The following is a 44,980-nucleotide window of genomic DNA, read 5'->3' as shown; positions in this document are numbered from 1 at the left end:
CCCGCCTCATGTTCGGACTTTAACGACTTACGCCAATGGCGGGAGCTTTGCCGATGAGTGCCTCAAACGTAACACCGATAATTCCCGAGGCCGAAGCTGCGCCAATCAACCGACCAGAGCATCGCGTCTACGACCACACCATCACCCTGGATGGCTCCAAGCTGCGCGCTGGCGTTTGGCATCACGGCAACAAGAAAGACCATGAAACCGGCGATGACTTACCGTTCAACGAATGGCTTTGCGGGCCTTTGCATGTGGACGCTATCACTCGCAGCGAAGGTCAAGACAGTGACTATGGGCGTCTGCTGCGCTTTCGCAACTCCGACAATCGCTGGCTTACCTGGGCCATGCCCAATGAACTGCTAGCCGGACGACCTGATTCAATCTTGGCCGTACTGTTGGGCATGGGCCTTGAGGTTGATTACAAGCGCCGGAACCAGATTTGCCAGTACATCGCCAGTCAGCACCCTAAACGCCGGGTTATCGCTGCCACGTCTACCGGCTGGCACACGCCAGATCTGTTCATCATGCCCCGGCAGAACATCGGTACGGGTGACGCCATATTTCAGAGCGAGGCCGCCAACGGTGACGACTATCGGCATGGCGGCACCTTGGCCGGATGGCGGTCGAACATTGGCGCACTCTGTGAGGGAAACCCGCTGCTGGTGCTGAGCGTCTGCGCCTCACTGGCCGGGGCGCTGTTGTTTCATGTCCAGCGCCAAGGTGGCGGGTTTCACATCGTCGGCGACTCCAGTACCGGCAAGAGTTCCGCCATTCTGGCCGGTGCTTCGGTATGGGGGCACGGTGAAAACTTCAAGCGCACATGGCGCGCCACTGGTAACGGCCTGGAAGGGATCGCTAGTCAGCGCAATGACACGTTACTGGCATTGGATGAAATAGGGGAGGCAGACCCACGCGAGATTGGCGCTGTGGTCTACGCCATGGCAAACGGCACCGGCAAGGCCAGAGCGAGCCGCAACGGCGCCGCAAGGGCTACCAAGCGCTGGCGCGTCATGCTGTTTTCATCGGGCGAGCTGGGATTGTCCGCGCTGATGTCCGAAGGAGGCAAACGCAGCCGCGCCGGTCAGGAAATCCGACTGTTAGATATTCCAGCGCGCCGTGCCTTTGGAGCCTGGGACAACTTGCACGGAATGGCCGGGGGCCGGGAGTTTTCCGACGCTATCCAGCGCGCCAGCGTGACGGACTACGGCCACGCTGGGCCTGAGTTCGTCCGCCAACTGTTGGCGTCTGGTGACGTGGGCAAGCTGCCTGAGTGGTTAGCTTCCATTGGCGCCAAGTTCCCCAGCACCAACGGCCAGGAAGGCCGAGCCGCAGAACGCTTTGCCCTGGTCTCATTGGCGGGCGAACTGGCTATAAAGTTCGGGATTCTGAGCATTCCAGCGGGAACCGTACAAGTTGCCATGCTGGAGCTGTTCGGCGTGTGGCGTGCTGGTCGCGGTGAAGGCCCAAGCGAGGATCGCCAGATTCTCAAGAGCATTGCCGACTTCCTCGCCAAGCATGGAGACACCCGCTTTTCAGGTGCTGACGATCCGCACGGTGAAGCTAGGGATCGAGCGGGCTACTGGGAAGGCTCGCCAAGTGGGCGTCTGTTCCTGTTCAACCGCCCCGGTCTGGAGGAAGCCGCCAAGGGTTACGACCTGAGCCGCGTGGTGCTGGCGCTGGATTCAGTCGGGGCCATTGCCAAGCGGGAAGCAGGCCGAGCGCAGGCAACCAAGCGACTGCCAGACGGCACCAGACCAAAGCTGTACTTCATCGACCCAGCAAAGCTGGAGCCAGAAATCTAAACGCACTTTGCTTTTTCTGCTGGGGACAGAGGGGACAGAGGGGACAGCCAGTAAATACGCGGCCTGTAGCTGTCCCCACCCCCAAAAACACCAAGGGGACAGAGGGGACATATAGGACGCACGGGCGGTTTTGTCCCCTCTGTCCCCTCACTTAAAAACACTAAGGGGACAGCTACAACCCGCGCCGTTAGCGGTTGTCCCCTCTGTCCCCTCTGTCCCCTCGACAAATAACCATACTGAGAACCGAATCATGACCAACAACAACACCAACACCAACACCAACACCAACACCAACACCGAAAACAAATCGCACCAGCCGGGCAGCATGAAACCCACCCCTAAGCGTCTGGTAGTGCCGCCACGCCACTTTGAACCCAACCTAGTGTCCGACTTGCTTGTCGTGATGATGGCGAACGTGGAGGACGCCTTGCTTGCGTCTGGCGCCATCCCCGACCTTTGTTATAGCCGACTCGACCTGTTGAAGGCCGCCACTCCGTTCGTTGTGACCATGTTTGCCGAGAACAATGAGCCACCAGAGTTCGTCGTGGAGTGGCCTGAGCATGAGCGCACCTAGATGGTTACGTCTAATGGTTACGCCTAATGGTTACGTCGCCATACATGAGCGCCGCCAATGCAACGCCTGAGTGGCGCTATACCCGTGACCAGTACATCAGCCACCTTATGACTTGCCCCTTTTAATGGCTGTTGCAAATGCGTCATTGCACCTGCTGGCGCTGACCTGCGCGCCACTTATGACCGCACACCTATGGAGTCGCACCAATGAAGCCGAGCCTCATCCTTGCCCTGTGCAAGATCGCCAGCAAGCCGAACGCCAGTGCCAGCACGCAGCTCATCACTGTCCGGCGCACCTGTCGGGCCATTGCTCATCAACTCGACTCAATCCGCAGCGAGCGCAGCGCCATGCGCCGTGAAGCGGGCAAATTGAAAGCGTTTATGCCATTCACCCGGCAAGCCATTGCAGACCTGGAGCAGCGAGCGCAGGAACACCGGGAGGCTGAGCGCAGTGGGGCGCGCAATGTACTGGCTGAGCTTGGCCGCTCGCTGATGTTCGACCGCGAAGGGCTGGCCGATACGCTGGGGTTCGACCGGATCTGCGACCTACTGAACGTCAATACCGTGGAGCGTGAGCAGGCCAGGCAGGAGGGCATCAGCAGCCTGGAAAACCTAGTGTTTATCCATGTGCTAGAGGACAGCGCTGAACGTCGAGGGCAAGACTGGAGCGACGCCCCACTGTTCAACGCCTGCCACGCGGCCATGGCAAACTTCATCAAGGAATGCCCCGAGCATCTGCTGCCCGATCCGTTCGCACCTGGTGAAGTGTTCGGCCCGAAGTTGCCGCCAAAGCTGAGGATGGTGTAAGCCATGACCACGCCAGATATGAAACTGGGGGATTCATCCCTGAAAATGAAACAGCGGGTTTCAGAAGACCAGCGCCGCCAAGTGCTGGATCTGCGCCGCCGTCACTCACTGCGCGAAGTAGCCGAGGCAACCGGCCTACCACTGGGGACGGTGAAGACCATTATTAGTCGTTCGGGGGCATTCCGTGACAACGAGGCCCACCGCGCCCTATTCACCTTGCCGCCGATCAAGGCCAGCGCTGAAACGCTCCCCAGCGTGCCAGAGCTGCCACCACAGCAGCGGGTGACGGGCGACAAGGAAGTGGACGCCGTGTTGTGGCTGCGCTCGATCATCAACACCGGCCAGGCCGCATTGATCGAGCGGGCCATGGAAGCGTCGAAGAAGATCAAGACGCCGCTCAAAGATCTGGAGAAGCGCTACAGCGACCACCTGCTCGCCAACTGCAATGGCAACGTGTTCGCCACCTTCGGATCGTTTGGATTTGCTGACCTGGAGTCATTGGCAAGTCGGGCCATCAAGCAGCACCGGGAACGGATGGAGGGAATCGCCCGCTTTGGTAGCGCCCTGATGAATGACACCGACGCAGAGGTTTTCTGTATCGAGGCCCTGCGCGGAATGAAGACTACCAAGGGGGAAATATTTCTCGACAAGAAGGAAGCCGCCGCCCGCTTCAACGCCCACCCCGACCTAATGCCGAACACGCTGGCCGACTGCCTGTATGAACTGGATTATTGGTGTCAACTCTACTGGCTGCGCAACGCAGCAGACCGATACGCCAGCGACGGGCCACAAGAGGCAACGGCGCGTGATTGGTTTGTGTTCGGTCTGTTGGCAGAGATACGGCCACGGGACAAGACCGAGGCGCTTGCCGTGTTCCGCTACCTGGTATCAAGTGACCGCAACGACATGGAGGAAAGCGAAGCCATCATGCTCAACCTGATCGGGTGAGCGACTGGAGAGTTGTCCGGCCTGCGCATCCTAGGTAAGTAGCGTTGAGGTTGGGAGGGGGCGGGTTGAAAGCTCAGCCGACGTTTTGCCGGAAATCGGCCCTCGCCCACGCGCCTCACTAACCCGTAGTTTTTTACCATTTTTCAGGTCACAAAAGCATCAAATCCCCATTTATGAAAACAACCCCATGAATGAGCCGAGTCAAGTGCCGAATGGCAGGTTTTCGCCCGAAACCAATGTCAGGTTTTGTTGGGTTTCCACGCTGAAAAAAGGTTAAGTTTTGTTAAGTCGCTAGCGCCGATCAGAGCGCCCGGTATCCAGTCTGGTATCCACGGTTTTAGGGCATTGCGAGCCGGATACCAGCGCCAGCACCCAGTCAAGAATGCCTAAATCCATGACCAGTCTTGACGGAATTTTTGACAGGGTTAGACGGATCGCGAGACGACCACGCGCAAGCATCAGAATGGACGCCTTGATCTATAAGGGCTGGCGCTTACTTATCGGGTCGACAATGAGTGCGACCCGTCAAAAATTCTCGGTGGGCTCGTCAAGGAAGAATTGACGCTCGCAACCAGCCTCGATAGGCGAGGCCGTCAAGCATGAGCTTGAGGGAAGGGCTGGACGTCCATCCGCCGAAACTAAGGAAAATTTTCCTGAATTACCACAAGGCCAAACCCGAGACATCGCCGCCAAGGCCGCAGGATTCGGCAACGGAAAGACCTACGAGCAGGCCAGGAAAGCGACCAATTAGGCAGGCTGTAACAGAAGGTGTAACAGCAAAACGTGCTGTTTCACGCAGCACTTCACGCACACATTTCACGCATCCTGGAGTGCGCGAAACTGTCCCTGAGACAGAATTGTTCGGCATTGGTACGCAGACTGGTACGCACCTACGGTACGCATTGCCGAGTGCGTACCGGCAGCAAGTTCGCAGCGAGGTTCGCACCTTTGGTTCGCACCCTCTTACGCGAGGCTGGCGCGAACCTGTGCGGTGGTTACCAGTTCGGTTACCACCAATGGTTACCAGTTCGGGCGGTTGCCAAGCGTGAGGTTGCCACGCTGGTTGCCACCGAAAGCCGCCCCTTTGCGCGGCCCATAAAGCGCTGGTTTCCACTGAGGTTTCCACGGTATCGCAGTGCTTTTCACTGGTCGAACAACGTGTTGTGGAATTAACCCCATGAACGAGGCGGAATGACGCGAAAACGACGTTGAATGAGCGTTGTGAAAACCAACCCCATGAATGAAACCAGTTCTGCGAAAACCGAACCCCATGAATGAAGCAAAAACACGCCAAATCGAGGTCGAACGACGTGTTGTGAAATAACCCCATGAATGAGGTCGAAACACACTCAAGCGAGGTCGAATGACCCCGTTGCGGAAACACCCCATGAATGACCCTCGCCAGTCGTTCCAATGTCAGGTTTTGTCAGGTTTTCGCACCAACAGAATGTTAAGTTTTGATGGGTAGCTGCGCTTTCGGCTGTTATCAATTGTTATGGTTGGCGGTGTGTTGAAATCGACACGCCGTGTAGGAATCGACACGGTGTTATCCAGACTGGCATCCACGGAGCTGCTGAATATCAAGCAGGCGCTCTAGCGGGGCTGAGTGGCAAGCTGTCCAATATGTCCCTCAACTCTTCCCATGGATTAGCGCTATTTTTGGCGCCAGAACATCCTGGGCGATGCGTAAAAGGAGTTTCGGCCTGTCGAACTGTCTGGGTGGACTGGCATTCATTACAAGCCAAGAAGTCCCCGCTTAGCGTCCAGATGTTGGTCCAGTAAAGCAGTCGCCCACTATGGGTGGCGTTCGCACCTTTGTTCAGTCTGAACATTGTTTCCAATCCTCAAGTGGTGAGCTGTAACCATAGACCAGGCGCCAGCGCCAGGCTGGACTTTAAACCTGACTTGGCTGGATTTGAGATCTGGGCAAGGGTTCGATTTGAGATCTGACCCTTCCCGACTCGCCAAACCTGCCCCGTCATTTCAACGGGGTAGCGAATCGCTATGCCATAGGGGGTGAACGAATCGTTCATCCATAGGGGTGGGTGAAATGCCCACCCTGTAACGCCACCACCCTGTAACGCAGGCCGGAACAGGCGATAGGACAAGCCAAATATGGCGAGTCGAGGCGCCAGCAAACTACCGGGATCGCGGCAGTTATCAGATAATCGAACACCCGTTCAGCGCCTGTTGAGCATGACCGCACCCACCGAGGGCCATCCCATGTCCGTTATCGACTGCGACTACCTGCCCGCCGACAAGGTGATGTTTCCGCCCGAGCTGGCATTGCTGATCGTGAGGAAGGCCGCAGCCATGGCCGAGGCATTCGAGAGCCAGGCACTCGACCAGCTAACCAAGGACGCCAGGCGCGCACTCTCGCAGGGTTCGGAGCCGCGACAGATCATCAGGGAAATGCGGCTGTAGATACCGGCAAACTTTCCGGCATCTAGCCAGCGACACGTTTTCGTTGTGCGCGGATTGTGTCGCGGACAAACTACCCAAGATCCGGGTAGTTCTCAGATTTGAAATCGGACAACCCCAGATCGCCACACAAGACCGCCCAGTGTCGCAGCACCCGCCATACCAAAACGGGAGGCCAGGCTAATTACGGAATATCCCCCGCAACTTTTCATGGGCTGGCGAACATCGGCGGCTGACGCTACATTGAAGCGGCACAACCAGGCGAAAAAAATAATCTAGTCGGAACTGAGAGGGGGCGGCACAAATGAACGCACACCAGCGCCGCCAACGCATCGTGTTCTGGCGCGGATCATTCCCCGTGATACTGGGTTTTGTCGCCCTGGTTCTGGCTTTGATGCTGGCTGACCGAGTGGCCCCGGTAACGCCTCAAGAACTCGATAGCGAAAACCTTACTCAGCCAGAGGCCCATTCCCCAGAGTTGGGGCATAAGGCAGCCGCGCAAATTCTGACGGTATCTCAATAGGCCAAATCGGGCCGCTCATCCGATAGCTCAAATCTGATCCATCCTCATTTTGAGGGGGTTTCGATCAGAGAGCTAAAGCGGGTCAAAATGGCCCAGCAGCGAGCGCCGTGTATCCCCTGGTGTATCCCTACAAAACACGCACCGATAAAAACCCTTTAAATACAGGCGCTTAAAGATCCAGTTCAAATGACTGTGTAGCCACCAAGTACCGGTTTACAGACGTCTACAGCAGTCTATAAACCACCTCAAGAAGCCCGCCTAGTGCGGGCTTTCTTGTGTCTGGGGTATCGCGACTAGACGCTAGCGCTCTGTGGCGTCCACAAATCCCTGTCATCCAGCACACCCTAAAATGATTTTTTAGCCCACCCTCATGCAGGCTTTTCGGCCCGTCATCATCATTATCATGCAGCTTAATCTTTACGTCTTTTACCCATCAGAAAACTCAGGGCTGATCACTCCAGTGAAGATTCACCGTACCGGTCGACGAACCTTCCAGTACGACTGTACTTCGTTTCTCATGGCCATTCTGGCTGGCGATGATGAGGTACTTATCTGCTGGCAATTTAACGTAAACAATGGGACCCGCTTGACTCAACGACAGTAGGGAGCGGCCTTTAGCAGTCTGAATCACAACGTCAACACCACTGAGGTACTCATTGCCCGGCCCTATGGAGAAGGTGATATGCAGGTTATAACCCTTGGCCTGCTGGATGGCCTGCGACTCGTCCTGGCCAATGCCACCTGACAGATAGGTGATGCCGTTTTGCTCCTTCGGCTCCAACTGTACCGCCGACATATCAATCGGCACTTCGTTGGCGGCCTGCAGGACCACAGGAGAGAAAGTCAACAACATGACAAGGACAACTCTTGAAGGCGTTAACCCATGGACAGTTGTCACAATGAATACCCCTCAGTGTCATAGCCAGATTAGCGTTTGATGAGAGAGATCTTGGTTCCTTCAATACTGACGCCAGCCATCAACCCTTGCTGATCGAACACAAATGCATAAGCATCGTCCTTCAGCGTCGAGCTCGACAGGTTCTTTGCGAGCCCCTCATCAACCAGGACGACGGTTGGCCCTACGCCAATTTCCCACCCCTTGGTTTCGCGCACATAGTTCACCGCTTTTTCGGTCATCAAGAACATCACATAGCCGTATGACTGCGCGCCTGCTTGTAGCCCCCATGATCCAGTCACGGAGTTGTAATAGCCCTCCACTTTCGAGCCTCTCAACAATTCGCCTTCGCCATAGCTGCCACCAAACACAAGGCCCGCTTTGACAATATTGGGGAATACGAGCACAGCCTTGGCACTGCGCGAAATGGTCTCAGCAGATGGATGAGTTTTGTAGAGTGTTTGCAGGGCCTGGCGGGAGCTTTTGTCCAAGTCCTCAGCAGTGGCAGCGCTTGCGCTATTCAGCAGAGTCGCCGATGCCAGCGATACGGTCGCAAGGATGATCGAGAGGAAGAAGCGGACTGACGTTGTCATTGCTGTACTCCTATGTTCACGATAGAAGGGATGTGGCAACAGCGCCCATGCAGGCAATAAACAGGCTCCGTAACCTCAGGGAAATAGTCCGGCGCCATGGGGGCCGCACTACCTTGAAAGCCTGGCTCAAGAACGCCATGATCACCGTCACCTAAACATGGCAGTACTCTCGGTCATCATCTGCCAGCGATCTACTGCTCTTCAGGCTGAGTCTAGTTGCTGTGCCAGGTTTGCCTGGTCGTAAATACAGCGCCCGACAAATGGTGCAGGCACTGCACTTTCAACGCGGACTAGCTGCCGACACAGGCTTGAGGCAACGGGCAAGAGTGGAGTTTCTGAAGTCGGGCTTGGGGTGTTGAGCTACTTGTCCAGCCCCGCTCTTTTTCCCCACTCCTGCGACATGTTTTTCACGACGCGTTCACGCCAGCCTCGCTAAATTCCATCTACTCCTTTGAAGAACTCCCTTGGCCCGCCCTCGAGGCCCAATCGAAGGCATGCATTGTGTCGCTCATTCCGATGAGTCCTCAGAGGCATGACGCTCGCTGCGGACCCTGGAGTGCCGCCGTCCGATTTTTTCATCAACCAATACGCGTAGCCACAGGCATCACTCTGCCAACCCCTGAAGGGCCAGCGCAGAGAACGTAAGGAAAAGGTCCATCTTCGATTGAGGCGAATGAGTCATTGCGATTCATGCCATGCGTTGTGCTCTGAGCGGCTGATCAGCGCTGGATGGACCGTATTGATATCAGGGCTACTGCCACCGGAGCTCTCTGCTACGCTTCAGTGAGTCATGAGCCTGAACGACAGCGGTAGCTATTGATCTGCATGACTAACCTGCAGTTCGACAGCCAAGGCGCCCAAAATGAAACACGCATTTTTTGCAATTACAGCGATGATGTCTTTGTGCTCATTTGCAATGGCTGCGCCTCCCGATGGAGCCGCGCTTTTTCAAGATAACTGTAGCGCCTGCCACGGTCCCAAGGGCGCAGGCGGATCAGCACCCAAGCTGGCTGGCGACGCGAGCGAATGGAAATCAAAGGTATTTGAGCGGGCTGTGCTGAGCGGCATTGACGACCATGGCAAGCCCTTAAAAGCACCGATGCCTCACTGGAAAACCGCCAGCTTTACAGCGGACAACGGCACAGCACCCACCAAGGCTGAAGTGGATGCGATACAGCATTATCTTCATACGCAAAAGTAGCGATCCGTTCGACCGAACGTTAAGCCGTGCAGGGCTTTTTCATCCCCCACCTCACATTGCCACTTGGCCATTGACCACACCCTGAGCGGCGGTGGCCCACCGGCAGGATTGATGGTGCAATAACGTATATTGCGTAGACCCCTGACTTATTCATGACTTACCACATCTGCGACATCCCTTTCACGAGACTTTCACGGCGTAGAACGCAAATTGCAGGCTACTCTCTCGTGATAGATTTTTTAGCCCGCCATCGTGCGGGCTTTTTGTTTCTGCAGATCCTGTCAGGAGTCGCTGGCCTCGGTGAAATGATGGGCACATGGATGGGGGTGAGCCCATCGCCTCAGGTCTGCCCCTGATCGTCTGGCCCGCTGCCTTGCGGCTGGTCCCTCACCCATTGCCAGAACAGTTGATAGCCGACCGCGAGCATTACCGGGCCGATGAACAGGCCGATGATGCCGCTGGCGACCATACCGCCCAAGGCACCGATCAGCACCACCGGCATCGGTACATTGACGCCCCGCCCCAGCAACAGTGGCTTGAGCACGTTATCGACCAGGCCGGCAACGAAAATATAGATGGCGAACACAATGGTCGCCGTGGTGGCGCCCTGAGTGACGAAAACGTAGACGATCACCGGAAGGGTAACCAGCGTGGCCGGTAACTGCATGATGCCGATCAGCAGCACCGCCAAGGCGAGCAGACCCGCACCGGGGATGCCCATGAGCACGAAGCCAACGCCGATCAGTAGCATCTGGATGAAGGCGATACCCACGACTCCCAGCGCCACCGCACGAATGGTTGCGGTGCACAGCTCGGTGATTTGCGGCCCCCTGACGGGACCGGAGATGCGCGAAGCGATCTGCACCGCACTGCGGCTCCCCCCCTCGCCATACGCCATGACGATACCGGCGATGATCAGGGCGCAGAAGAATATGAGGAAGCCCATGCCGACGCCTGCGAGCTTACTCAACAAGGCGAGGCTGACATTCTTGATTTGCGGTATGAACTTCTGCGTCAGGCCGGGCAGGTCGGTGGCAGCTTGCAGCCACAGGCCATGCAACGGCTTGCCCACCAACGGCCAATCGGCTATCGAGTCGGCCGGTGGAGAAATATGAAAACTGCCGCTTTTGACCAGGGTGACGACACTCGCCACCGAGTCGGCGATCGAGGTGCCCAACAGATAGATCGGCACCATGAGGATACCGATGGAGACCAACACGATCAGCGTCGCGATGCGCCCCTCGCTGTGACCCATGATACCCATGAGCCTGCCTTGCAGCGGGTAGAGAGTGATCGCCATGATCACCGACCAAAGCATCAAATCGATGAACGGACTGAATATCCGGAAGCAGAACATCACCAGCACGGCAATCAGCCCGGCACGAATCAGTACATCGAGCAGACCACGGGAAAACGCTTTCTCGGAGTTAAGCGTGGGCTCCATTGATTGCCTCCTTGCAGAGCGTTGCAAAGGTATGAAATCGGTAAAGTCAGCATAGACTCAGAATGAACGGAAGACGGTAAATACGACCCTGAACGATATAACGACCCGAGGCAACAATTAACAGATAAGTAGATCAGCGTGCTTCATGAATGAGTCATATGTAATACCCACTTAACACTACATAATTTAATCCATACCCTTATTTATCCTCAACGCCAACAGCAACTATCCAGGCACAAAAAAGTTATCTAACGTTGATTATTTCCGCTGGTCGACATAATGCCGGGGCCCGTTGAAAGTTCCGGGGCCTTGCTATGCTAAGCCCAGCCTGTTCTTTCGAAGTGGTCAGGTGTCGTTCCACTCATGGACATGACCACTCCGGAGGAAATCGCTATGCAGAAGAAAATGGCCGCTGAGTTTCTTGGAACCTTTTGGCTGACGTTTGGGGGATGTGGCAGCGCGATTTTTGCCGCAGCGTTCCCCCAACTAGGCATTGGACTGGCTGGCGTATCGCTCGCGTTTGGTCTGACCGTCTTGACCATGGCCTATGCGGTGGGTTCTATCTCGGGAGGGCATTTTAATCCTGCCGTCACTGCAGGCCTCTGGGCGGGCCAGCGAATTCCGAAGGGAGACGTTATCCCGTACATTGTTGCTCAAGTGGCTGGCGCGATTGCAGCTTCCGCGGTTCTTTTCTTCATTGCCACAGGTGCGCCGGGGTTCGAAGTGGGTAGATTTGCAGCCAATGGTTACGGTGAATTAAGTCCCGGTCATTACAGCTTGGCGGCCTGCCTGCTGACTGAAGCGCTCGCCACCTTCTTCTTTCTTTTCATTATCGTGAAGGTCACAAGCACTCACGCACCGGTGGGATTTGCACCGCTGGCTATCGGGCTGACCCTGACCCTGATTCACCTGATTTCCATACCGATCACCAACACATCGGTTAACCCTGCCCGCAGCACCGGCCCCGCTCTTTTCGCCGGTGGCGCGTATATCTCCCAACTCTGGATGTTCTGGTTGGCGCCCCTTGCCGGAGGCGTTTTAGGCGGATTGGCAGGCAAAATGCTGGGAGAAAAAAAGGAGGTGACGGTCCCGGCTCGGGGTTGAACACCATTGGCTGTGCTTTACTTGATACGGATCAAGGGTGGCACGTCGGACTGATGTATGTTGAGTGCGCGACCACCCGTTGACCTATTGCCGGGGATGTTCCATGTTCTGGTTTCGCTATCACCAATCAGCGTTCATACGCCTCACCATCGTGCTGTGGGCGTTAGCGTTTGGTATGGCCGCGACCCAGGGATGCCTGACACAGCCCAGCCACACTCCCTCGACAACCCACGTCTCGCTCAATACCGCGCAAGATGACGATAGCCACGACGCCCACCCCCTTGGCTGCATTGAACACTGCGCCGATGCGGCGATTGCAGTGAGTCCGTCATCGCCTCTTCAGCTGTTTGACCTGTCCAGTTGGACGTTCCTGTTACTGATCCCTGCATTGCTGATTTTTTACCCCGTCATCCCCTCTGCTTTTGCCTTTCTTGCATTGCGGCACCCTGCGCCCGCCAGGCCGCCCGCTCGCCTGATTTTCGTCCGCTTCAACATTTAGACCGACCTTCTGCGCGCCGAATTCCGGCCGCACTTCTTGCTGCGCCACTCTGGCGCGGCTTTGTATTCCCTGTGTTGTCCCCACCCTTTGGAGATTGCCATGCATATGTCATTGAAACTGATCCTCACTGCCCTGCTCATCACTAGCCCACTCATGGCCTCGGCCGCCGATGAACCACAACCAGAGCCGTCGTCGACCACGTCAGCTCAAACAAGCGAAATGCCCATGCAGAACAAAGCCATGACCGAACAAATGCAAAAAATGCAGGCGGCACACGACAAAGCGGCGGCCGCCAAAACCCCTGCCGAACGACAGGCCGCCATGCAAGAGAACATGAAAACGATGAAAGACAGCATGGGCATGATGCAGAACAACTGTAACGGCATGGGCATGTCCGGCAACAAAGACGGCATGGGCATGATGAACATGATGATGAAAATGATGGATCAGCAGTCGAGCATGATGGCGATGCCCATGAACAAGTGATCCCGAGGTAGCGTTGTAAATGCAACGGCGGTTTCACCCTGGCCAACGTGGCAAGGATGAAATCCGGCGTAGCGTTGGGCATGCTGCTGGCGATCGCCCTGTTCTATCTGGCCAGAGAACACCACGACCATATGAGGCCTGGTGACGCGTTGATCGGCGTCGGTGGCATTCAACGCTTTACCCCTGCGCCAGGCTTCGATTGATGGAGTGACGACGGCAGCTTGACCTTGCCATAGCAGCAAGGTTGAGAATAAATCCAAGGCCACAGAAAAGCCGTGTACACCCGTCCTTCCACGATCATTGTTTGTGAGGCGTCACCAATGAAAACTGTTGAACTGCAAGTCCAGGGCATGAGCTGTGGTTCATGCGTCAAACATGTCACCGAAGCGCTGCGCCCACTTGAAGGCGTCAGTGACGTGGCAGTGGATCTACAATCCGGGCGAGTGAAGGTCAGCGGCGATTCGGGCAGCCATGCGCTGCTTGCAGCCCTGCAGGATGCGGGCTATCCGGCACATCTGGCGGCAGCCGAAAGTGTAGCCAGTAAAGAAACCTCAGGTTGTGGCGGAAAAGGCGGTGGTTGCTGCTGCCGGTAATCGCTCTTTTTAAATAGGAGAACTCCCATGAATACCAAGCTTCGTATCGCTGTTCTTGCTGCACTCTTCATGGCCGGCGCAGCACAAGCCGCTGAGGTCATCGACGTTTACCGCGACCCAAACTGTGGCTGCTGCGAGGAGTGGATCAAGTACCTTGAAGCCAAGGGCTTTAGCGTGCGCGACCATGTCGAACCCAACATGAGCGAAGTCAAACAGCGCCTCGGCGTGGCTCCGCGCCTGGCCTCCTGTCATACCGCGATGATTGGCGGAAAGTTCGTCGAAGGGCATGTGCCAGTGGCACAGATCCTCGATCTGAAGAATCAGCCCGACCTCGTTGGGGTCGCGGTGCCCGGTATGGTATCGGGTTCGCCCGGCATGGAGTATGGCTCGACCAAACAGCCGTATCAGGTGATAGGTCTGACTGACTCCGGCACTGATCGGGTGATCGCGGATTACCCCGGCAATTGACGATGACCTTTGGGGCTGAACACATGGCGCCCGTCGGAGCTGCCAGATAACAAACCCTGTTCAATCTCCGCGCAAGCCTGACCGCCCTTGCCAACCTGACTATAAGGTCGAGTGGAGTGCGGTCTCTTCTGATACCCACCCGATCACAGGCAAGCTGCAAGTCCGGGTGCTGGCGCGAATGCTGACCGGGATTTAATCGCAGGAAGGTCTGACTGAATCCCAATCCAGACGCTTATGCAGCAGCACTTGCCTTATGATGAGCGTCAGAAGCAGTACAAGGCGATCACGGGACCGTAGCGGGCTCCTGGCGCGACGTTTTTTTAGGGGGTTATCGTGGGAATCAAGAAGTCAGCGCAGGAATTGAAGCGCGACCTTAATAATGTGGCCTGCAACCTGGAGCAAACGGCAGGCGAAATCAGTCGGCTCGCCGAGCGAATTAACGATGTGGATGTTGTTGCGGTGCTGCACCTGATGAATCGCTTATACAAGGATTCAGACCGATTAAAAGCCTATGTCGATGAGATCAAGTCTGGACGGATCGTCAGGAATAAAGCCGAGTAAGGTGGCGTGATTCATGTTTTTAGTCGGGATAATTTATCGCGACTTAGTATAAGCAGGCCTCCAAAGCATACGGCGATGCCAAACGCCCGAGGGCGTAGGGCGAAGGGCTGACGATTTGCGGAGGGACCCGTGAGGTACCGCCTGGAGGCTTAAATCCAAATAGACTGAACGAACCGACTTCACTGACTTCTTACGTTTATGGCGTTCCACTCTGTTCGCTGTGCACACAGGGTCATTCCATGTACATCGAAAACAACTCCGCGCTGCTCCAATCCCTGATTTCTCAGCTCTCGATTGCCGAGTTCAGGTCTTCGCTTGCCCTGATGGGCAACTCGGAGCGAAACCTTATGGGCTTGAGGGATCTGATTCAGCTCGATATGATTTCTGGCGACTTTACCTACGGCCGCCTAAGTGATCCGCTTGGCCTGCTGCTCGTCGCCGCGGATCACATACGGCTGACCAAGCGGGGTGCGTTGTTCAGCTATCGCTAAGCGGCAATGCTTGACGAGTGATCATTCTGCCCTCTCTGTTAGCGGCATTGAATGGCACACTGGCAGCTTGCCTCGCGCCCCGGTCATCGCCTGATCTCGGGTAGGCCCCTGACATTGGGTATGCTAGGGGTTCAACCGCGAGAATCAACCATGCGCAAACTCCGCTCCCATGACGACCCGCTGCCAAAAATGATCGCAAATCTGCTTGAATTGCGTGAAGCACTTTCGAGCCTGAGCGCTAACGAAAGAACACTCAGCTCATTGAGAGCAAGTGACAAGGTTTGCGGGGTTATTTTGCCGATCAGCCGCAGGGCAGACTTTTTCGCCTCGAAGATCGGCCACATGGTCGAAAGCCGGATAAAAAACATGACCGAAGCGAACGCCGAGAGCCCCCCAGCGCGCTCCTGATGAATGACCGAATAAAATAATTCGTTCTGTTCTCTCGCCTTTCATACCTTACTAATCACTGCGGACACCCGCACTAAAAAGGGCTTACCGAAAGGTAGGCCTTTTTAGTCAGTAGAGAACAGTGAGCGCGCAAAACGTCATTGATGATGCCCACCGCTGTTTATATTATTGCGGGCGCAGTAAACCTGATCTCTTTTTCCCTTTTTACTCAACTACATGCCCAGTAGGCCACCTCGTATGAGGTACATTAAAATCTGATCCTCCCACCCAGGCAGCAGCCCTCGAACTCAGCAAGGATGTCATCGTGAATACCCATCAGAAGCTGCGAACCTTTGACCGGATCCGCGAGGCAGTGTTGCCGGAGTATCGCGACCGGGTTGCCGAGTACCTGAGCCTCTACGAAGAGGCTCTACACAACGATAACGTCCAGTCTGACGACCTGCGCGCATCGGCCAATCAGCTCAGGGGCTACCTGCGAGGCCTTAATACGACCAGGGTGTTGGGCATGGCTGACTGGGAAGAGCTGGACCGCCGTGTTGTCGAATCGTGGTTATGATCGATACATCAGTGGGGCAGTACGTTTAGCCTGATTAGAAGAGTAAACCCAGGTTGTTTTTTTATCCGGGACCAGAGCCCATGCGACATGATCGAGGCGACACCGATGTCAACACCAAGCCCGCAGTCCGGGCCTGTCAAAACAAAGCTGATCGACCGTGTGTCCTGGCTGGATATCATTGCCGGCTTGTCGCTGGCGGGATTGCTGTTACCGGAGGCAGTCGCTTACGCAAGCATTGCTAATCTGGCGCCTCAGGCCGGGGTCATCGCCCTGTTTGCCGGACTGGTTTGCTACGGATTGATCGGCACCAGCCGCTTCGCGATCGTCTCTGCAACGTCATCGTCCGCCGCCGTGCTGGCAGCTGCATCCGCGACGATGGCGGGCCCGGACAATACGCTCCGGCTGGTCATTGCCGTCGCACTGGTCATGCTGACCGGTTTGTTTTTCACGGTTGCGGGACTTGCACGATTAGGCAGCATGTCAGCCTTTATCGCCAAACCGGTTTTGCGCGGGTTTGCCTTCGGCCTGGCCATCGTGATTATTTTCAAGCAGATCGCTCACGTGGTTGGCGTCCACCCCCAGCACACCGACCTTATCCGATTCATGGCCGAATTATTCAGTCAGACAGGATCATGGAACTGGGCCGCCGTGGCGGTGGCCGTCGCTGCGTGGTTGCTGCTGTTCTTGTTTGCCCGTGTGCCACATCTGCCCGGAGGGCTATTGGTGATTGTCATCGGCATCACGGCTGGTGAATGGCTGAATTTTTCGCAGTATGGCATTAGCCTGGTTGGCTCCATAAACCTGCAACTGATCGCACCGACGGTCCCGACGCTGCTGTATACAGAATGGTTACGAGTAGGAGAGCTCAGTATCGCCATGGTGCTGATTCTCTACGCAGAGTCCTACAGCTCGATCCGCAGTTTTGCGATGAAGCATGGTGACAGTGTCTCGCCTAACCGTGATTTGCTTGCCCTCGGTGCCGCCAACCTGGTGTCTGGACTTTTCCACGGCATGCCGGTGGGCGCCGGTTACTCCGCGACGTCGGCAAACGAGGCATCGGGGACTTTATCGCGACTGGCGGGTTGGTCTGCGGCCTTTGCGCTCTTGATCATCGTGATGACGCTTCTGCCGACCATCGCCCTGACCCCAGAACCGGTGGTGGCGGCGATTGTCGTGCATGCCGTCAGCCATACGCTTCGCCCCTCGACTTTTGCTCCTTATTTCACGTTGCACCGCGACCGACTGGTCGTCATTGCTGCGGTATTGGCCGTGCTTTTATTAGGGGTATTGGATGGCTTGCTGGCTGCCATCGCTGTCAGCCTGGTGATGCTGTTGCGGCGGTTGTCCGAGTCATCGGTGACCATCCTTGGCCAGCTCAATCATGGCCATGATTTCGTCAGCACAACCCTTCATCCAGAGGCGCAAGCAGTCCCCGGTATTTTGATCCTGCGCCCACACACCGGTCTTTTCTTTGCGAATGCCGAGCGGGTGTTTGCGCAGGTACAAAAATACATTACGGTCGCTGGCGGTAGCGTGCACACCGTTATCCTGAGCCTGGAAGAGTCACCGGACCTGGACAGTTCAAGCGTGGAAGCGTTACAGGATTTTTGCAAAGTGGTCCTCGACCAGAACAAACACTTGATGCTCGCCCGTTTAAAAACCCGGGTGCAACAGGTATTGGTTCGAGCAGAGATTCCGGGGCTACCCATCGATATGCTGTGTGCGCTGAGCGTGGATGATGTGGTCAGGGTCGCGCAGGAGCGCTATTCCGGGGCAAAAGCCAGTTCACTGGATGCTACTAATAATGAACCGGCGCTCTAGTGGGCGCGCGCGCACTGAATTTGCGAGAAGCTGCCGCCGCTGAGCGTCACCACATTGCTGTTGGTCTTCTCTATCTCACTGGGAGGCGTGAGGTGAAGCGCGCTGACCGCAGCCGCGGGGTTCTCCCAAAGAATTTTTTTAAGGCTCACGTAGCCTGCCGCTTCTCCGTTCCCGGTGACAATACGTATCGCACTGCCGCCGGGCCGATAGTAGACGGTGGCAATCGCACCGGGGCAAACATAGGCGCTGTCAGCCACGGGCCTGGGCAGCAAGCCACCCGCGATGCTGCCAATGAAGCTGTACAGAAACCAGCTCACAACACTGATAATCCCTAATCCCGCCAAAACCCGTACGGGGCCGCCGAAAGGTCGACGCCCAGGGGCGGAAACGGGGTCTGGAACCTTGTCCGCGACAGCAACGACGACCGCCACGTTATCACGCGCAACTTCAGCTACAACGCGCGGCTGTATTGTCTCCGATGCGGACAGCAGCGCCTTTCGAAGCCTGGGTGCGGGCTGAGGAACCCTCGCGCGCTGTCGATGAATAATGCGCGCTTGCAGGACCACAAAAGCCGCGCACAGGAGCGGCACCATCACGTTCAGCGCAGGCGACTGGGTGTTCACCCAGCCCACCACGGCCGGATCTGAAACGGCGATATCACCCGCGACATAGCCGAGCAGCGCGCCGCCAATCGAGACCAGAAAAGGCTGACGCTGAAGCAGCCGGGTGATCTGCACGCTCCCAAACATCAACAGCGGAACGCTTAGGAGTAATCCCAGCACCAGATAAAAGATGCTGCCCTGCGCCACAGCCGCCAACCCGACCACGTTGTCCATGCTCATGACCAGATCGGCTATCAATACAGTCGTAACGGCGCCTGCCAGCGTGGTCGGGGTAGTTGCAACAGGATTATCTTCCTCGTCCACCTGATCTTCGATCAGCAGCTTGATGGCGATAAAGATCAACAACCCCGCACCGATGAGTTTGAGAAAAGGCACGAGCAGCAACCAGCCCGCCAATGTGGTCAGGAGCACACGCAGCACGATGGCGACGCCCGTACCGATCATCACGGCCTGTTTCAGCTGATTTGCTGGCAAACCACGGCACGCCAGAGCAATCACCAACGCATTGTCACCGGACAAAATCAGGTCCAGCAGGAATATCTGAAAGATCATCCCAATCGCGTGCAGCAAACCTTCAAACACCATGGGGCTGTTTCCAGGCAAGGAGATGCGTCATATAAACAAGCATGCCAGCCGTTGCCGAAACGCTTTATCGTCAGAAGGAAGGTCGATGACTCGCATTTTTACTTCGAGCCCGTTGCAGCAGGCCCCGTGCGAAACTGCTTGAGGAACTCAGCGTCCGGCGTCAGCACCAGCATCGGCTGGCTCTCTGCCAGCGCCTGCCGGTAGGTCTGCAGCGAGCGGTACAGCTTGTAGAACACCGGGTCCTTGCTGAACGCGGCCGACAGTATCTGGTTAGCATCGGCATCCGCTTCGCCGTGAGTGATCGCTGCCTTGCGCTGGACCTCTGACAACAGGACCGTACGATCCCGGTCGGCCTTACCCTGGATCTGTTGAGCCCATTCGAAGCCCTGTGCACGCAGCTCCTTTGCCTCGCGCTGACGCTCGGACTTCATCCGGTCATAGATCGCCTGGCTGGCCTCGAATGGCAAATCGGCGCGGTGCAGGCGAACCTCGCTCACTTCGATCCCAAGTCCGACAGCCTTGCTGGCCACGTCTTTCTCGATGATCGCGACTTCTTGCTGACGCTCCGGCGACAATAATGATCGCAGCGTCACCTGACCCAACTCACGCCGTAACGAAGAACTGACCATTTGCGTCAGTTGTGCGCTGGCCTGGTCCAGCGTACCTACCGCCTGGTAGAAGCGCAGCGGGTCGCTGATGCGAAAGCGCGTGTAGGTCTCGACCTCAATGCGCTTCTGATCGCCCAAAATGACCTGTTCGGCGGGCGAGGTCAGCGTCTGCAGTCGGCTGTCATAGAACACCAGGGAGTCGCTGAACGGAACCTTGAACTTCAGACCCGGCTCACCGGCCACGCCCATCGGCGCGCCAAAGCGGATGATCAACGCCTGCTGCGTTTCGTCGACAACGTAGACCGACGATGCCAACACCCATAACGTAACGATGCCGACCCCGGCGATCAGCCATTTGAGCGCGGAGCTCATGATTTAGCGTCCTTCTGAGCAGACTTGCCTGGATCAGATAGCGGCATATAGGGCACCACGCCAGACATGCCCTTCCCCGAAGAATCTATGATGACTTTTGAGGCCTTCTTCAGCACCTCATCCATGCTCTCCATGTACAAACGCCAGGCGGTGACGTCCTTGGCTTGCACGTAGCTGTTGTAAACAGACAGAAAACGCTTAGCCTCACCCTCTGCCAGGTTGCCAACCTGCGACTTGTAGGCCTCGGCATCCTGAGTGATTCGCGCCGCATCGCCTCGCGCACGAGGGATCACATCGTTGGCATAGGCCTCTGCTTCGTTACGGGCGCGCTCCTGATCCGCGCGTGCGCGCTGCACATCGTTGAAGGCATCGATAACCTGCGGCGGCGGATCGACCCGTTGCAGCTGAACCTGGGTGATGAGGATGCCAGCCTTCTCGCTGTCCAATAGCTGTTGCAGCAGTTCGCGTGTTTCATCCGCGATCTGCGCTCGCTTGTCGGACATGGCGGACTGGATCGGCGTGCGTCCGATGACTTCGCGTAGCGCACTTTCGGCAATGATTTTTATCGAGCGCTCGGGATCGCTGATTTTGAACAGGTACTGTCCAGCGTCCTTGATTCGCCAAAAAACCGTGCAGTCGGCTTCGACGATGTTTTCATCGCCCGTCAGCATCTGCTTGTCACGCGAACCACTGTTACCCGTGGTAAGGGCACTGCTGGCGCTGCCTAACTGCAGCTGATTGACTTGGGTAACCTTGGGCAGCAGCACCGCCTCAAAGGGATAGGGCAGGTGGTAGTGCAACCCTGATTCGGTGGTGTCCGCCCAACGACCAAAACGCAGCACTACGCCCTGCTCGTCCGGCTGCACTTTATAAATGCCCGACGTGACCCATGCCAAGGCAATGAGCCCACCGATCAATACTAAACCGCGCCCCTGGAGATCCAGAATGGCAACCCTGTAGTTGATCCGTTCACGCAGCGTGGAGAAGAGCCTGGCGGGTTCGGTCGAAACAGGGACGGGGCTATCGGTCATGCAAGTGCTCCAGTCCGTCAAATGACGTGCGGCCCTTACTTTTGGGGGGGTAGGGGTCGCCGAAGCCGCGCAGAATACCCGAACAGACGAGCGTCGTCACTGACTTGGATCATGCTAAAAATAGCCCTGAACGGCGACGCGTCCCACGGAAAACAAGCGCTGTTGCGCCTGCTCTCCCCTGCGAACAAATCACCCGGCCCGCGCCGTCGTTTCCGACCAGCCGGGCATCAGCCAAAAAATACGCTTGTCTTAAAGGCCGGGCAGACGCTGACCGATTTGCGCCGTGGCATAGCCGTTCAGAATCGTGGCCGCCAAGGGACTGCCTTCGGCGCCGGACCACGCGGCAAAGTCCGCTTCAGCAACGGGCATATACGGCCCGTGCTTCACTTCAAAGATCACGCCGCCCTCATCCAGAGAGAGCACTGCATGCCAGCAGCCCGCGGGAATTTCCAGTACTGCGCAGTCTTCGCCCAATACCGTGCGTTCGGTGACGGTACCCGCGTCGTCGAAATTCAACACCACAAACCGACCGCGCAAAGGATAGAGCAACTCCCAGGTATGGGGATGACGCTGGGCACGCACATACGTGCCTGGCTCCATGGCGATAGCCAAGCGCTGGATCGGGTCAGCCAGTTCATCGTGCAGGTTGCGGTTAGCGCGCAGGCGCGGGGATTGCTGGGCTTGGGCACCTAGCGTGTCCAGGTCAGCCGGGGTGATCTGTTTCATTTGAGGTTACCGGTAGAGGTAAAACGTGATTGTGGCCCCGTCCGCCTGCGTGCACAAAAGCGGCATCATCTGCCAGGGCATGTGAGGAGGCCATTAGACACTACTCAGCAGCCATCGCGCACGCAAGCTACTGAGCGTGCAGCTCAACGCAAAAATATTTTTCGGCACGGCCAGCGTAATGTTTAGTAGCTGCTACGCTGGATTTTGGATCCGTTAGCACGCCTATAAAACGGCGATGCACATGGATTGCCTCAAAGAGTAACTGCCAGACAACGGATTTCGCGTTATCTGGCAGGTCGGTGTGGCCTCTGTTCTCACGGACGACAAGCTTTGCTACACCGGTTAATCGAATAGTTTAAAAGCGCTGAACGAATCGACGCACTATTAAACGTGCCCTCGGCATTATCAACCGTGCGCTACCCACGCGAGAGTGGGCGATCACCCAACGCCGTTAACCATGTTGTGATGAGTGCCTGCTAACGCCCCTTCTATTTCAAGAAAGTCGGGAATGTAGCCATGCAATACACAACGTTTTCAGATGAACAGATAAAGTCTCTCATCGAGGCTATCAATATCAACGGTTATGCCGTGCTACCTGGCTGGGCCACAAGCACAGAGCTGACCGAGTTACAGAACCTGGCCACAGAGGCCGTCGTAGCGGCGGGTAACAGCTATGTTGCCCTGACCGGGCACCAAGCCGTTGCCGGTTCGCTTCTGGACGAATGGGGCCGCTCCCCGTACTTCGTCGATCTATGCAAGCGTATCGTTACGGCCGCGACGGGGGAGCATTCAACCGAGCAGCGTCTGTACCAGGTGTTGCGTTGCCTGACCGGCGAGCAAGGTCAACGTGAGTCCTCGATTTTCCACTATGACTCCTTCGTGCTGACCACCATCATGCCAGTCTGTATGCCGGATAATCCTGGCGATTTAATCATGCTGCCAAACCACCGCCCCCTCCGGAAAACCTATGCCTTTAACCTGCTCGACAAGCTGCGCGTCGACAACCGCTGGGCACAGCGTCGGCGGCTAAAAGAGTACGCGAACCACCCCGAGCGGTTCACCCGAGTCCACATGCGACCGGGCGACCTCTACCTGTTCTGGGGCTACCGTTCACTGCACACCAATCTGCCGGCTGACGCGAATGCCTTGCGCGTAACCGCTGTCTTTCACTACCACAACCAGCATGCAGACAGCTCCCTCGCCGAGCGGATACGTCGATCAGTTGCCTATATCAAGCCGAATCAACCCGTGCCGATGTGAGTGGTCAGGAGCGGTGTTTCTGGTGCGCTCAGGGGTTAGCCGGCCAGCACGTGCGATGTCTTCCGCCATAACGTCACACAGGTGCCCGAATGCTTGACACTCTGCACACTCATCTTCCCGCCCAGTTGTTCAACGATGCGCTTGGCGTGGGCAAAACCAAGGCCGAATGAGCTTCCATCCGAGCGCGCAGTATCCGCTCGGAAGAAGACCTGCCCTAACTGCTCCAGATCCGTCGATGACATCCCTATACCGTCGTCTTCGACCGACAACTGCCAACCGCCGTCCGGCGATGTGCTCAACTTCACCCGCACATGACCTTGCGTCGCCGTGTACTTGATCGCGTTGTCGACCAGGTTTCCAAGCACCACTTCCCACTGCTCAAGCGAGCCGGGCGTCTCGTAACGCGCGTCTGCGTCGATCTGCACCGAAAGCGCCACATTTTTGGCCTGAGCCTGTCGCTGCCAACGGGCGGCTACCACGCGAACGACATCATCCAGCCGACATTCACTATTGATCCCGGCGATTTGGGCTTCGTCCAGTCGTGCCAGGTCCATTAGCGCCGACGACAACCGTTTCAACACCTGCATTTCCGCCAGAACATCTCGACAAGTGTCTGCGTAGTCTTGCGCCTCACGGGGGCGCATGAGAATAACCTCCAATGCAGATGTCACTGCGGCAATGGGTGTTTTCAACTCATGAGACGCGTTGGCAATAAACAGACGCTGGCTTTCCAGAACCGTGCGCACCGCATGCACCATCTCGGCATAGCTGTCGAACAGCAGCTTTTCCTCTGCCGAATGGGGTGTAAACACCACGCGCTGAGTAAATTCTGGGGGTTTGAGCAAGCGCAACTGCCGCGAAAAACTGCGCAGGTTTCGTGTGGAATAAGACACCACCAGAAAACTACCCAGTGCCGTCAGCAGCAGAATGCCCATCGCCGCCAGAGTGGCCAGCCGTTTGAATTCACTCACTGCGTCGAGCACGGGCTGAGCATTGAGGGCCACCGTGACCGTCGTCTGAAGCGTGGCCGCCCCGGACTGACGCTCTATCTGCCCGCTTTGAACCAGCCATTTGCCGAACTCAGTGGTCAGCAACCGGGATGCTTCGCCTGTCACCTTCAAGGTCGTCATGCGCGGGCGCAAGGTGTTGCGGATTTTCTCAGGGGGGCCTTGAGACTCAAACATCGGCGGGCCTGCTTCGTCCCCCGCGATAAAATAGACGTCACGGTCACGATCCAGCTCTTGCGCAAACTCGCCGCTGCGCTGATAGACCAGTTGACCTGCCTCGGGGAGGATCAGCGCCTCGATGACGTCTGACTGAGTATCCAGATGATGGCGCAACTCATCCAGCCGAGCCGCTTCCACCCAATGGCTCAACCAAAGGACACTCAGCGCCAACACGCTCGCCTGCACAACGAATAACGTAATCGTTATTTTGATATTCAGCGAAAGCTTAAGCCACACGAAGCGTGAACCCCTTGCCGCGCAAGGTTTCAATCTCTACGCCCGACCCCATCAGTTTTCTGCGCAGGCGCGCGAGCAGCACATCAAGGCTATTGCTGTCCGGCTCCATGTCCAGGGAGTACAGCAATCCGGTGATAGCCGTGCGCTTGACCAACTGCCCGGCTTTACTGGCAAGCGCCACGAGCAAGTCATATTCCTTGCCCGTCAGCACCAAGGGGGTTTGGTTGATCGTCACGCTCATGGTTGCGAGGTCGATATTCAGGCCTGCCAGTTCCAGTAGCGTTGCCCCGCGAGCCGTGGATCGCCGGTAAAGCGCGTTGACCCGGGCAATCAGCTCGACCATGTCGAAAGGCTTGACCAGATAATCATCGGCCCCCTGATCGAGACCTTCGACCCTGTCGCGCAAATCGCCCTTGGCGGTGACCATGATGATGGGCACTTCTCTTGCCTGCGCACGCACCGTCTTGACGAAATCCAGGCCCGACAACTTGGGCAACATCCAATCGAGCACGATCACGTCGTATTCGCTGGACTCGACGAAATAAAGTGCCTCCTTGCCATCCAGGGCGAGATCGACGACCCAGCCCCCCTCTTCGAGACCACGTCTGACGCTCTTGCCGAGCAGTACATTGTCCTCGACCACAAGCGCCTTCATTGATCACCTCGCCTTATCGTTCGCGACACGCTACCGCATTCGCACTTAGCCATAAAGTAGCCCGCTTTGCGTCGTTTTCTATCGTTAATGATCCATTCATTCGCACCTCAATAGACTGCCCGGCAATTACGCATGTCTGGGTACAACGATCATGACTCAATCGAAACAACGCATTTTGTTTGTGCTGCTGGTGGGCCTGCTGGCCGCCTTGATCAGTTTGTCGTTCGCGCCCCTTGCTTCAAAGGTGCGATTCGGCCTGGAGTTTCGCGGCGGTTACGAGATTTACTACGTTGTGACACCGCAGCCAGGCGAACAGACGCTGTCCAAACAGGATGTGCTCAAGACCGTCGACATCCTGCGCCAACGGGCCGACAGCATTGGCATGTCTGAGCCTGATATCCGTCTTGAGGGTGACGATCACATTCGCGTGAAGCTGGCGGGACTGACGTCAGCGGATGAATCGCGCTCACTGCTGGGCGACACCCACGGGCTGCCGACGGTACTCACCGAGAAGTACACCCAGACGGTCGGGAGCGTACTTGGCAAGACGGCTCTGGCTGAAACCATGACCGCAGGAGTTATCGGCATCGCCTGTATCTTCCTCTTGCTGCTGGTGCTGTACCGAGGGGCCGGGCTGATCGCCGCATTCTGCACCGTCGTCTACCTGTGGCTGCTGATCATTCTGTTCAACGCATCACACGCGACCCTGTCGCTTTCTGCGGTGGTCGCATTTGTGTTGGGGATCGGCATGGCGGCGGATGCCAGCATCATTTGCTTCGAACGCACCCGCGAACAGCTCGCGCGGGGTCACGACCTGAGAACAGCGGTAGTGAATGGCTTCAATGGATCATTCTCGACCATTCGCGACGCCAATCTGGTCACTGCACTGGCGATGATCGCATTGTTTGCCGCAGGCATCGGACCGATCCAGGGATTCTCGCTGACCTTGCTGGCAAGCATCGTGATCAGTATTTGCACCAACTATTTCCTGGTGCGCACACTGACCTTGTGGCTGGTGGATTCGGGTTGGTTGCCACAGACCTGGTTGATCGGTGGCGGCAAGCCGCGCAAAGCGCGCAAACACTTTTTCGACTTCGTGAAGTTCGGCAAAACAGCAATCCTTCTTTCGGTGCTGACCATCGCCAGTGGTGCGTTGTACTACCGTGCGCACGGACTCAATCTTGATATCGACTTCACGGCTGGCACTGCGCTGGATATCGATATTGATCGCCCGACAACCCAGAGCGAGGCCACACAGATTATGACCGCTGCCGGGATCGTTCCGGCGACGCTCGCGGTAGGTGGTACGCAGAACGAACACATAGCGGCCCGCTTCGATGAAGTTCTCAAGCCCGCTGAGTTGAAGCAGGTGATTTCAGCCTTCCAGGCAAAATATCAGAAGATCGAGTACGAAGAGAATACGGCGGACCCGGGCATCGCACGCGACTTCGCGACCCGCGCAATCTATGCCGTCCTGGCCGCATTCATCAGCATTGCCCTGTACATCGGGCTTCGGTTTTCCTGGGCCATTGCTGTGGCCACCGTCCTTCCGATCATCCTCGACCTTCTATTTGTCTCGGCAGTTTTCGCGCTCTTCAAGTTCGAAATCGATGTGACCTACGTTGCCGCGCTGCTGACCATCATCGGTTACTCGCTGAACGATAAAATCGTGATCTTCGGACGCATCGTCGAGAACCTCAAGCGGACCAAAACCCCAGACGAAGCATCCTTGTTAAGCATGGTCAATCAGAGCATCGAGCAAACCCTGGGGCGTTCCCTGTACACGGTGCTCACCGTGGTGATGGCGTCGAGCAGTCTTTATTTATTCGCCTGCGAACCGCTGCAAATGTTCTCGCTGGCATTGGTGATCGGGTTGATGTGTGGCGCGGTGTCGTCGATTTTCATCTCCAGCGCCCTCTGGGTCACGCTGCACAGTCGGTCCCTGCGCAGTCCCGATAAGCGCTCGACCACTCCCCGTCTGACGTCGCGCCCCTTTCTCAGCCTCCTGCTGGCCGTGGGCGTCATCGGGTTGGGCGGCTGGTTTTGGATACCGACACTCACCCCTCAAGCATCGCCAAGCGCTCAAACGCTAGTAACCACAGGATCTCTGGGCGACCTCTCGTCATTTTCGGCCATCGCCAGCGACACCCTCGGCAAAGTAAAAGCCGGTGACATCGCAGGAGGGAAAGCCCGCATCAAGGACCTGGAAAGCGCATGGGACGCCTCGGCCAAGCAACTTCAGGCACGCAGCCAGGAAGGATGGACATCGGTGGATAAATCCATTGATCGAGCCCTCGTGCAATTGCGCTCCGGTACCCCGGACAAGGCCGCCATCGATGAAGCGTTGCAAACCCTGATCGCCAAGTTCGCAAGCCAACAAGGCCAGGTCGCGGCGCGAGGGGGCCCTGCTGGCGGTCCTCTGGGCGATCTCTCCGCCTACCGCAAAATCGTGGTGGACACCTCTGCGCTGGTCAATACCGGTGACATGAGCGCTGCACGTTCACGCATTACCGATCTGGAAACGGCCTGGGACCAAGGCGAAGAAAAGCTTCAACCGATGAGCCCCAGTGACTGGACCGCTGTGGATAAGTCCATCGACCGGTCCTTGTCGCAACTGCGCTCCGGTAGCCCGGACCCTAAAGCCTGCGCCTCGGCCCTGACAACCCTGCTCGCCAAAATCGACAGTAAAACCACTCACTGATCGCTCTGAAACGAAGCCCTCAATGTGTCAGCGCTGCAGCCCCCTTGATTGGAGAGCGCTGCAGCAAAGACGAACCGCCCATTTTTAAGATTTTTTTCACGCGATCTGAACGTATTTTTGACAAATGTGACGTCATATTGCCGAGATCCAATGATTAAACGGAATCAAACGCATGCAACTTCGTATTTCCAGTCTGGTCAAAACTGTCAGCGCTGCCGCCGCCCTCGCTTTTATTTCCATGGCACAGCCCGCACTTGCCGCTGAGGCCGAGGTTTCACTGGTCATCAAAGACCATCTGTTTACACCGAATCCGTTGGAAATCCCTGCCGACACGAAGGTCAAGGTCACCCTTGAAAACCGTGATCAAACCACCGCCGAATTTATGAGCGATGACTTCAAAGGTGGCAAGTTGGTGACCGGAGGCAAAACCGTGAGCTTTTTCATTGGCCCATTGAAAGCCGGCACTTATGAGTTTCATGACGAATACAAAGAAAGCATTTCGAAAGCTCGGTTGATCGTTAAATAACCCACTTTCGGAGTAAACCCCATGCTATCGACAGCGCTCATTGTTTTCAGGGAAATCCTCGAAGCTGCGCTTGTGGTGTCCATCATCCTCGCCGCCACCAAAGGTGTGTACCGCAGAGGTTATTGGGTGGCGTGGGGCGTTGTGGGCGGCATTCTGGGCGCAAGCCTTGTGGCGGTCTTTGCGGACGCCATCAGCGCTTGGGCCTCCGGTGCCGGGCAAGAACTGTTTAACGCGGGCGTCATGTTTATCGCGGCGCTGATGTTGGCCTGGCACAGCATCTGGATGAGCAAGCACGGGCGCGAAATGGCGGTGCAGCTCACCGAGGTTGGTGAAGCCGTGAGCAGTGGAGACCGCGCATTAAGCGGGATGGCCATCGTCGTGGCTGTCGCTGTGCTGCGCGAAGGGTCCGAAGCCGTACTGTTTTTGTACGGGATCGCGGCCAGCGACCCAAACCAGACCTGGCAAATGCTAATGGGCGGATTGCTGGGCATCGCCAGCGGTGTGGCAATGGGTATTGCGCTCTACTTCGGCTTGCTACGCGTCGCGATGCGTCATCTGTTCAAGGTGACAAACGGGATGATTATCCTGTTGGCGGCGGGCATGGCGAGTCAGGGAGTAGCCTTTCTGGTCAGCGCCAACTGGTTGCCTGCGCTGGGTGAAACACTGTGGGACAGCTCTTGGCTGCTGAAAGAAAGCAGCATCGTTGGCAAAATGCTGCACACCCTCATCGGTTATAGCGCCCAACCTTCGGGGATTCAGGTGCTGACGTATCTGGCGACGCTGATCATTATCACGGCGCTGGTTCGACGATCAGGTCGCCCCAACAAGAAGTCTCTCCCGCTTAAAAATACGGACTCAAGCCTTACCTGATTCGGTTCTTCATCAGAACACCGATTCACCGCTTACACAGCGTCCTCGCATTTTCAGGGTTTATCGGCAGGCTTACTTTATCCCCCCCGGGGGGATACTATGCCGACACTCTGAACCAGGACGCCCATCGCCATGAGCGACGATTCACATCCTCACACGCACCCTCACCCTCACACGCACCAGACTCATGATGCGATTGTTAAGCGGCTCAAAAAGGCCGAGGGTCATCTGCGCAGCATCATCACCATGATCGAAGATCAGCGGGCCTGCGTGGATATCGCCCAGCAGTTGCACGCCGTTGAGAAAGCGGTTTGTCAGGCCAAGCGAACGCTTATTCAGGATCACATCGATCACTGCCTGGAACACACCGTGGACGCACTTGCCAATGGGGCCCGCGCGCCACTGGAAGAGTTCAAGCAAATCACCAAGTACCTGTAGGCCTGTCATGCCAAATTTTGCTGAACTGCTGCAACAGGGCGGAACTCACGCCTGGCTATATTTCCCGAGTGCCATTTTGCTGGGGGCCTTGCACGGCCTGGAGCCAGGGCATTCGAAAACCATGATGGCCGCTTTTATCGTGGCCGTTCGAGGCTCCGTCAAACAGGCGATTTTGCTGGGCCTGGCAGCGACGGTTTCGCACACCGCAGTGGTGTGGTTGGTTGCTATTGGCGGTATGTACCTGGGCAAAGGGCTGGATGCGCAAACCACTGAACCGTACTTTCAGCTGGTCTCATCAGGGCTGATCATCGCGATTGCGCTGTGGATGCTCTGGCGCACATGGCGTGGCGAACAGATGTTCAAGTTCGAGCAAGATGGCGATCACCACCATGGTGAGCATGATCATCATGATGAAACTCGTCGCATCGATACCGGCCATGGGCACATCGAGCTGTCGATTTTTGAGGAAGGCACACCGCCACGCTGGCGGCTGAAACCGTTGAGCGGGCATGCATGGCCTGCTGCCGAGGTCAGCGTGTCGACGACGCGTCCAGACGGACTGACCCAACAGTTCGCATTCGTCGATCGCGGCGACTATCTGGAGTCAGTGGCCGAAATCCCCGAGCCTCATCAGTTCAACGCGCGCTTGAGTCTGGGGCATGCCCGTCACACTCATGATTATGATCTGGACTTCCATGAGCATGATCACGACCACGTTCACGCCGAGCTGGAAGGGCTGGAGTTATCGATAGACGGCTATCAGGATGCCCATGAACGGGCGCACGCCAATGACATTCGCAAACGCTTCACCCACCGCGAAGTCACCACACGCCAGATCATCCTGTTCGGTTTGACCGGCGGCCTGATCCCTTGCCCGGCGGCCATTACCGTTTTGTTGCTGTGCCTACAGGTTAAAGAGGTCGCTTTAGGCGGCGTACTCGTTCTGTGCTTCAGCATCGGCTTAGCGATCACCCTGGTCAGCGTCGGTGTCGCTGCGGCCGTGGGTGCAAAGCAGGCGTCCAATCGCTGGCCGTGGCTGGGCGCAGTGGCGCGCCGCGCACCTTACCTCTCAAGCCTCTTGATCATCGGTGTCGGGCTGTATGTGGGCATACATGGCTGGCTCGGCCTGAGCGGGCAATAATCAGCGAAAGACTGACGTGTGCCTGCACGCAAGCAGGCACGGCTCCCCAAATATCCGCTCACCGCTTGTCAGCCGGGATCTTCCTCGGCATGGACTTTTGATCTAGATCAGTTGGCAATACCTTCCGAGGCGTACAAGAGGTTCAAAGTTCCACGCTTAGAGTCCCTCCCATTTCTTGCGACGGAAGCATCAACATGACCATAAGTCCAACAAGCAATGTCAGCGGCAGCGCCGCGTTTCCAAGCGTCAACGGTGAACACTGGATCGATTTGCTGAGCAACGGGACCCACATCCTGATCAGGCCTTTGGCACCTCACGACAGGGACCGCGAGTTTAACTTCATCAAAAAACTCTCCCCAGAGTCGCGGCACTTTCGCTTTCTCGGTTCAATGAATGAACCCAGCATTGCCCTGCTCGATCAACTGATGGACGTTGATAACAAAAAGCGAATGGCTTACGTCGCGTTGGCCCATAAAGACGGCGAGTTGATCGAAATCGGCGTGAGTCGGTATGCCGCGCTGGAAGAGGAAGGGCAATGCGAATGCGCGGTCGTGATTGCCGATGACTGGCAAAACCTGGGCATGGGGACGTTACTCATGCGGCATTTGATCGACGCCGCACGGCGTAACGGTTTTGCGCAGATGGTTTCGATCGATTCGACAAGCAACACTCACATGCATCAGCTGACTAAACAGTTAGGCTTTGAATGCCACCGCGATCCGATGGACGCGACTCAAGTCATTTACAAACTTGCATTGAAGTAACACCGCCCTCGCAGATAGCACGGTAGTTTCAAAGTGACGTGCTATCTGCTCTCATTTGATCGCTTCAGACCCTCCAATCACCCGGAGGGCCAGCGTCTCGAAACCTTCGAGTCAGCCTCCTGCCGTCACGCCATCATCGGTAGCGTGACGTGCTGATAATCGGGTTCATCCCATTGAATTGAAATCACGCTATGCTTTGGCCACTATCTGTAGCAGCCTATCGGTATGATTGTCGGTCATCGACCATTAATTTTTCCAGGCAAGCGCTTCCTTATGGAAAACCCCTACGCACAGTTGAGCAACTTTGTTGACCTGATGCTCGACGCTGTCTGCGTGGTGGACCCTCAGGGTCGCTTTGTGTTTGTGAGCGCTGCGTGTGAACGCATTTTCGGCTACACGCCCGAGGAAATGATCGGCCGGGTCATGATGGACATGGTGCTGCCAGAAGATCGAGCTCGGACGCTGCACGCCGCCAGCGAAATCATCGGCGGGCAGCCTAAACCCCATTTCGAAAATCGTTATGTGCGCAAAGACGGACAAATCGTGCACATCATGTGGTCGGCCCGCTGGTCGGAAGTCGATCAACTACGGGTAGGGGTTGCACGTGATATCACGGAGCGCAAACAGTCAGAGCTGGTGCAAGCCGCGCTGTACTCCATTTCTGAAGCTGCCCACGCGGCCGAGGATTTGCCCGCCCTGTTTCATCGCATTCATCAGATCATTGGCGAACTGCTGCCCGCGCTGAATTTTTCCGTGACGCTGTATGACGAAAAAAATGACCAACTGAGCTTTGCCTACCACGTGGATGAGCAGGACCAGGCACCCGCTCCAAGGACAGTCACCGACTCTTTGAGCGCAGAGGTGATCCGCACAGGGCTCCCGCTGCTATTGACCCCCGAGACACTGACCACCTTCCCGGAATATTTACGCGCAGAGTTCGACACCGATTCGCTGTGCTGGCTGGGCGTACCGTTGCACTCGAACCGGGGCACCATCGGTGCTTTGGTGGTCAAGAGTTACTCCGGCGGCACACGCTATACCGTGAAGGATCAAGAGCTGTTGCAGTTCGTCTCCACCCAAGTCGCCGCTGCCATTGAGCGCAAACAACTGCACGCTCGACTGCAATACATGGCGCAATATGACCAACTGACCCAGTTACCCAATCGCGGACTGTTCCAGGATCGGCTGCAGACTGCACTCGCGATGGCCCGGCGCGAACAAGGCCAGTTCGCCCTGCTCTACCTCGATCTGGACAAGTTCAAACAGGTCAACGACACCCTCGGCCATGCGGCAGGCGACCGGTTGCTGCAAGAAGTGGCGCAGCGCCTCAAACAATGTGTGCGCGAAACCGATACGGTTGCGCGCATCGGCGGTGACGAGTTTCTGGTGCTGCTGCACAACATCCAGTTACCGGAAGACGCCTTGCGGGTGGCTGAAAAAATCCATCGCGAGCTTAGTGACCCGCTGAACATGGAAGGTCAAGGTTTGTGCACTCTGCTGAGCATCGGGATCGCGCTCTATCCCGAACATGGCATAGAAGAGAAACAGTTGCTCAAGCACGCCGATGAAGCCATGTATTTCGCGAAAAGGAATGGCGGTAATCACTTCCGTACGAAGGCTGAGCCCAGCCAGTGCGACGCCGACTGACCCACGCGCAGCCGCCGATTGGCTCGGCGCGGTTCAGCCTCCGCGTTAAGAAAGGCAGAAACGAGGCGACTCAAGGAGTGAGTCGCCTCGCCCATCACTCACCCAACGGGCGCAGCCGGTATTGCGGCGGCAACTGCTCGAAGCCAGTGATGGTCGCATTCAGGCTTTTCCAACGACCATCCTTGATTCCGTAGATGCAGCCGTGAATCGACAGGCTCTGCCCCCGATGCCAGGCATTTTGCACAATGCTGGTATGGCCGACATTGGTCACTTGCTGGATCACGTTCAGCTCGCACAGCCGGTCAACACGCTCTTCCTCAGTCGGTAGCAGGGCCAAGGGAACGCGGTTTTCGTAATACAAATCGCGGATCGAACGCAGCCAGCCATCGATCAAGCCAAGCTGACGATCCTGCATCGCTGCACGTACGCCGCCACAGCCATAGTGGCCGGTGACCAGGATATGCTTGACCTTGAGCACGTCCACCGCGTACTGAATCACCGACAGGCAATTAAGGTCAGTGTGCAGCACGACGTTGGCGACGTTGCGGTGTACGAACAGGTCGCCCGGCAACATGCCGACGATCTCGTTGGCTGGCACGCGTGCGTCTGAGCAACCGATCCACAGGTATTCCGGCGTTTGCTGGCGGGCCAGTTTGGCGAAAAACTCCGGATCTTTCTCCTTGATCGCGTCGGCCCAGCGCTCGTTGTTATCAATCAGATCTTGTAGTTCGTTCATGCGTTGAAGCCTCGAAGATGATGCCCAGCTTTGACTGGCGCCCGGCTGTCTGGGTCACGCTTATGTGCCACTACTTTGGCTGAGGAGACAAAAGGAATCTTCATCGTTGCGGCCGGTCAATCTTTATAAGGCCCCAAAACATGAGGAATTGCCATGACTGAATCACGCCGCCCCTACGGTGCCCCACAGCCTGAACCGATCGATGACAATGAAGACCGTATGGGCTCGATGGAAGAATTGCACTTCGACGAAGACGAGGACACCGGCCGCATCGGTGATCTTGTGCCAGAAGACGAACTCGAACATGAGTTCCCGGACAAGCGGGTTCGTGAAGCGGGCATGACCGGTGCGTCAACCCCGGATCACCACTCCACCGACGATGATCTGGACCCGGAAAATATGATCGACGAAGATGGCGCTCGTTCAGCGGATGAAGCCGGCGAAAACCGCCCTGCCGATTGGGATTTGAGTGTCGTCGATGAAGATGACATCGGGGGTGGCGATGGCCTGGATGAAGCTGAACTGGCTCGCCACGATCCGCTCGACGGCAAGCCAGAGTAACGACTATTCAAACAGGGTGCAGGCCATGACCAGCGCGTCTTCGCTCCCGCCGACCGCTGGATAATAATCCCGACGGCGGCCCACCTCGTTAAAGCCGTAGCGCTCATACAGGCGATACGCCGCCTGGTTACTCGCGCGCAGTTCGAGGAAACATTCGCGGCCGTTCATCTGGTAAGCCCTCGACATCAGGTGTTCCAGCAAGCGCAAGCCCAGACCACGGCCCTGGCTTTCTGGCTTGACGGTGATATTGAGCAGGTGCGCTTCGTCGATGATGACGTTGATCACGCCGTGGCCGACTTGCTGAGCGCCTTCGAACATCAGCCAGATTTCGTAGGATTTAAGCCCGTCGAGAAAGATGCCTCGGGTCCAGGGATGGCTGAACGCTGCGTATTCGATTTTCAGGACAGCGTCCAGGTCCGCTTCGGTCATCGGGCGGAAAGTTACAGCGTCGCTCATTGAGGGGCTCTTTATTGAAACGTCAGTCATCAATCGTTTTCCAGCGTGTCATCAGCCGACGCATGGCTTGCCAGACATCGGCCTTGCGCTGCGGCTCATCCATTAATAATTCCAGACCGGGCAGCGCCCAGGCACTGCCCAGACCGTCGATCTGCAACTCTCGATTGTAGGACTCGGCACTGGCTTCGCCAGCAAATCGTACCGCAGGCAAGCCGATCAGCCACAGGCACGCACAGGGCTCATCTTCCAGTCGGGCGAGAACAAATCCCTGCACGAAATCACGCGCGGCTGCGGGGCCCTGGTCCAATTGACCACGGACCAACAATGGCCAACGCACCGGCTCGCCGATGATTTGCGGGCTGTCAGGCAGCCCGGCGGCACGCAACATGTCCTTGAGCAACATATAGGACGGGTCGCGACTCTGAAATGCCTCGCCTGTGGGTAACTCGACCAGCACCAGGCAACGACCGGCCCGCAGCAGTTGCAAGGCAAAGCGTGGAGGAGGAACGGCAACGACCTTGATTGGCGCAGGTGCAGCGACCTCTGCGTCGGCCACGGCACCATTTCGGGTGCGGGCAAGCGACGGACGGGGCACTTCGATTTTCGGCCGTTCGACAACCGGACGCGCTACAGGCGCGGCGACTGGCGTAACAACAGCAGCGGGCGCAGGCGCAGCAACGGTCTGTTCGACCGGCAGCGGCAAGGGCGCCAGCAATTCCGGGCGCGAAGGTGCGGCAAAGGGCAATTCGGTGCGCGGCAGCCAATTGACCACCTGCATGGCGGTCATATAAGCGCGGCGGCGGGACTCGTTAAGCAAAGGTCAGCCACCTGTGGATAAGTTAAGGGGGCGATTCTACCGCCCTTCGCCGATTCCCGCCGCAGTTGATCGCCCGGAGGTGAAATCTCAGGTAGCCGATGCAGTACAATCGCTGCTTTTATTTGCCAACCAACCGGCCTTCCCATGATCGAACCTAAGCGCGTCTTGCGCGCCCTTGCCGAACACTGGGCGCTCCTTGAGCCACTGTGCGAACACTTCGACCAAGGCACCTTGAGCCTGAGCGAACTGCGCCTGCAACTGGCCGCCCAGCAACTGGACAGCACACCACAGGACATCACCAGCCTGCTGGACGTGTGGATTCGTCTGGATATTCTGGTTCCGGTGGCTAAAAGCCCTAACCGTTTTGAACTGAACGCACAGATCCATGACTTCCTGTCCTACCTACGGCGTGAGCATCGCCTTGGCCTGTGCCTGGAGATCGAAGCCTATCTACGTCATCTGGAGCGTCTGGCAGGCTACATCCAGGACGCGTTCGACATCCGCGATGCCAACGACCTGGCGCGGCAATTGCGCCTGCTGGACATGCGCGTGCGCGATGTTCTGAAAAAGCTGGCCAATGATGAACAGGCGCTGGTCGCCGTGGCGGACCGGGCCAAGACCAGTGACCGGCAGATTCCGCTGCGGCAGCGCTATGCCGAGGTGCTGGCGACCTGGGACGAGTACATCGAACCGATGATCCAGCTGGTCAACGCCGATGGGGCGTTCGAACAGGGCGTGCGCAAGGTGGAAAATGTTCTGCTGCGCCTGCTCACCGAACAGCAGCGCCTGGGCCATCTGGTCGATGACGACATGTTGCTGCGTACCCACGCGCGCATCCTGGAAATGCAAACCAGCGCTCAACTGACCCTGCGTCACGCCCGCGAGCTGCTGCTGCCGCTGCGTGAGGAAGCCCGCCGACATAACGCAGTCACCCGTGGTGCGGCGCTGGCGCTTTCTGCTATCCGCCGTAAAGGGCTGGATGCCGTGCCGCAAGCGGCTATGTCGATGTTCACTCGACCACAAAGCACGTTCCTGGGCAGCGCCAGTCAGGTTGAAGCCTACGTGTATGCCCTGGCACGCTTCGAACCAAAACCGGCGAAATTCCCCAAGGCCAACGTCACACGCAAAGGCGAGCCGCCGCGCGCCCCCCGCACGGTCAAAGAAATGCTGGAGCGTTGCGAAGACGCCCTGCCGATGCCGGATTTGATGGTTTGGCTGCTGGAGCAAGAACCTGACGGCGCCACCGACGAATTGCTGTACTGGTTCTCACGCCTGTCGCGGGACAAGCGTTTTGCCCGTGAGCGCCTGGAACGTCGTGATTACAACACGCAGGAGCATCAGGTCAGCCTGCGCTCCTTCGCCCTGCTCTCTAGTCGAGACGAGCACCTAGAGAATTCCGCGAGCACCCCTCATGCATCTTGATCTATCCGAACTGTCCCAGCTGGCGCCGATCTTTCGCGAGCTGTTCAAGGGTTACCACATCAGCCGCCGCGACCCAGAGCTGTATGCGCAGCTGTCCAATTGCCAGGACCAGTACCGCACGTTGTTCAAGGCCTTGGGCTTTGAGCTGGTCTGCGACACCCGCGGCTTCTATTACTTCGTCCCGGAAATGGCCGCCGCGCAGGTAAACAAGACCGCGCAACGCCTGGTGCTGTTCACCTTCATCATCGTCGAGCATTTGGCCGATCAGGGCCGCGACCCGGTCGCCGTGCTCGACGGCGGTAGCCTGGGCCGTGATGAGCTGCCTTCGTTGCTGGAAAAATACCGCGACCTATTTGTGCAGGCCGAAGTACAAACCCAGGAAGAGCTGGAAGAGAAAATTATGCGCCGCATGACCCAGCTTGGTTTTGCCAACGAAGAAAACGGCATCTACCGTTTCCTGCCGCCGATGCACCGTTTCCTCGACGTCTGCCTGTCGGTGCAACAGGACCGTGATCTGGCGGCCAGCCTGCACAGCGTGTTGCCACTGCCCACGCCGATCCTGATCGACGATGACAGCGACAGCGACGAAAAACTCTTGGAAACCGATGACCCGCTGGATCTCGCCGAGTTCGACGAACCTGAAGAAACCGAAGCGCAGGCGCTGACCCGCGCCATTGCCGCCGAGCAACAGGAGATGGACGCATGAGCCAGGAACGCTACGGCATCCGCCGCTTTGCCCTGCTGAACACGGCTGGCTACAGCCTCGGCCTGTTCCCGCTGGAACACCCCTTGTCGGTGTACGGCGCGAACAACCTGGGCAAAAGCGCCTCGATCAACGCCCTGCAATTCCCGATTCTGGCGCGTATGTCGGACATGAGTTTCGGCAAGTACAGCCTGGAACAGTCGCGGCGCTTCTATTTCGCCTCCGACACCAGTTACATCCTGGTGGAAGTCTCGCTGCCCCACGGCCCGCATGTGATTGGCGTGGTCGGGCGCGGGCCAGGCGGTGGTTTCGGTCACCAGTTTTTTGCTTACGCTGGCAAACTGGACCTGGCGCACTATCAGAAAAATGACACCTGCTTGCGGCAGAAAGAGCTTTTCAGCAACCTGGAAAGCCAGGGCCTGAAAGCCTACGAGCTGAAGCCCGACGAACTGCGTCGCCTGCTGGTGGGTGGTCATACGTCAATCCCGCTGGACCTGACCCTGATCCCGCTGCGCTCCACCAGCGAACAGAGCCTGAAAACCTTCCGGGCCTTGTTCATCAACTTGCTGCATATGCGCGAAATCACGGCGGCTAAACTCAAGCAGTTGTTCCTTGATGCCTTTGAACACAGCTTGCGGTCCGGCAGCGTTGATTACATCGCCGCGTGCGAAGAAGCCTTCCGCGACGTGCGCCGTATGGAACAGGACTACAACGCACTCGTCCTCGCCGGTCCACTGGTCGAAGCCCTGTCCTCTGGCGTCAAGCAGCGGGAAGTGCTGCGCGGCAAACTGCACCGCCTGTCACCGCTGCTCGATTCGCTACTGGGCACATGGCAGGACTATTCCAATGCGCGCAAAGAAGAGCTGGTGATCCAGGCCGAGCATTACCGAAACGAGCAGGACTCGCTGCAAAACGATCAGCGTGGCGGGACTCAGGAGCTGATGCGCCTGGAGCGGGAAATCAGCGGCATTCAGCGCTGGATCGGCGAGCTGTCGGTACTCAAGCATCGCTTTGCGCTGGTCGATGACGTCATGGTCCTGGAGCAGCAACTGCTGGCCGCCAAGGATGCTCACGATGAACTGGCCGGTGCGCTGGCCCAGTCCCGGCAGTTCAGCGCCGAGGACCTGGATGAGCGCCTGCGCGATCTGGAAAAACGCCTGAAGTCGGTCAAGCAACAACTTGATCACGCTGACAACAACAGCTATGCCCGCTTGCGCGAAGAGTTCTCGCAGCCGGATGTCGAGCGGTTGATGCGCTTGTTCAATAGCGCGTTATTCAGTCTGCCACTCGGTGAGCAGGGTATTGCACTCGATGATGGCGACGCGTGGGTCAAGTCACTGGAGCTGATCCTCGACAGCTTTAAAGGCGAGCGCTTCGAAGTCCCGGGCCTGACGATCAATCTTTCCCACATTGAACCGCCCGCGCTGCAAGCCCTGGCTGACCGTGCGGCACTGCGTGATCAGAAAGAGCGCCTGGAAAAAGAACTCAAGCAGCTGAAAGTCCAACAGGCCGTTGCGTCGGACCGGGCGGCGAGCAAAACGCAGACCGAAGCGCTGTACCAGCAGGTATTGGACGCGCAAAAAGCGCTGGAAGACTTCCGTCGCAGCCAGACGTTGAGTGCGGAAGAGCCGGAGAAACTCGAACAGCTGGCGCAGATGGAAGCCGCGCAGGACGAGCTCAAACGCTCCAGCGATGCCTTCACCGAACGCGTACAACAGCTCTCCGCAAAGCTGCAACTGGTCGGGCGGCAGATCGGCGACATGGAAGCCAAACAACGCACGCTGGATGACGCCCTGCGTCGTCGTCAGCTGTTGCCTGCAGATATGCCGTTCGGCACGCCGTTCATGGAGTCGGTGGATGATTCGCTGGAGAACCTGCTGCCACTGCTCAATGACTATCAGGACAGCTGGCAGGGTTTGCAGCGCAGTGATGGCCAAATTGAAGCGCTTTACGCTCAAGTACGCCTCAAGGGCGTGGCCAAGTTCGACAGTGAAGATGACATGGAACGTCGCCTGCACTTGCTGATCAACGCGTACGCACATCGCCAGGACGAAGCACTGACCCTGGGTAAGGCACGGCGTGCGGCAGTGACCGATATCGCCCGGACCTTGCGTAATATTCGCAGCGACTACGACAGCCTTGAGCATCAACTGGCGCTGTTCAACCGCGAGATCAACAAACGTCAGGTGTCCAACCTGGCGAGTTTCCGCATCGTTCTGGCGCCGAACAAGGAAGCACTCAAACACATCGACCAGATCATCCACAGCGCGGGTCAGTACGAAGAAGGCGAAACGTTGTCGGTGTTCGACCTCAGCCAAAGTGCCGATCAGGACAACAAGAACGAAGAAGCCAAGGAGTATCTGGCGCGGCTGGTGGCGGCGAATCATAACCAGCTAGGGCTGAAGGATTTGTTCGAACTGGCCTTCGAGATCACCAAGGTTAACGGCCCGCCGGTAATCCATACCGACATCGATGGTGCGGCGTCCAACGGTACGACCATGACCATCAAAGCGCTGACCAACATGTATTTGTTGCTGCACTTGATGGATCGCGATCAAGCCGGGCGCATTCGTCTGCCTTACTACCTCGACGAAGCGGCCGACATTGACGAGAAAAACCAGGCTGCCTTGCTGGAGACCAGTTTGCAGCTGGGCTTTGTGCCGATTCTGGCCAGCGTCAAACCCCAGGTCTCGGCACACGTTGCGATTGATCTGGAAGGCGGTAGCGGACCTAACGGCATTTACATCGACGAGGCCGACTGGAAATATATCCGTCGCCATGACGAGGTGAAAGCGGTGGCGGCAGATCCTGAAGCAGAGACCGTGCTGGCCTGATGTGCAGCTAAAGAAGCCAACGCGGTGTGCCTGGCACACCGCGTTGGCTGTTCTATTTCCCGAGAGAAATCTTGGGCGCCCACTGCAGCCATTCATCCTCGGCTTTGTCGAACAACGGGAAGGTTTGCTCAGGTCGCGCCTGAACCCCCATGCGCTCCCCCTCCGGTGTGGCGAACGCGATGCCGCCGTCGATCAGCGTCTCCAGCGACTCCGTACGAACGGTTGCACCTCGGAACAAGCCGAAGTCGACGCCGAAGCCACTGCTGTTCCAGAAACGACTGCCGCCCCGAACCAACGACGCATAACGCGGCTCGATCAGGATGTGGATCAATACACGATCCGCTGTCTGGCCCAACTCGTAGCCCATCACCTTGCCTACGGTCACCTCACGGTAAGTCACCGGCACACCCGGCTTGATTGAGCCACGACGTGGCGCGCTCAGGACTACGCTCAATCCCTCGTCACGTGCAGAAGCGTTCGGAGGGTCTTTCAACGCAACAAAGCTTTTCTGCGGTCCCGTGCTTTTGCTGGCCGGCAACACTTCCAGGTATTGGCCGGTGACCAAGGTCTCGAGATTCGAGGTTTTGATCAATCCCACTTCTGGCTTGACCACCCAAAACTCGGTGCCCACGCGGGCAATTTTGTCGGGGACTTCGGTGATCCGCGCCGTCAGCATCACTGCCTGTAAATCACTGGTCAGATCAACGTCTTCGACCTTACCGACATCCAGACCTTTGAAGCGGATTGCCGTACCGGGATGCAGACCGTCTGCACGGTCGACTTTGATCGTGATTTCGGTCCCGCGCTGTGTGGCCAGATCACGGCTGGCAAACAAGCGGAAGCGAGGGATACGTTTTTTCAGCGGCGATTTGGCCAGCGGTGTTTCAAAGGATATTCCCCCCGCCAGCAAACTTTGCAGAGACTCGCTTTTGACCTCAATACCCGATAAGCCCCCCGTCAGCGTGACGCCGCTGACATTCCAGAAGCGCGTCGAGCCATTGACCAGATTTTCGTATTCCTTCTCGATATGCACGCCAAGCACGACTTGCTTCTGGTCGCGGGAGAATTGATAGCTCTGGATTGAGCCGACCTTCACCTGCTTGTAGAGGATGGGACTGCCGACATCCAGCGAGCCCAGTGTGTCGCTGAACAGCACCATATGCAGACCTGGTGAGCGCAGGTCCAGCGGCGGCGCCTTGGCTCTGGCGACGAAATCGCGTCTGGGCGGCGCACCTAAATCGCCGGGGCGAACCGCGATGTAGTTACCTTTGACCAATGCCTCCAGCCCCGTAATACCCGCCAGCGAAATTGAAGGTTTGACCACCCAAAACTGGGTGCCTTCTACCAGATAGTCTTCGGCCAAAGGGTCCAGGGCCAATTCGACCGTGGCGCTGGAAAGATCGGGATCAACCTTGAGCGTTTTCATGTTGCCGACTTGAATGCCCTTGTACATCACGGGCGTACGGCCAGCCTGCAAACCTTCGAAGTCGCTCAGCTTGAGCTTGACCCGGATTCCGGCTTGAGCGGCGTCGAAGTCCTCATACAGACGGAAAGGCAGACTTGGGTCGGTGGGTGGGCTGTCTTTGCGGTGCTCTGGCGTCGCGAAGGCAATACCGCCGGCAACGATGCTAGCCAGCGATTCGCTGCGTACCTTCACTCCAGACAGGTTGGCGTCGATGCTAATGCCGCTGGCGTTCCAGAAGCGTGTGTGTTTGCGCACCAGATTGGCGTAGGTCGGCTGGATGTAGACTTTAATCTCGACCGTGCCCTGGTCTTCCGACAGGACATAGCTTTTGACCTGCCCGACCTGGATCTGCTTGTAGAACACCGGACTGCCTCGGTTCAGCGAACCCAAACGGTCAGCCTTGAGGGTCAAGTGCAGACCCGGCAATCTGTCCGACAGCGGTGGCGCCTCTGCCAGCGCCTTGAACTTGCGTGTTGGCTCGCCATCACCAGGGCTTGCGGCAATGTAGTTACCCGACACCAACGTTTCCAGACCGGTGATCCCGGCCAACGTGACACTCGGTTTTACCAGCCAGAAACGGCTGTTGGCCCGTAGGGACGGCTCGACGTCTTTGTTCACTTCAATGGTTGCAATAACGCCTTTGGTATTGCCTTCATCATCCAGCGCCAAGGCCTTGACCTTGCCGATAGACATACCTTTGTAGACCACTTCGGTCTTGTTGGCCTGAATACCTTCGCCGCTTTCAAAGCGGACCTCAATCTCGATGCCTGACTGGCTATACGCTCGCCAGCCGAGCCACCCGCCGATGATCAACGCAATCAAGGGCAATATCCAGATCGCAGACCAATTGGACGCAGGGCGGGTTTTAGCGGTAGGCAAATCACTCATGGTCGTCATCCGACTCCGTGTTGTCCCAAATAAGTCGGGGATCAAAAGTTATTGCGGCGAGCATCGTCAAAATCACCACACTGGCAAAAGCGACCGCGCCAAGATTGGCTTCGACACTGGCGATTCGGCCAAAATTCACCATGGCCACAAGAATGGCGATCACGAATATGTCCAACATGGACCAGCGACCGATGAACTCAATGAAGCGGTACATGATGATGCGCTGTTGCGCTGACAAGGGCTGACGACGCTGTACCGAGAAAAGCAGTAGGCTCAGACCGATCAATTTGAACGTGGGCACTAGAATACTGGCCACGAACACCACAATGGCGATCGGATACATCCCATGCTGCATCAGCTGAATGACGCCTGACATGATGGTCGAGGGATCGCCTTGCCCCAATGAGCTGACGGTCATGATCGGCAACATATTGGCAGGGATATACAAAATGGCGGCGGTCACCAGCAATGCCCACGTGCGCTTCATGCTATCGGGGCGACGAGGGTGTACCTGGGCTCCGCAGCGAGAGCACCTCAGCTCGTCATTGTCCGGTTCAGCTTTGTTGAGTTCATGGCATTCCGCACAAATCAGAATCCCTGCATCAATCGCCCGCATCTGCATCTTCCCCTGATAACGCCTGCCAAATCTGGTGGGGTGACATGGCCACTTCAAGCCAGACCTGAATCAACAACAAGCCGATGAAACATACCAGCCCCAAGCCCAGAGTCAGCTCAGCGAGGTCGGAAAGCTTGACCAGCGCGACCAGCACGCCCATGAGATATACCTCAAGCATGCCCCAGTCACGAAGGTGATGGTAAATACGGTAGAGCAGCAGGCCAAAGCTCCGGCCAACATTCAAACGAATACTTAACAAAACAGCCAACTGACAGAGCAATTTGAGTAACGGGATACCCATGCTGCACAGAAACACCACCGCTGCGACGCCTTGCATCCCGGTATCGAATAATCCCAGCACGCCCGTCCAAACCGTGTCTTCCGAGGTTTGGCCCAGTAGATTGAGATGCATGATGGGCAAAAAGTTCGCGGGGATGTATAGCAATAATGCCGCGATCACTAATGCCAGGCTGCGCTGAACGACATTGTGCCTTTGGGCATAGAGCTCGTAGCCACAGCGCACGCACTGAGCTTTTTCGCCGCGGGACAACACGGGCTTGCGCATGAGCAGATCGCATTCATGACAAGCCACCAAATCATCGAGCGGCAACTCATCTAGCGGCACCTGGGTCAGGCCGCTGGAGTTGGCTTGATCGGGCATAGAACTGGAGACTCAAAGACGAAAGGATAGCGGCCCATTCTAGTGGTCTACCCAAAAAATAGCCGCGCAAATTTGGCACCGCATGCGAGTACAGGTTCCCGATGCCTTCGGACTGGAGTTTTTCGATGGGAGGATGTTTTCCTGGCGCACAAACAAAACCCCTGTCTGCATAAGCAGACAGGGGTTTCGGAATTTAATCTTGACGATGACCTAC

46 protein-coding genes are annotated in these 44,980 nt (G+C 57.1%); 31 read left to right on the top strand and 15 right to left on the bottom strand.

Features of this window, described 5'->3' with window-relative positions:
* Nucleotides 1-53: 53 nt before the first annotated feature.
* The 6 genes from K0F75_RS18740 to K0F75_RS18715 all read left to right on the top strand — a co-directional run bounded on the left by K0F75_RS18740 (nt 54) and on the right by K0F75_RS18715 (nt 7,077).
* Complete coding sequence (locus tag K0F75_RS18740; RefSeq protein WP_219063459.1) at nt 54-1,805, top strand: DUF927 domain-containing protein; 1,752 nt, start codon at nt 54-56, stop codon at nt 1,803-1,805.
* 250 nt (nt 1,806-2,055) lie between these two features.
* Nucleotides 2,056-2,379: a hypothetical protein gene (locus K0F75_RS18735; RefSeq protein ID WP_219063458.1), complete on the top strand. Its 324-nt coding sequence runs from the start codon at nt 2,056-2,058 to the stop codon at nt 2,377-2,379.
* A gap of 206 nt (nt 2,380-2,585) precedes the next feature.
* Nucleotides 2,586-3,185 (top strand): hypothetical protein, encoded by a 600-nt coding sequence (locus K0F75_RS18730; protein WP_219063457.1) that lies wholly within the window; start codon nt 2,586-2,588, stop codon nt 3,183-3,185.
* A 3-nt stretch (nt 3,186-3,188) separates the two neighbouring features.
* Nucleotides 3,189-4,133 carry a hypothetical protein gene (locus tag K0F75_RS18725; protein WP_257604435.1) on the top strand — a complete coding sequence of 315 codons (945 nt, stop codon included), beginning with the start codon at nt 3,189-3,191 and terminating at the stop codon, nt 4,131-4,133.
* Between the two features lie 2,223 nt (nt 4,134-6,356).
* Entirely contained in the window at nt 6,357-6,557 is a 201-nt protein-coding gene (locus K0F75_RS18720; protein WP_219063456.1) for a hypothetical protein, read from the top strand.
* A 301-nt stretch (nt 6,558-6,858) separates the two neighbouring features.
* Nucleotides 6,859-7,077, top strand: coding sequence for a hypothetical protein (locus K0F75_RS18715; RefSeq protein ID WP_219063455.1), 219 nt, complete (start codon nt 6,859-6,861; stop codon nt 7,075-7,077).
* A 442-nt stretch (nt 7,078-7,519) separates the two neighbouring features.
* Here the strand turns inward: K0F75_RS18715 and K0F75_RS18710 are convergent, their stop codons facing one another.
* Both K0F75_RS18710 and K0F75_RS18705 read right to left on the bottom strand, forming a co-directional pair.
* Nucleotides 7,520-7,930 carry a carboxypeptidase regulatory-like domain-containing protein gene (locus K0F75_RS18710; protein WP_219063454.1) on the bottom strand — a complete coding sequence of 137 codons (411 nt, stop codon included), beginning with the start codon at nt 7,928-7,930 and terminating at the stop codon, nt 7,520-7,522.
* A gap of 74 nt (nt 7,931-8,004) precedes the next feature.
* Complete coding sequence (locus K0F75_RS18705; protein ID WP_219063453.1) at nt 8,005-8,565, bottom strand: YSC84-related protein; 561 nt, start codon at nt 8,563-8,565, stop codon at nt 8,005-8,007.
* Between the two features lie 862 nt (nt 8,566-9,427).
* On the opposite strand from K0F75_RS18705, the gene K0F75_RS18700 reads away from it, so the two are divergent.
* A complete protein-coding gene (locus K0F75_RS18700; RefSeq protein ID WP_219063452.1) occupies nt 9,428-9,766 on the top strand; it encodes a cytochrome c in 339 nt (112 codons plus the stop codon).
* A gap of 340 nt (nt 9,767-10,106) precedes the next feature.
* Here the strand turns inward: K0F75_RS18700 and K0F75_RS18695 are convergent, their stop codons facing one another.
* Nucleotides 10,107-11,210, bottom strand: a complete 1,104-nt coding sequence (locus tag K0F75_RS18695) for an AI-2E family transporter (protein WP_219063451.1) — start codon at nt 11,208-11,210, stop codon at nt 10,107-10,109.
* A 393-nt stretch (nt 11,211-11,603) separates the two neighbouring features.
* Here K0F75_RS18695 and aqpZ point away from each other — a divergent pair, with 393 nt between their 5' ends.
* The 12 genes from aqpZ to K0F75_RS18635 all read left to right on the top strand — a co-directional run bounded on the left by aqpZ (nt 11,604) and on the right by K0F75_RS18635 (nt 18,197).
* Nucleotides 11,604-12,314 (top strand): aquaporin Z, encoded by a 711-nt coding sequence (gene aqpZ, locus K0F75_RS18690; protein ID WP_219063547.1) that lies wholly within the window; start codon nt 11,604-11,606, stop codon nt 12,312-12,314.
* 103 nt (nt 12,315-12,417) lie between these two features.
* A complete protein-coding gene (locus tag K0F75_RS18685) occupies nt 12,418-12,813 on the top strand; it encodes a hypothetical protein (protein ID WP_219063450.1) in 396 nt (131 codons plus the stop codon).
* A 99-nt stretch (nt 12,814-12,912) separates the two neighbouring features.
* Nucleotides 12,913-13,299: a hypothetical protein gene (locus tag K0F75_RS18680; RefSeq protein WP_219063449.1), complete on the top strand. Its 387-nt coding sequence runs from the start codon at nt 12,913-12,915 to the stop codon at nt 13,297-13,299.
* A 56-nt stretch (nt 13,300-13,355) separates the two neighbouring features.
* Entirely contained in the window at nt 13,356-13,502 is a 147-nt protein-coding gene (locus K0F75_RS18675; protein WP_219063448.1) for a hypothetical protein, read from the top strand.
* Between the two features lie 117 nt (nt 13,503-13,619).
* Complete coding sequence (locus K0F75_RS18670) at nt 13,620-13,892, top strand: heavy-metal-associated domain-containing protein (protein WP_219063447.1); 273 nt, start codon at nt 13,620-13,622, stop codon at nt 13,890-13,892.
* Nucleotides 13,893-13,919: 27 nt separating this feature from the next.
* Nucleotides 13,920-14,360 (top strand): DUF411 domain-containing protein, encoded by a 441-nt coding sequence (locus K0F75_RS18665; protein ID WP_219063446.1) that lies wholly within the window; start codon nt 13,920-13,922, stop codon nt 14,358-14,360.
* Nucleotides 14,361-14,406: 46 nt separating this feature from the next.
* Complete coding sequence (locus tag K0F75_RS26290; RefSeq protein WP_219063546.1) at nt 14,407-14,556, top strand: copper resistance protein CopC; 150 nt, start codon at nt 14,407-14,409, stop codon at nt 14,554-14,556.
* A 137-nt stretch (nt 14,557-14,693) separates the two neighbouring features.
* On the top strand, nt 14,694-14,921 hold the full coding sequence (locus K0F75_RS18655; RefSeq protein WP_219063445.1) for a hypothetical protein: 228 nt from the start codon (nt 14,694-14,696) through the stop codon (nt 14,919-14,921).
* A 239-nt stretch (nt 14,922-15,160) separates the two neighbouring features.
* On the top strand, nt 15,161-15,412 hold the full coding sequence (locus K0F75_RS18650) for a hypothetical protein (RefSeq protein WP_219063444.1): 252 nt from the start codon (nt 15,161-15,163) through the stop codon (nt 15,410-15,412).
* 150 nt (nt 15,413-15,562) lie between these two features.
* Complete coding sequence (locus K0F75_RS18645; protein ID WP_219063443.1) at nt 15,563-15,820, top strand: hypothetical protein; 258 nt, start codon at nt 15,563-15,565, stop codon at nt 15,818-15,820.
* A gap of 304 nt (nt 15,821-16,124) precedes the next feature.
* Complete coding sequence (locus tag K0F75_RS18640) at nt 16,125-16,376, top strand: hypothetical protein (RefSeq protein ID WP_219063442.1); 252 nt, start codon at nt 16,125-16,127, stop codon at nt 16,374-16,376.
* A 105-nt stretch (nt 16,377-16,481) separates the two neighbouring features.
* Nucleotides 16,482-18,197, top strand: a complete 1,716-nt coding sequence (locus K0F75_RS18635) for a SulP family inorganic anion transporter (protein WP_219063441.1) — start codon at nt 16,482-16,484, stop codon at nt 18,195-18,197.
* Here the strand turns inward: K0F75_RS18635 and K0F75_RS18630 are convergent.
* The 4 genes from K0F75_RS18630 to K0F75_RS18615 all read right to left on the bottom strand — a co-directional run bounded on the left by K0F75_RS18630 (nt 18,194) and on the right by K0F75_RS18615 (nt 22,142).
* Nucleotides 18,194-19,405, bottom strand: coding sequence for a TerC family protein (locus K0F75_RS18630; protein ID WP_219063440.1), 1,212 nt, complete (start codon nt 19,403-19,405; stop codon nt 18,194-18,196). The genes K0F75_RS18635 and K0F75_RS18630 overlap by 4 nt on opposite strands.
* 98 nt (nt 19,406-19,503) lie before the next feature.
* Nucleotides 19,504-20,385 (bottom strand): protease modulator HflC, encoded by an 882-nt coding sequence (gene hflC, locus K0F75_RS18625; RefSeq protein ID WP_219063439.1) that lies wholly within the window; start codon nt 20,383-20,385, stop codon nt 19,504-19,506.
* Nucleotides 20,382-21,416, bottom strand: a complete 1,035-nt coding sequence (hflK, locus tag K0F75_RS18620; protein ID WP_219063438.1) for an FtsH protease activity modulator HflK — start codon at nt 21,414-21,416, stop codon at nt 20,382-20,384. Before hflK ends, hflC begins: the two co-directional genes overlap by 4 nt.
* Nucleotides 21,417-21,665: 249 nt before the next feature.
* Entirely contained in the window at nt 21,666-22,142 is a 477-nt protein-coding gene (locus K0F75_RS18615; protein WP_219063437.1) for a WbuC family cupin fold metalloprotein, read from the bottom strand.
* A 516-nt stretch (nt 22,143-22,658) separates the two neighbouring features.
* On the opposite strand from K0F75_RS18615, the gene K0F75_RS18610 reads away from it, so the two are divergent.
* Complete coding sequence (locus tag K0F75_RS18610; protein WP_219063436.1) at nt 22,659-23,402, top strand: hypothetical protein; 744 nt, start codon at nt 22,659-22,661, stop codon at nt 23,400-23,402.
* Between the two features lie 35 nt (nt 23,403-23,437).
* On the opposite strand, the gene K0F75_RS18605 is transcribed toward K0F75_RS18610, so the two are convergent.
* Both K0F75_RS18605 and K0F75_RS18600 read right to left on the bottom strand, forming a co-directional pair.
* Nucleotides 23,438-24,865, bottom strand: coding sequence for a HAMP domain-containing sensor histidine kinase (locus K0F75_RS18605; protein WP_219063435.1), 1,428 nt, complete (start codon nt 24,863-24,865; stop codon nt 23,438-23,440).
* Nucleotides 24,855-25,520 (bottom strand): response regulator transcription factor, encoded by a 666-nt coding sequence (locus K0F75_RS18600; protein WP_219063434.1) that lies wholly within the window; start codon nt 25,518-25,520, stop codon nt 24,855-24,857. The genes K0F75_RS18605 and K0F75_RS18600 overlap by 11 nt, the downstream gene beginning before the upstream one ends.
* Nucleotides 25,521-25,671: 151 nt before the next feature.
* On the opposite strand from K0F75_RS18600, the gene secF reads away from it, so the two are divergent.
* The 7 genes from secF (at nt 25,672) to K0F75_RS18565 (ending at nt 33,607) form a co-directional block, all read left to right on the top strand.
* Nucleotides 25,672-28,221 (top strand): protein translocase subunit SecF, encoded by a 2,550-nt coding sequence (secF, locus tag K0F75_RS18595; RefSeq protein ID WP_219063433.1) that lies wholly within the window; start codon nt 25,672-25,674, stop codon nt 28,219-28,221.
* A 172-nt stretch (nt 28,222-28,393) separates the two neighbouring features.
* The gene (locus tag K0F75_RS18590) at nt 28,394-28,747 is read left to right on the top strand and encodes a cupredoxin domain-containing protein (protein ID WP_219063432.1); all 354 of its coding nucleotides are present in this window, start codon (nt 28,394-28,396) and stop codon (nt 28,745-28,747) included.
* Nucleotides 28,748-28,768: 21 nt separating this feature from the next.
* Nucleotides 28,769-29,617 (top strand): FTR1 family protein, encoded by an 849-nt coding sequence (locus tag K0F75_RS18585; RefSeq protein ID WP_219063431.1) that lies wholly within the window; start codon nt 28,769-28,771, stop codon nt 29,615-29,617.
* A 132-nt stretch (nt 29,618-29,749) separates the two neighbouring features.
* Nucleotides 29,750-30,055 (top strand): metal-sensing transcriptional repressor, encoded by a 306-nt coding sequence (locus K0F75_RS18580; protein ID WP_219063430.1) that lies wholly within the window; start codon nt 29,750-29,752, stop codon nt 30,053-30,055.
* Nucleotides 30,056-30,062: 7 nt separating this feature from the next.
* Nucleotides 30,063-31,196 (top strand): nickel/cobalt efflux protein RcnA, encoded by a 1,134-nt coding sequence (locus tag K0F75_RS18575; protein WP_219063429.1) that lies wholly within the window; start codon nt 30,063-30,065, stop codon nt 31,194-31,196.
* A 194-nt stretch (nt 31,197-31,390) separates the two neighbouring features.
* On the top strand, nt 31,391-31,960 hold the full coding sequence (locus K0F75_RS18570; protein WP_219063428.1) for a GNAT family N-acetyltransferase: 570 nt from the start codon (nt 31,391-31,393) through the stop codon (nt 31,958-31,960).
* Nucleotides 31,961-32,233: 273 nt separating this feature from the next.
* The gene (locus tag K0F75_RS18565) at nt 32,234-33,607 is read left to right on the top strand and encodes a GGDEF domain-containing protein (protein WP_219063427.1); all 1,374 of its coding nucleotides are present in this window, start codon (nt 32,234-32,236) and stop codon (nt 33,605-33,607) included.
* 94 nt (nt 33,608-33,701) lie between these two features.
* Here the strand turns inward: K0F75_RS18565 and can are convergent, their stop codons facing one another.
* On the bottom strand, nt 33,702-34,343 hold the full coding sequence (gene can, locus K0F75_RS18560; RefSeq protein ID WP_219063426.1) for a carbonate dehydratase: 642 nt from the start codon (nt 34,341-34,343) through the stop codon (nt 33,702-33,704).
* A gap of 153 nt (nt 34,344-34,496) precedes the next feature.
* Between can and K0F75_RS18555 the strand changes: the two genes are divergently transcribed.
* On the top strand, nt 34,497-34,904 hold the full coding sequence (locus K0F75_RS18555; RefSeq protein WP_219063425.1) for a serine kinase/phosphatase: 408 nt from the start codon (nt 34,497-34,499) through the stop codon (nt 34,902-34,904).
* A gap of 3 nt (nt 34,905-34,907) precedes the next feature.
* Here K0F75_RS18555 and rimI read toward each other — a convergent pair whose 3' ends face one another.
* Entirely contained in the window at nt 34,908-35,360 is a 453-nt protein-coding gene (rimI, locus tag K0F75_RS18550; RefSeq protein ID WP_219063424.1) for a ribosomal protein S18-alanine N-acetyltransferase, read from the bottom strand.
* Nucleotides 35,361-35,382: 22 nt separating this feature from the next.
* Entirely contained in the window at nt 35,383-36,177 is a 795-nt protein-coding gene (locus K0F75_RS18545; protein WP_219063423.1) for an energy transducer TonB, read from the bottom strand.
* A 144-nt stretch (nt 36,178-36,321) separates the two neighbouring features.
* Here K0F75_RS18545 and mksB point away from each other — a divergent pair, with 144 nt between their 5' ends.
* Genes mksB through mksF form a run of 3 tightly spaced genes read left to right on the top strand, consistent with a single transcriptional unit; the run spans nt 36,322 to nt 41,136 of the window.
* On the top strand, nt 36,322-37,599 hold the full coding sequence (mksB, locus tag K0F75_RS18540; RefSeq protein ID WP_219063422.1) for an Mks condensin complex protein MksB: 1,278 nt from the start codon (nt 36,322-36,324) through the stop codon (nt 37,597-37,599).
* Entirely contained in the window at nt 37,589-38,305 is a 717-nt protein-coding gene (gene mksE, locus K0F75_RS18535) for an Mks condensin complex protein MksE (protein ID WP_219063421.1), read from the top strand. Before mksB ends, mksE begins: the two co-directional genes overlap by 11 nt.
* Nucleotides 38,302-41,136 carry an Mks condensin complex protein MksF gene (gene mksF / locus K0F75_RS18530; RefSeq protein ID WP_219063420.1) on the top strand — a complete coding sequence of 945 codons (2,835 nt, stop codon included), beginning with the start codon at nt 38,302-38,304 and terminating at the stop codon, nt 41,134-41,136. Before mksE ends, mksF begins: the two co-directional genes overlap by 4 nt.
* Nucleotides 41,137-41,188: 52 nt before the next feature.
* Here mksF and K0F75_RS18525 read toward each other — a convergent pair whose 3' ends face one another.
* The 3 genes from K0F75_RS18525 to K0F75_RS18515 are packed head-to-tail and all read right to left on the bottom strand — an operon-like array spanning nt 41,189 to nt 44,766.
* Nucleotides 41,189-43,489 (bottom strand): PqiB family protein, encoded by a 2,301-nt coding sequence (locus K0F75_RS18525; protein WP_219063419.1) that lies wholly within the window; start codon nt 43,487-43,489, stop codon nt 41,189-41,191.
* Nucleotides 43,482-44,105, bottom strand: a complete 624-nt coding sequence (locus tag K0F75_RS18520) for a paraquat-inducible protein A (protein WP_219063418.1) — start codon at nt 44,103-44,105, stop codon at nt 43,482-43,484. The genes K0F75_RS18525 and K0F75_RS18520 overlap by 8 nt, the downstream gene beginning before the upstream one ends.
* Nucleotides 44,092-44,766 (bottom strand): paraquat-inducible protein A, encoded by a 675-nt coding sequence (locus K0F75_RS18515; RefSeq protein ID WP_219063417.1) that lies wholly within the window; start codon nt 44,764-44,766, stop codon nt 44,092-44,094. The genes K0F75_RS18520 and K0F75_RS18515 overlap by 14 nt, the downstream gene beginning before the upstream one ends.
* Nucleotides 44,767-44,980: the final 214 nt, after the last annotated feature.

Origin of the sequence: Pseudomonas sp. UMAB-08 (assembly GCF_900095225.1) — a bacterium.
GTDB lineage: Bacteria > Pseudomonadota > Gammaproteobacteria > Pseudomonadales > Pseudomonadaceae > Aquipseudomonas.
This window is presented reverse-complemented; position numbering and strand designations above follow the sequence as displayed.

Excerpts from the sequence above, each read along its gene's own strand:
- K0F75_RS18740 (WP_219063459.1), top strand. The coding sequence starts at position 54 with ATGAGTGCCTCAAACGTAACACCGATAATTCCCGAGGCCGAAGCTGCG.
- K0F75_RS18735 (WP_219063458.1), top strand. The coding sequence starts at position 2,056 with ATGACCAACAACAACACCAACACCAACACCAACACCAACACCAACACC.
- K0F75_RS18730 (WP_219063457.1), top strand. The coding sequence starts at position 2,586 with ATGAAGCCGAGCCTCATCCTTGCCCTGTGCAAGATCGCCAGCAAGCCG.
- K0F75_RS18725 (WP_257604435.1), top strand. The coding sequence starts at position 3,189 with ATGACCACGCCAGATATGAAACTGGGGGATTCATCCCTGAAAATGAAA.
- K0F75_RS18720 (WP_219063456.1), top strand. The coding sequence starts at position 6,357 with ATGTCCGTTATCGACTGCGACTACCTGCCCGCCGACAAGGTGATGTTT.
- K0F75_RS18715 (WP_219063455.1), top strand. The coding sequence starts at position 6,859 with ATGAACGCACACCAGCGCCGCCAACGCATCGTGTTCTGGCGCGGATCA.
- K0F75_RS18710 (WP_219063454.1), bottom strand. The coding sequence starts at position 7,930 with ATGTTGTTGACTTTCTCTCCTGTGGTCCTGCAGGCCGCCAACGAAGTG.
- K0F75_RS18705 (WP_219063453.1), bottom strand. The coding sequence starts at position 8,565 with ATGACAACGTCAGTCCGCTTCTTCCTCTCGATCATCCTTGCGACCGTA.
- K0F75_RS18700 (WP_219063452.1), top strand. The coding sequence starts at position 9,428 with ATGAAACACGCATTTTTTGCAATTACAGCGATGATGTCTTTGTGCTCA.
- K0F75_RS18695 (WP_219063451.1), bottom strand. The coding sequence starts at position 11,210 with ATGGAGCCCACGCTTAACTCCGAGAAAGCGTTTTCCCGTGGTCTGCTC.
- aqpZ (WP_219063547.1), top strand. The coding sequence starts at position 11,604 with ATGCAGAAGAAAATGGCCGCTGAGTTTCTTGGAACCTTTTGGCTGACG.
- K0F75_RS18685 (WP_219063450.1), top strand. The coding sequence starts at position 12,418 with ATGTTCTGGTTTCGCTATCACCAATCAGCGTTCATACGCCTCACCATC.
- K0F75_RS18680 (WP_219063449.1), top strand. The coding sequence starts at position 12,913 with ATGCATATGTCATTGAAACTGATCCTCACTGCCCTGCTCATCACTAGC.
- K0F75_RS18675 (WP_219063448.1), top strand. The coding sequence starts at position 13,356 with ATGAAATCCGGCGTAGCGTTGGGCATGCTGCTGGCGATCGCCCTGTTC.
- K0F75_RS18670 (WP_219063447.1), top strand. The coding sequence starts at position 13,620 with ATGAAAACTGTTGAACTGCAAGTCCAGGGCATGAGCTGTGGTTCATGC.
- K0F75_RS18665 (WP_219063446.1), top strand. The coding sequence starts at position 13,920 with ATGAATACCAAGCTTCGTATCGCTGTTCTTGCTGCACTCTTCATGGCC.
- K0F75_RS18650 (WP_219063444.1), top strand. The coding sequence starts at position 15,161 with ATGTACATCGAAAACAACTCCGCGCTGCTCCAATCCCTGATTTCTCAG.
- K0F75_RS18645 (WP_219063443.1), top strand. The coding sequence starts at position 15,563 with ATGCGCAAACTCCGCTCCCATGACGACCCGCTGCCAAAAATGATCGCA.
- K0F75_RS18635 (WP_219063441.1), top strand. The coding sequence starts at position 16,482 with ATGTCAACACCAAGCCCGCAGTCCGGGCCTGTCAAAACAAAGCTGATC.
- K0F75_RS18630 (WP_219063440.1), bottom strand. The coding sequence starts at position 19,405 with ATGGTGTTTGAAGGTTTGCTGCACGCGATTGGGATGATCTTTCAGATA.
- hflC (WP_219063439.1), bottom strand. The coding sequence starts at position 20,385 with ATGAGCTCCGCGCTCAAATGGCTGATCGCCGGGGTCGGCATCGTTACG.
- hflK (WP_219063438.1), bottom strand. The coding sequence starts at position 21,416 with ATGACCGATAGCCCCGTCCCTGTTTCGACCGAACCCGCCAGGCTCTTC.
- K0F75_RS18615 (WP_219063437.1), bottom strand. The coding sequence starts at position 22,142 with ATGAAACAGATCACCCCGGCTGACCTGGACACGCTAGGTGCCCAAGCC.
- K0F75_RS18610 (WP_219063436.1), top strand. The coding sequence starts at position 22,659 with ATGCAATACACAACGTTTTCAGATGAACAGATAAAGTCTCTCATCGAG.
- K0F75_RS18600 (WP_219063434.1), bottom strand. The coding sequence starts at position 25,520 with ATGAAGGCGCTTGTGGTCGAGGACAATGTACTGCTCGGCAAGAGCGTC.
- secF (WP_219063433.1), top strand. The coding sequence starts at position 25,672 with ATGACTCAATCGAAACAACGCATTTTGTTTGTGCTGCTGGTGGGCCTG.
- K0F75_RS18590 (WP_219063432.1), top strand. The coding sequence starts at position 28,394 with ATGCAACTTCGTATTTCCAGTCTGGTCAAAACTGTCAGCGCTGCCGCC.
- K0F75_RS18585 (WP_219063431.1), top strand. The coding sequence starts at position 28,769 with ATGCTATCGACAGCGCTCATTGTTTTCAGGGAAATCCTCGAAGCTGCG.
- K0F75_RS18580 (WP_219063430.1), top strand. The coding sequence starts at position 29,750 with ATGAGCGACGATTCACATCCTCACACGCACCCTCACCCTCACACGCAC.
- K0F75_RS18575 (WP_219063429.1), top strand. The coding sequence starts at position 30,063 with ATGCCAAATTTTGCTGAACTGCTGCAACAGGGCGGAACTCACGCCTGG.
- K0F75_RS18570 (WP_219063428.1), top strand. The coding sequence starts at position 31,391 with ATGACCATAAGTCCAACAAGCAATGTCAGCGGCAGCGCCGCGTTTCCA.
- K0F75_RS18565 (WP_219063427.1), top strand. The coding sequence starts at position 32,234 with ATGGAAAACCCCTACGCACAGTTGAGCAACTTTGTTGACCTGATGCTC.
- can (WP_219063426.1), bottom strand. The coding sequence starts at position 34,343 with ATGAACGAACTACAAGATCTGATTGATAACAACGAGCGCTGGGCCGAC.
- K0F75_RS18555 (WP_219063425.1), top strand. The coding sequence starts at position 34,497 with ATGACTGAATCACGCCGCCCCTACGGTGCCCCACAGCCTGAACCGATC.
- rimI (WP_219063424.1), bottom strand. The coding sequence starts at position 35,360 with ATGAGCGACGCTGTAACTTTCCGCCCGATGACCGAAGCGGACCTGGAC.
- mksB (WP_219063422.1), top strand. The coding sequence starts at position 36,322 with ATGATCGAACCTAAGCGCGTCTTGCGCGCCCTTGCCGAACACTGGGCG.
- mksE (WP_219063421.1), top strand. The coding sequence starts at position 37,589 with ATGCATCTTGATCTATCCGAACTGTCCCAGCTGGCGCCGATCTTTCGC.
- mksF (WP_219063420.1), top strand. The coding sequence starts at position 38,302 with ATGAGCCAGGAACGCTACGGCATCCGCCGCTTTGCCCTGCTGAACACG.
- K0F75_RS18525 (WP_219063419.1), bottom strand. The coding sequence starts at position 43,489 with ATGAGTGATTTGCCTACCGCTAAAACCCGCCCTGCGTCCAATTGGTCT.
- K0F75_RS18520 (WP_219063418.1), bottom strand. The coding sequence starts at position 44,105 with ATGCGGGCGATTGATGCAGGGATTCTGATTTGTGCGGAATGCCATGAA.
- K0F75_RS18515 (WP_219063417.1), bottom strand. The coding sequence starts at position 44,766 with ATGCCCGATCAAGCCAACTCCAGCGGCCTGACCCAGGTGCCGCTAGAT.